The organism is Pedobacter sp. BG31 (genome assembly GCF_042464845.1).
GTDB classification, from domain to species: Bacteria; Bacteroidota; Bacteroidia; order Sphingobacteriales; family Sphingobacteriaceae; genus Pedobacter; species Pedobacter suwonensis.
Window position 1 is genome coordinate 57,672 of record NZ_JBHNZK010000002.1, and the last position, 57,671, is coordinate 115,342.

Sequence of the window (57,671 nt, forward strand, 5' to 3'; positions counted from 1 at the left end):
ATTTATAAGCTTGCTGTTTAATCAACGGCTTTTGCTTATCAGTTTTACGAATCATTTAAAAAAAATCGCATTTATGAAAAAAATATTTTTAGCAGCAAGTGTTGCTGGGATCTTATTATTTAACTCATGTTCTACTGTTCCTTTAACGGGGCGTAGTCGATTTGATCTGGTAAGTAACGACCAGGTTTTGCCAATGGCATTCCAGGCTTATAATACTTTTTTAACAGAAAATAAATCAGCCGTTTTACCGGCGTCCAATGCTCAGGCTTTGAAGGTGAAAACCGTTGGAAACAGGTTAATTACTGCAGTAAAGTCATATATGAACAGCAATAACTATGGTAATCTGATTGCGGATTATCAATGGGAAGTTAATGTAGTACAGAACAATGAAAAAAATGCCTGGTGTATGCCGGGGGGTAAGATTGTGGTTTACACAGGTATTTTACCGATTACACAGGACGATGCTGGTTTAGCTACAGTTATGGGACATGAGATTGCCCATGCCATTGCCGGTCATTCAGCAGAACGGATGTCGCAAGAAATGGTAGCCCAGGGCATAGGTGCTGCTGCAGGTGTGGCGCTGTCTAAAAATCCGAAAACTCAATCCATTTTCAATACATTATATGGTGTGGGTACACCTGTTGCGATGTTGAAATTTAGCCGCAACCAGGAATTGGAGGCCGATCGTTTAGGTCTCATTTTTATGGCCATGGCCGGATATAATCCGCAAAATGCTACTGCTTTCTGGAATAGGATGTCAGACGCATCAGCAGGATCACAAAGGCCACCAGAATTTTTAAGCACCCACCCAAGTGATGCAACACGTATAGCACAGATCCAAAAATATTTGCCTGAAGCGAAACAGTATTATAAGAGGTAGGGTAGAAAGCATAAAGGTTGAAAGTTTAGTCTTAAGCAAAATATCTGGTCTTAGCGTCTCGCTAAGGCCTTTTTTGTTTCAAAAAATTTCAATTGCGTCACGAATGACAGACTCTTTTTAAGAATATTCATTAAGTCTTAGCGGAACGCTAAAACTAGGGGATGTTAATGGCCACCTAATACCTGCAAAATTGCACTGGCTTTGAGTAAACATTCTTCATGCTCTTTTTTGGCGTCTGATTCATAAGTAATCGCTCCTCCCACCTGAAATGATAAGTATTGCTTGTTACTATTGTATAAGATGCTTCTGATCACCACATTAAAATCGAAATCGCCATCAGGTGTTATATATCCAAATGAGCCAGAATAAACACCTCTTTTGCTTAATTCATATTCTTCAATCAATTCCATGGCTTTAACTTTTGGGGCACCTGTCATAGAACCCATTGGAAAAGTGTTTTTAATGGCATCGATAAAGTGGATAGCAGGATTTAATTCGCAGCTCACGGTCGAAATCATTTGATGAACCTGTGGGAAACTGTAGATGCCAAATAATTCATCAACGTTAACAGATCCCTTCACTGCAGATTTAGTGAGGTCATGGCGTACCAGATCTACAATCATTACATTTTCTGCCTGTTCCTTAATGCTGTTTCGGAGCTGCAATTTTACAGCTTTATCTTTTTCCGGATCCGAACTTCTTTTTGCTGTGCCCTTTATAGGTTGTGAAATGAGTCTCGATCCGCGTTTGCACAAAAATCTTTCTGGTGTGGCAGATAAAATATATTGGTCGTAAATCTTAAAATAGCCTGCAAATGGTGTGGGCGAAATCTGGTTTAATGCCTCAAAAGTATGAACGGGGCCTATTTCGGCATTTTCTGCAAAAAATTCCTGGCAGAAATTGACTTCATAAATATCCCCTCTATGGATGTGGTTCCTTAACGCCTCAACTTTAGCTATATATTGATCTTTAGATAATCTATGTGAGATCTGTATCGCTCTAAGTTGTTTTTTATTTTCAAAGGATAAAGATTCGATATCATCTAAAACAGACTCATTACCAATAAGAACTTCAGCTTTACCATCCTTAAAAGCAATGAGGTATTTTGGAACAAAAAAATATAAATCCGGGAAGTTTAAACCGTCGGGATTATTAGATTGAAGATCTTCTATTTCGTTTTTTAAATCGTAGCTGAAATAGCCGAAAATCCATTGTTTGTGCTTGGCATAAAAAGTTTTTAACTGATCAAAACCATTGCCTGTCGAGCAGTTTAGTTCTTCACGTACATTTGCAGCGATCATGAAATCGTAAGCCGAATAAGCATCTTTGTATTCATTTGAATCAAAGAAACAACATACCTCGAACTGATTGGCCCAGTGTAGCGCTTTTCGTTTAAAATCAGATATGTTTTGAATGGTTTTCAAGCTGCCGCAAAGGTAAAAATCACAGCGATAATTGTAAGAAATTAATTTTTATCTTTTGGAATTATGGTTAGCATCGTAAAATTAGTGTTTTTTAGGATTCATTTTGGTATGCCTAACCCTTAATATTCTTATGATCTGATTTTCGTTTCGATAGGATATCCTAAAATGATGTTTTTCAAAAGCACGGTATGTCCCGTCGTTATCTTTTTTATATTGATCAATCTTATGTTTTTCAGGATACTGAACTATATTTTCTACTGCTTGGGTTAAATCATTTATTACCTTTATTGCATTTTGTACGGATTCTTGGCTAATGTAATTATAGATTTCTCTTAATTGGTTTTTGGCTTGCTTAGTCCAGACAATTTCAAGATGTTTGGTTACCAACTTTTAATCTCATTTAATAATTCATCATGAGAAATATAATTGCCATTTTTGAACTCATGCTCTGCGGCTAAAAGCTCATTATTATAGACTTCAATGGTAACGTTTGAATTTTCTTTTTTCCCTTTTATAAACGCTTTAAGCATTTTAATTACAGAAGTTTTTTCGGCATCATCTAGCTGGGTAAAATAATTTAGCATTTCGCTTTCTAAGATAGTTGCCATAATCAAAGTGTTTGTACTCAAAAATAACTAAATTGGAGATGAAAAACAAACTTTTGAAATCAAGTTACTATCTCAATTGGCAATGAGTTGGCAACTTTCTGGCGCTATTGCTATTAAAGTTGACAACTCTGGAACTAAAAAAACAACCCAGTCGAGAACCACGAGTGCTCAGCGAAGCTAAATCTGTTTAGATAGATCTCTCCCTTTCGCTTTGCTACGGTCGAGGACGATTTTTTTGTGATAAGTAGCTAAGAACTAAAAAAGCAACCCGGTTTCGGGTTGCTTTCTTGTATTCGTTCTCACCCTGAAACAAATTCAGCGTGAAGAATTTTTAGCGTAATTCTAAAGTTTGTGCCCTATCTGGTCCTACAGAAAGGAATTTGATCGGCACCTCCAGTTCTTTTTCTAAGAACGCAATATATTCAGTCAGTTTAGCCGGAATTTCATCTACAGAGGTGATTTTGGTTACATCAGTAGCCCAACCATCAATGGCTTTCAATACTGGTTTTGGTTCAATAGAAATGATATCATAAGGCATGTAATCGATGGTTTCGCCATTATATTCGTAGTGAGTACAGGCGTAAATGGTGTCGAAAGTATCTAAAACATCAGCTTTCATCATAATTAATTCGGTTACACCGTTTAACATGATGGCATACTTTAAAGCAGGAAGATCAATCCAGCCACAACGACGGGCACGACCTGTAGTTGCGCCAAATTCGTGACCTAATGCGCGCAGGTTTTCACCAACCTCATTATCTAATTCGGTAGGGAACGGGCCGCCACCAACACGAGTACAATATGCTTTGAAGATACCATAAACAGCACCTACTTTATTAGGGGCAATACCTAAACCGGTACAAGCACCTGCTGTTGTAGTGTTGCTTGATGTTACGAAAGGATACGAGCCGAAATCAACGTCTAACAACGTTCCTTGTGCACCTTCTGCTAAAACCGCTTTTCCTTCTTTCAGGAAACCATTTACATAATGTTCGCTATCTACATGAGGAATGGTTTTTAGGAATTCGATGGCCTCAAAAAACGATGCTTCTTTCTCCGCTAATTCATATTCAAAACCTTCATAATGAGAAAGGATTTCGGTATGTTTTTCTACCAGTTTGGCATAACGCTCTTTGAAATCAGGTAGTGTAGTATCGCCAACACGTAAACCATTACGCCCGGTTTTATCCATATACGTTGGGCCAATACCTTTTAAGGTTGATCCAATTTTATTTTTACCCATGCGTGCTTCGTTAGCTGCATCCAGTAATTGGTGGGTAGGTAAAATTAAGTGTGCTTTGCGGGCAATCACTAATTTGCCATCGGCAATTGGGTCATGACCAGCTTTTTTTAAATTATCTAACTCTCTTTTTAGGATAATAGGGTCGATTACTACACCATTTCCAATAAGATTCATGGTTTTTTCGTTAAAAATTCCTGAGGGAATGGTATTCAGAACGAATTTTTTGCCATCAAACTCTAAAGTATGTCCGGCATTTGGGCCACCCTGAAAACGGGCGATAAGATCATATTTTGGACTGAGTACATCAACGATTTTTCCCTTTCCTTCATCACCCCATTGCAGGCCGAGAAGTACATCTACTTGCGTCATTATTTAATAAATTAAGCTGGTTTTATTTGTATTTTGATTTAATTTTGTTCGATTTTTTCGGCTGTTGCTGCACTTTCATTTACTTTCCTGGCCATGCTGCAATCAGAGCAGAAACCATAAAGATTTAGTGAATGGTGTTTAACATCGAATTTTAACAGATCACCCACCATGGTTTGGATCTGGTGGATGCGGGGATCACAGAATTCTACTACTTTACCACACTCGATACAGATCACGTGATCATGCTGGCGGTAACCATATGATTTTTCGAATTGCGCCATGTTTTTGCCAAACTGGTGTTTGGTAACCAAGTCGCAGGAAACCAATAATTCCAACGTATTATAAACCGTAGCACGACTAACGCGGTACTTTTGGTTTTTCATGTGGATATACAGGGTTTCTACATCAAAGTGGTCGTTTCTTGAATATATTTCTTCCAATATAGCGAAGCGCTCTGGTGTTTTACGTAGATTTTTGTTCTCTAAATAAGCCTCAAAAATCTTGCGGACGAGCTCATTTGTTTTTTGTTCAGACATAGTTTTTAAACTCCATTCAAAGGTAGTTAATTAGTTTGATTGTTCGAGGCTTAGATTGTTTAAATGTTGTCAAAGTCGGAGTTCTGAGGTGTGGATCCGGAAGTTGAAATCGCAAATAGACTGCAACTTAGACTCAAAATCCTGACTTCGGACTTCGGTCTACAGACTTTCAACTACCTATGCATCAAACCTGGTTACTCCTGTAACACCCCTTACTTTTAATAAATTTTTAATCAGGTTTTCCAGGTGTTCGGTATCATTTACAAAAATCATAATCGAACCATCAAAAATCCCCTCATTGGTATCGACTGTAATTGAGCGCATATTTACTTTAAAATCAGTAGAAATCACGCGTGTAATATTGTTGATTAAGCCAACGTCATCAATACCTACAATACGTAAGCCGGTTAAGAAGGTTAATTCCTGTTGTTTATTCCATTTGGCTTTAACCACCCGGTAGCCATAATTGGCCATTAGCTGCGCTGCATTCGGGCAGTTGGTACGGTGTATTTTTATTCCTTCGCTCACGGTGATGAATCCAAAAACGTCATCGCCAGGTATGGGGTTACAGCAGGCTGCCAACGTATAATCAATACGCTGCATATCTTCACCAATGAGTAAGATATCAGAATCTCCGCCTTTAATTTTGCTCTTTATTCCATCAACAGAAAGATTTTCAGGACGTTCGGGACCACGGTGTTCAACTTCTTTTCCGCTTAGCAGGTACTCTTTAATATCTTTTAGTTCTATTTTACCGAGGGCAACATTTACAAAGAGTTCCTGGGTAGATGGTAGTTTAAAGAAATAACTCAGTTTCTGAATGTTATCGGTATTGTAGGTGATTTTGAGCGATTTCAGTTTTCTTTCTAAAATCTCCTTGCCATTTTCGGCAATTTTCCGTTTTTCTTCTTTTAGTGATGATTTAATTTTCGATTTGGCTTTAGCCGTAACCACCACATTGAGCCAATCTTCTTTTGGGGTTTGTTTGCTCGAGGTGATGATCTCTACCTGATCGCCATTTTGAAGTTTGTATGAAATAGGAACCAGCTTGTGGTTAACCTTGGCCCCAATACAGGTTGCACCTACATCGGTATGGATCTCGAAAGCAAAATCCAATGCTGTAGCACCTAAAGGCAGTTGGATCAAAGCACCTTTTGGTGTGAAAATAAAAATCTCATCCGAGAAAAGGTTCATTTTAAAATCATCGAGGAAATCCAAAGCGTTGGCTTCAGGATTACTCAACATTTCGCGTACTTTCTGGATCCACTGATCGAGGCCGTTGTCATTGCTCGACTCTTTGTATTTCCAATGCGCGGCGAAACCTTTTTCTGCAATCTCATTCATGCGTTGCGTACGAATCTGTACTTCCACCCATTGCCCGCGCGGTCCCATTACCGTGGTGTGCAAGCTTTCGTATCCATTTCCTTTTGGAGATGATACCCAATCGCGTAATCGATCTGGATTTGGACGGTATAAATCGGTTACGATGGAATATGCTTTCCAGCAATCAGCCTTTTCATTTTCAGGAGCCGAATCCAAAATAATCCGGATGGCAAAAAGATCATAAACCTCCTCAAAAGGGATATTTTTCTTTTTCATTTTGTTCCAGATGGAGTGGATCGACTTAGGCCTGCCATAAACATCAGCCACTAAACCTTGTTCGTGCACAATCTCGTCAATAGGCTCTACGAATTTTTTGATGAAAAGTGCACGCTCTGCCTTTTTCTCATTTAATTTTTTTGCAATGAATTTATAGGTGTCAGGATCGAGATATTTCATCGAAAGATCTTCCAACTCTGATTTTATAGCGTATAAACCCAAACGGTGGGCAAGGGGAGCGTATAAATAAATAGTTTCTGAAGCGATTTTAAGCTGCTTGTGGCGGGGCATAAAATCCATTGTACGCATATTGTGCAAACGATCGGCGAGTTTGATCAGGATTACCCTTACATCATCAGCCAGGGTAAGTAGCATTTTACGGAAATTCTCTGCCTGCAAAGAGCTGTTGGTGTCAAAAACACCTGATATTTTGGTTAAGCCATCAATAATTTTGGCGGTTTTTTTGCCAAATTCGCGTTCAATATCTTCTAAAGTGATGTCAGTATCCTCTACCACATCGTGCAATAAGGCGCATACAATGGAAGTGGTTCCAAGTCCAATTTCTTCAGCAGCAATCTGTGCAACGGCAATAGGATGGTAAATATAGGGCTCGCCAGATTTGCGCCGCATATCTTTATGGCTTTCGAGTGCCATATCAAAAGCTTTTCGGATTTCTTTTTTATCCCCCTTCTGTAAGGTGGATTTACTTGCCCGAAGTAAGGCCCTGTATCTTTTTAGAATCTCTTGCTTTTCCGCCTCTAAATCAATCACTAACTCTGTTTTCATTTGTATTTTTTGCGTAAAAATTGCGTCTTATTTATGAATAAAACTTATATTAGTTCTGTGAAACAACTAATATATGAAATAACACCTAACTTTGTAAAAGTATAAATTTATGAAATTTAAAGGGCTATTTTTTCTTTGTATTGTAATGATTTATGGTGTTTCACTGCATGCACAGGAACCAACTGCCCCTGTATTTCCTAAATTAGGTAAAAGCGATACGATAAGAGTAGCTTCCACAAATGATAACGGCGTGATGATTCCATGGATGCAACTGAACGAGGTTAACATTTATGCGGCCAGAATCTGGAAATCGCCGGCAGAGCAGGCCGCTTATAACCGTTTACGGTATAACGTATTAAAAGTAATGCCTTATGCCTTGTTTGCCAAACGCCGTTACGAACAGCTGGAGCAGGATTTAGCCAAAACTTCAGAGAAAAAAGAACAGAAACAATTGGTTAAACAATGTGATAAAGAAATAAAAGACATGTTTAACCGCGAGATAAAAGAGTTGACGATTACACAAGGCCAGATTTTAACGAAACTGATCGACCGTGAAGTGGGCAGAACAACCTATGATATTGTGAAACAAACCAAAGGCGGTTTTGCGGCATTTTCGTACCAGATTGTTGCCCGTGTGGTTGGACATAATTTAAAAAGCACTTACGATCCGAATACAGATAGGGATATAGAATCTATTATCCGTACTTCAGGATTTTATCAATAACATACAATGCAGGATCGCATACCCAATATTTATTCGTTTAAGGTGAAGAAAGTTAACGGCGAAGAACAACCGTTATCAGCTTATCAAAACAAAGTTGTTTTAATTGTAAATACCGCATCAGAATGTGGTTTAACACCCCAGTTAAAGGAGTTACAGCAACTTAAGGATGAGATTAATAATCCCGATTTTGAAATCCTGGGTTTCCCTTCTAATGATTTTGGAAAGCAGGAACCTTTGAACGGAGCTGATATTGCATCTTTCTGCGAGATCAATCATGGTGTAAAATTTCCGGTTTTTGATAAGATTGTCGTTCGCGGGGAAAATGCTCACCCACTTTATCAATTCCTGAGTGATAAAAAACAAAATGCGAAATTAAGTTCGAAACCCCGGTGGAACTTCCATAAATATATTGTGAACAGAAATGGCGAGCTGGAAGATTATTTCTTCCCGTTCACCAAGCCTTTGAATCCGAAAATCAAAAAGAAAATTCAGCAGTTGCTGAGTCAAAATACCCGATAATTGAATTAGTGAAACCGACATTATTAAAATAATCATTAGGCCAGATGGATAATGATTATTTTAATGATCAAAGGTTCCATCTGACAATTAAAAAACACGAAAACACAGATGAACTTAGATATTTTAGTAATCGCTGTGCATCCTGATGATGCGGAGCTTTGCTGTTCAGGTACGATTTTAAAACATATTGCCCTGGGTAAAAAAGTGGGCATTGTAGATTTAACCAGGGGTGAACTTGGTACAAGGGGGACAGCAGAAACAAGAGATGAAGAAGCGGCAGATTCAGCCAAGATTTTAGGATTGCATATCCGCGAAAATTTAAGGATGAGGGATGGATTTTTTCAGAACGATGAATATCACCGTTTGGAAGTGATTAAAGCCATCAGAAAATATCAACCAGAGATTATTTTGAGTAATGCCTTGGAGGATCGCCACCCCGATCATGGAAGGGCTGGCGACTTGGTTTATGATTCCGTTTTTTTATCAGGTTTGCCAAAAGTAGAAACCTCAATAGATGGGATTAAGCAAGAAGCACATCGCCCCCGATTGTTATTGCAGTTCATTCAAGATCGGTATTTAAAGCCTGATATTATTGTAGATGTATCTGATCATATGGATAAAAAAATCGAATCCATTAAGGCTTTTAAAACACAGTTTTACAATCCCGATGTTGAAGGTCAACAGACCTATATCTCCTCCCCAGAGTTTTTTGAAAGTGTAATCGGTCGTTCAAGGGAGTTTGGTAAAAGCATAGGCGCCACTTTTGGCGAAGGCTTTACTTCGCGAAAATTGTTGGGCGTAGATAATTTATTTGATTTAAGGTAGGTCTTTTTTAACCGCAAAGCTCGCAGAGAAAGGCGCAAAGAGCGCCAAGCTGGCCACATTTTTCTTGATTCGTTTAAATTTCAATGCCCTCTGTGGAAAAACTGAAATAATGCTTTGATCTTAACCACAGAGACTCACAGAGAAAGGCACAAAGAGCATCGAGTTGGGTCCATTTTTTAATGACTTGAAACCTCAAATGTCTTTGTGAAAAAGTTTTGCGCCCCTAGCGGTTAAAATCTCTGTGTTCCTCTGTGCAAACCTCAGTGCCTTCTGTGGTAAAATAAAATGATGCTTTGCGTTTCTTTGCGGAAAAACTTTGCGCCCTTTGCGGAAAATCGAATCCACTGAAATAATGCTTTGATCTTAACCACAGAGGCTCACAGAGAAAGGCACAGAGAGCATTGAGCTGGGGCCATTTTTTAATGACTTGAAACCTCAAATGTCTTTGTGAAAAAGTTTTGCGCCCCTAGCGGTTAAAATCTCTGTGGTCCTCTGTGCAAACCTCAGTGCCTTCTGTGGTAAAAATAAAGTGATGCTTTGCGTTTCTTTGCAGAAAAACTTTGCGCCCTTTGCGGAAAATCGAATCCACTGAAATAATGCTTTGATCTTAACCACAGAGACTCACAGAGAAAGGCACAAAGAGCATCGAGCTGGGTCCATTTTTTAATGACTTGAAACCTCAAATGTCTTTGTGAAAAAGTTTTGCCCCCCCCTCGCGGTTAAAATCGCTGTGTTCCTCTGTGCAAACCTCAGTGCCCTCTGTGGTAAAAATAAAGTGATGCTTTGCGTTTCTTTGCAGAAAAACTTTGCGCCTTTTGCGGAAAATCGAATCTACTGAAATAATGCTTTGATCTTAACCACAGAGACTCACAGAGAAAGGCACAAAGAGCATCGAGTTGGGTCCATTTTTTAATGACATGAAACCTCAAGTGTCTTTGTGAAAAAGTTTTGCACCCCTAGCGGTTAAAATCGCTGTGTTCCTCTGTGCAAACCTCAGTGCCCTCTGTGGTAAAAATAAAGTGATGCTTTGCGTTTCTTTGCAGAAAAACTTTGCGCCTTTTGCGGTTATTTTGACAGTCCAACAAAACAGCCCTTCATTTGTTATTCTCAAAATGAATAATAATGGCGAATATATTTTCATCTCTCAAAAACGCTTACCGTCTTTTTAAGCATGTAGATTTCGATAAGCTGGAAGCTTTATCAAAAAAAGTCGATTTACCCAAAATGGTCGAAACGATCTCGAGCCTGGATGATAAACAGATTCAGGGAATGATGAAAATGATGGGCGGATCTGGCAAAAAGAAAGCGTTGCCGCCTATAGAAGGCGACTTTTATCATTTAGGCGATGAAGCATTAAAAGATGAGGACCGTGCGCTCCAGTTGAAGGTGCGTGCCTTTTTGGAACAGGAAGTGAAACCCATCGTTAACCATTACTGGAACAAAGCCGAGTTTCCATTTGAAATTATTCCAAAACTTGCCGAGCTCAATATTTGCGGTTTAACCTACAAAGGCTATGGCTGTCCGGGGAAATCCAATTTAATGGAAGGCATTTTAGCGATGGAGATGGCCAGGATCGATACTTCTATATCAACTTTTTTTGGGGTACAGAGTGGCCTAGCCATGGGTTCAATCTACTTATGTGGCTCGGAGGAACAAAAACAGCAGTGGCTACCGCTGATGCAGCAATTTAAAATCATTGGCGCATTTGGGTTGACTGAACCTGAAGTAGGGTCTGCTGCTGCCGGCGGACTAACCACAAAATGTAAAAAAGTAAATGGCAAATGGATATTAAACGGTCAGAAAAAATGGATCGGTAATGCCACTTTTGCAGATATCTTAATTATCTGGGCACGTGATGAAGAAAGCGGGGACGTAAAAGGGTTTATCGTGAAGAAAGATAATCCGGGTTTTGCTGTAGAGAAAATGCAGGATAAAATGGCCTTAAGAATTGTACAGAATGGCTTGATTACCTTAACCGACTGTGCGGTAGAAGAAGCCGATCGCCTGCAAAATGCAAACTCATTTAAAGATACGGCAAAGGTTTTGCAAATGACACGTGCAGGAGTAGCCTGGCAGGCAGTAGGTTGTGCGCGAGGCGCTTATGAAAATGCCCTGGAATATACACGCACCCGAAAACAGTTTGGTAAACCCATTGCATCTTTTCAATTGATTCAAAATCACCTGGTAGAAATGTTATCGAATTTAACGGCAATGCAAACACTTTGTTTCCGTTTATCACAACTGCAAGACCAAGGTTTGTTAAAAGATGAACATGCTTCGCTGGCCAAGGTTTTCTGTTCATTAAGAACGCGCGATGTAGTAAGCAAAGCAAGAGAAGTGATGGGCGGAAATGGTATTTTGCTCGAATACAATGTAGCACGTTTTGTGGCTGATGCTGAAGCCATTTATTCGTATGAGGGTACCAAAGAAATTAATACACTGATTGTAGGTAGGGCCATAACAGGCTTTTCAGCTTTTGTTTAATTTCCAAATCCCCTGTTCGTAGTGTCTTTAGGAATTTGCTAATGGTAGTTAGTTTTCAAACTCAATGATTGATTACGAGTTAAAGACGCTTTTCTAACTATTAAATTTTATGTCAGTCTGAGCGTAGTCGAAGACTTAGGTTTAGGAAATGAACGTCAGTGTTTCATAGGTGCTTCAGTCCTGCCATTCGCTGTAGCCCGATGGAAAAAATCGGGGCTGCCGCTGCTGTCAGGTTTATTGAACAAAGGTTATTTGAATACATCCCTATCCTTTTCGTAGAGTTAAGCACAGAATCTCTACGAATTGGCTAATGGTAATGAGTTTTCAAACTCAATGATTGATTACGAATAAAAGACGCTTTTTTAATTATTAAATTTTATATCAGTCTGAGCGTAGTCGGAGACTTAGGTTTAGGAAACGAACGTCAGTGTTTCATAGGTGCTACAGTCCTGCCATTCGCTGTAGCCCGATGGAAAAATCGGGGCTGCCGCTGCTGTCAGGTTTATTGAACAAAGGTTCTTTGGATACATCCCTATCCTTTTCGTAGAGTTAAGCACAGCGTCTCCACTAATTGGCTAATGGAATTAAGTTTTTTTAACTCACTGTTGGAAAAACGAGTTGTAGGCCCTTCCCATTTGTTAATCCCGTAGAGCCTTTCAGAACTCTACGGACAGCCTATCGGGACAAAGATCCCGGGCAAATTAGAAGAGTTTGTTCCCTGTGGCACAAAACTTTGTATATAAACCCGATTGGACGGATGCCAATTTCCTTCAAATTGGCAGTAGGGAAAGCGGGACTGAAAATGCCAAATGCTCAGAACCCTTCATTTCCAAATAAATAAGGTTTAATTTTTTTGCTAACTAATGTGCCGAATGGTCCGTTTAATACGGATGTTTATTAAATGCCACTTGGCTCATGGCACTTTTTTCATATAGCGCAATACAGTCCTTGTTGAAAACCGGATCGAAATTTACTTCTCCGGGCTGTAAGTTTTGCGGAACATTTGCATTCTGCATAAAAAAATAGACTTTGGTGTTGCCGTATTTGTTATGGGGCATTAAATTACCATAATCTTCCATTTCTTTCCAGACGGAATCTTTAACTGTTACCACATAAATCCGTTGTACCGGGCCGGTGTTGTTGGCGTTTCTATACTTGACTACTTCTTTAAAACCAGCTTTCATATCACTAATTCCAGGTTGATTAACGATATCTTTAACCATGAAAAAGATCAATGCCAAAACCCCTGCAATTAGGGAATAAACAAACGATTTTCGCTTCATGCTTACAATAAAGGCAATATTTTTTCCATAACGGTCAGGCCTTCGTCAATATGCTTTTGCTCAATGCAAAGTGCCGGGCGGAAACGGATGGTTCGCTCACCACAACCTAAAAACATCACATTGTTTTCCAGTCCCTTGCCAATAAAGGCATTGCGCATTTCTTTTGTCGGGAAATCGAAAGAACATAATAATCCTCTTCCGCGCACATTTGTCATCTGATCAAATTTATGCGCCAGGTTTTCTAATTGATCTTTTAAGTATTTGCCTACTTTTGCGGCATTTTCGCATAGCTGATCCTCTTCCACGATCTGTAAAATCTGGGAAGAACGCACCATGTCCACTAAATTGCCTCCCCATGTTGAGTTAATCCGGCTGGGTACTTTAAATACATTGCTTTCAATTTCGTCTACCTTATTACCAACAAGAATGCCACAAACCTGCATTTTTTTGCCAAAAGCGATAATATCTGGCCGGGCTTTTTCGCTAAAGTGCTGGTGGCACCAGAATCTACCGGTTAACCCCACACCGGTTTGTACTTCATCATAAATCAAAAAAGCATCATTTTCATCGGCCAATGTTTTAAGCTGGATTAAAAACTCTTCCCGCAGATGGTTATCTCCACCTTCTGATTGGATCGGTTCTATAATAATGGCACAGATTTCATCTTTATTTTCTGCAAAGGCTTTTTTAATCTGGGCGAGCGAAGCTTCTTCAGTTGCAATGGCATGATTTAAGTTATCTCCGGAAAGTGGAAAGCTAACTTCCGGAACAGCTACCCTTGGCCAATTGAACTTGGCAAACCATTTTGTTTTATCTGGCAGGGTATTGGTTAAACTCAGTGTGTAACCGGTACGGCCATGAAAAGCCTTTTCGAAGTGCAAAACCTTGAAACCTTTTTCTTCGGTATATCCCTTGGCAAAGTTTTTTTGAACTTTCCAGTCCATGGCAACCTTAATGGCATTTTCTACCGCCAAGCCTCCACCTGCAATAAAAAAAGCATGGGGCAGATAATCAGGAATGCCAATTTTGGAAAATGTTTCCAGGAATTGTGCATACTGCTGGGTGTAAACATCGGAATTTGATGGATTGGCCAGAGCAGCCAGTAAAAGATTCTTTTTAAAAGCTTCATCATCAACCATTTTTGGGTGGTTGTAACCTAAAGGAACGGAAGCAAAACAAGTGAAAAAATCGAGTAAAGTCCTATTGTATTTAGAGTCGTAAATGTAAGCGCCATGGCTTTTTTCCATATCATAGGTCAGGTCGAAACCATCGGCCAAAATGTGTTTACTTAACGATTCGTTAACGCGATCTGCAGGTACTGTTAATTGATACATAAACTTGGTTTTGGTATAATCCAAATTTAGTTAAATGTGCCTAAAATCAAAATTTAAGCACTTTTTCTACACTTTGCGTAAAAAATAGGTTTAAACAGTTTAAAGTATGATTATAGACAAAAACCGATTTTGGACTTCACAGATGTGGAAAACTTTTTCGGTAAAATCGCATTTGAGCAACACATTTTTTACTCTTAAATTAAGAGATATGAATGATGTCTTACAATTTGTCAAGAAAATCCAGGTACAGCGGAACACTTTTTTCAACCCATTCTTTTGAAGCATTATGCTCAATTCCATAATAGGCGAAAAATGGTCTATAATCAGCCTTAACATATTCAAAAGAAAGCTCAAAAGGACGTGTGAGTTCTTCAAGTGGATATTTGTAAATACCTGAAGAACTGAGTTCCTCCTGATCTACACCTAATGAAATGGCCAGTGCAATTTTCTTTCCCGCAACCTTGTAGCCGCTTTTGCTTCCATATGCCCAACCATGCGTAAGGACCTCATCTAGCCACTTTTTAAAAAAGGCCGGGCAGTTAAACCAATAATAAGGGAACTGAAATACTATCTTTTCATATGCTTCGATCAGTTTTTGCTCAGCTGGCACATCAATTTTCTCATCAGGATAAACTTCATGCAATTGATGCACATGGAATTTATCAGGGAATTTACCAAGTTCTTCGATCCACCTTCTGTTAACAACAGCGTTTTGAATATCAGGATGAATGACGATAATGAGTGTTTTCATTTTAGCAGTCTTAAATTATTAACTACAAAAATAAGGTGGCTTGCGTAGAATATGTATATTGGCAACCAATTGTATGGTACTATAAAAAATGTAAGTAATGTCTAAAATCAAGGAAACATCGACTAATTACGCCAATAAACAGGCATTGGCCGAGGAATGTCCAGAGGTTTATGCGGCCAATATTATTGGTGGGCAGTGGGCATTGGTCATCTGTTCCTGGCTAATTAACGGCAAACTAAGGTTTGGTGAACTGAAAAAATTGTTGCCTAATATTACCGAACGGATGTTGACTCTTCAACTCAGAAAACTGGAAGAGAACAAAATTGTTAAGCGAACTGTTTATGCAGAGGTACCCCCACGTGTAGAATACGAACTCACACCTATAGGTTACGAACTTAAAGCCATTATAAAACAACTGGAAAGTTGGGGAGATAAGCACAAAGCGTTGGATTCTGCAAACCGCTAAAAAACGACCAAAGCTCTTAAGTAAGCAGGACTTTCTAAAACTTGTCCTTCATTCCAAAAAGGCCCATCAGGCCTCCGGTATGAATAGCCAATACCTTTTCTTGTTTGCCAATAATGCCTTGTTTTGCTAAATCCTGGATGGCATAAAACATTTTAGCCGTATAAACCGGATCTAAAAGCAGTCCGCTTTTTGCCGTAAAGTTCCTGATAAAACTAATCAGTGCGGGAGTGGTTTTGGCATAGCCACCAAAATGATAATCAAGATGAAGTTTGAGATGATCAGACATAGGCGTATATTGTGCTATTTCTTCCCTAATAAAAGAAGCCCCCTTTAACACCGGGATGATATGAAGTTTTGTATCTAATCCATGCTGCTGAATTCCGCGAAGCAGCCCTGCCGCTGTGGTTCCCGTTCCGGCAGCACAAAAAATGTGATCATAAGGGGTTGATAATTCGTCAATTATCTCTGCACAGCCAATAGTGGCTTCCATAGAGGCGCCTCCCTCATTTACAAAATAAGCCTGTTCATCAGAAGCAAAATTTGAATTAAACAAATTATGCTTATCCCGATAACTTTCACGGTCGGTGAAAATGAGTTTCATCCCAAATAACCGGCAAAGCAATAACATCTCATTTTTTACTTCTTCCCCACGTACAAAAGCGGTTGATGTAAACCCTGAACGTGATGCTGCAGCTGCTGTAGCGACCAGGTGATTGGAGTAGGCACCACCGAAAGTAACCAGGTGCGTCTTGCGGTCGGCTTTGGCTTTAGCTAGAATATGTTTGAGTTTACGCCATTTATTGCCCGAAATGTAAGGGTCTATAAGATCATCCCTTTTAACGAACAGGTTTTTTAAAGGTGGCAATGCTATTTTCTGTACCGGGCTATATATTTCTTCAAACACGTGTAAAAATAAAAAACACCTGAAATATTTCAGGTGTTTTTGAACCATTATTATGCCTGTAAGTTTTTTATTTACCAATACCTAAACCGATACCGGCATTAACCATGCTGTATTTGGCCTGCGTATAGGAACCATAAAACTTAAAGAAACCAAACTTTAGCTGAAAGCCTAAACTTGCTCTTACGCCATTGATATCCCTTTGATTTGCAGCAATCGGGTCGGTGTAGTTTACTGATTGGCCATTACCGGTATCAAAAGAGTAGGTACCCAAAGCCTTTAAATCCGTATTGGAAGTTTGATACCCCACACTTGCAAATGGCGTAAAGAATAGAATTTGTTTTGATACAATGGCGTCAAAATTTACACCATTGAACTTGGCATCAATGCGTTGGTCTGAATTTGCATTATTGTTAATATTCAACGGCAAATTATATTTGTATTGGGTAAATCCTCCTGCTACAGCAATATCTACCGGAATCAATTTCTCTGTAGTCGAACCCATAAAAAGTGGCAGCAATTCTACTTTTGCACCAAAGCCGATCATTGATAAACTTCCAAGGTCGCTACCCATTTTTATTTTAGGCATAGCTCTTAAAGTAACATCAATGTTTTTGGGCAGTCCCAAGGTAGCCTGTAATTGTACTGCAGGTACAACATGGAAGCCCAAACCTTTAGGAAGATTAAAAAATGATGTAGTAGGTTGTCCGTTACTGGTGTAGATCTGCATTTTCCCGCCAACCTCATCGTTACCAAAAGCAGTGGGACCTATAGATGATCAACCAACTGCCGGCCTGATATTGTTCAGGCCCAGCGTATTTACATCATAGCTGCGGGCTGATTGTGGCACAAAGGCGCCCGAAACCGAAAAGCGGGCATCGAATTTTAACAAACCTTTAGATTTTGCGGTATTACTCCACCCATCTGTTAAGCCAATGCCCAAACCTTTGTATAAGGGATCGAAATAAGCATTGATTAATTTAGTCGCATCGGCGGGACCAGACTTAAAAAGGTCTCCAACATTCTGTTGTGCATTAGCCTTTTGAGCAGTGATTAATAACATTAAGGCACACATCGCCTTTAAGGGGTAGTGTTTTTTCATAGAGGAAGATTTAAAAGATTTTCATTGTTAGTAAATATAATGCTGTTTTTGCGAAAACTGCAATCATTAAAAAAATCTTGAAGTTAAAAGTTTATTTTTGCGCCATGGAAAATGTGGCTGGATTGCAGGAATCAGAAGAACAGGAGTTATACGAACATTTAAAAATTATTGTTGATAAAGGGCAGTCGTTACTGCGTATCGATAAATTTTTGATGGTTCGTGTAGAAAATGCCTCTAGAAACCGTATTCAAAATGCAATTGATGCAGGAAACGTACTGGTTAACCAGAAACAGATAAAGGCCAGTTATAAAGTTAAGCCTTTTGATGAAATATCTATCGTTTTACCTCATCCGCCACGAGATACAGAAGTTTATCCCGAAGATATTCAACTGGATATTATTTACGAAGATGGTGATTTACTCGTGGTAAACAAGCCTGCCGGGATGGTTGTACATCCTGGTTTCAATAATTATACCGGAACATTGGTTAATGCTTTGGCATTCCATTTTGAGCAACTCCCTCAGCTACCCGGAAATGACGGCCGCCCGGGCCTGGTGCACCGCATTGATAAAGATACTTCAGGCTTACTGTTGATCAGTAAAAATGAAAAATCAATTACCCACCTCGCGCGCCAGTTTTTCGATCACAGCATTACCCGTAAATATATTGCGTTGGTTTGGGGCGATATTGAAAATGATGGTACCGTTACAGGTTATATTGGCCGTAGTGTAAAGGATCGCCGTGTAATGGATATTTATGATGATGAAGAAAAAGGCAAATGGTCTGTAACGCATTATAAAGTACTAAAGAGGTTGGGATATGTTACTTTGATCAGTTGCGAACTCGAAACCGGTCGTACGCACCAGATCAGGGCTCACATGCAACACATTGGTCATCCCTTGTTTAACGATGCCATGTATGGTGGCGATAAGATTTTAAAAGGTACTACGTTTAATAAATATAAACAGTTTGTCGATAATTGTTTTGAATTGCTGCCCCGTCAGGCCCTGCATGCGCAAAGTCTGGGTTTTATCCATCCCACTACTAAAGAGTACATGTATTTCGAATCGCCGTTACCGCCCGATTTTAAAGCCGGATTAACCAAATGGGAAAATTATATCGCAACATCATAAAATATGCTTCAAGAGTACCTCTTATTTAATGATGAATTTCAGGCGGTTGATGCCCCAATTTTGACAGCGGCTAACCGAAGTTTCAAATTTGGCGATGGATTGTTTGAAAGTATGCGCATGATCAATAATAAGCTGCAATTTGCAGACTTACATGCTGATCGGTTAAGTGCCGGCATGAAAGCACTAAAAATAGACGGACATGCTTTGATGGACGATTATTTTCTGCGCCAGAAAACAGCTGATTTGACAAAAAGGAACAAATGGAACGGCAATGTTCGGTTCCGACTTTCTGTTTACAGAGGAGGAGCTGGAGTATACACACCTGAAATTAATAAAGCAGGTTATATTCTGGAGGGTATTCCGTTAAAAGCCTCTACATACGAGTTAAACAGCAAAGGTTTGATCATTGATGTTTTTGACGAAATGACCAAACCAGTTAATAAACTCTCGAATTTTAAAACAGCTAATGCACTGCTTTATGTTATGGCCGGGCTTTTTAAAAGTCAGCACCGCCTGGATGAGGCCATGATCCTGAATCAATATGGTTTTCTTTGCGAAAGCATCAGTGCAAATGTTTTCGTGGTATACAACAAACAGATTTATACACCAGCCCTTGCCGAAGGTTGCATCAGCGGCGTGATGCGTACAGCTATTATGCAGTTGTGCAAAATGAACGATATGCCTTTGATTGAGGCGCAGATCAATCCGGAAATCTTAAAAGAAGCTGAAGAAGTTTTTATTACCAATGCCACTCAAGGCATACAATGGGTAATGGGCTATGGTAGGAAACGCTATTTTAACGAGGTTTCGAAGTTTTTGTCGGAGAAGCTGAACGCCATTTAGTTATACGTTCATTAGTCATTGATTCATTTGTGTTTGGTTGTTTATTTACTGAAGCACTCATTACTTTTTTGGAAAGCAAAGCTTGTGGTGCTTCGGTTCCGCTAGTCCCGCCCTTTGCTTAATCCCGATAAAATTTCCTACAAAATAAACAGTTCCTAATCTGGATAACGCTGCCGGTCGGGTTTATTTGACTTTGGACCATGCACGGACTGCGCCACCTAAACCCGATCAAAGCGGGATGCCAATTTCCTTCAAATTGGCAGAAGCGGGAGCGGGGCTGTATTGACATAAAAGCTACTGTTACTGCTTTCCAAAAAAGAATAATGAACTAAGGTCATCAGGTACAGATTTATCCCGCTTCTTTTTTAGAAAGCAAAGCTTGTGGTGCTTCGGTTCCGCTAATCCCGCACTTTGCTTAATCCCGATAAAATTTCCTTCAGGATAAAAAGTTCCTAATCGGGATAATACTGCCGGTCGGGTTTAGTTGACTTTGGAACATGCACGGACTATGCCACCTAAACCTAAGGGATCAAAGCGGGATGCCAATTTTCTTCAAATTGGCAGAAGCGGGAGCGGGGCTGTATTAACGTAAAAGCTACTGCTACTGCTTTCCAAAAAGAATAATGAACTAAGTTCATCAGCTAAAGATTTATTCCACTTCTTCAGACTTTGTACTAAATACTCCAGACTAAGGACTACCTACAACCGTATTCCTCTTAAAAAATCTTCTATCGGCATGCGTTTTTTGCCCTCATACTGAATATCCAATAGTTTGATAAAACCATCTTTAGCGGCGAATTTTAAAAAAGTTTTGCCGTCGGTTAAAAAGCCACCGGCAACAATACCTGGTTCTTTATGCTCTATTTCGGCCTTAAATATTTTTAAGGTTTTATCATTTAAAAAAGTAAAGGCGGTAGGGTATGGGCTTAACCCGCGGATTAAGTTATATATCATTTGTACCGGGTTGTTCCAGTCAATTTTGCAATCTTCTTTAAAAATTTTCGGCGCATGTTTTAAGTTGTCGCTTTGTGGCTGCGGTTGTTCGCTAACCTCACCGGCCTCAATGGCTTTAAGCGTTTTTACCAATAGGTTGGCTCCAATGTGCATCAGTTTGTCATGCAGATCGCCAGCGGTTTCGTTATCAGCGATTGGGGTACTCTCGCTTAGGATAATATTGCCGGTATCAATTTCATGTGTGAGGAAAAAAGTGGTTACGCCACTCTCTTTTTCTCCATTTATGATGGCGTGGTTTATTGGAGCCGCACCCCGGTATTGCGGTAAGAGCGATCCATGAAGATTAATGGTTCCTTTTGGCGGCATATTCCATACCACTTCTGGTAACATTCTAAAAGCCACCACTACCTGTAAATCTGCCTGATATGATTTGAGTTGCTCAATAAATTCAGGATTTTTTAATTTTTCGGGTTGCAGAATAGCAATCCCTTTTTCTACCGCGTATTTTTTTACCGCACTTTCACTTAGTTTCTGCCCACGCCCTGAAGGCTTGTCTGGCGCAGTAACCACTGCAACCACATCAAAATTGGCTTGTACCAAGGCATCTAAAGAGGCTACCGCAAAATCGGGCGTACCCATAAAAACTATTTTCATATGAAAGTGTTGTGTTTCTGAAATAACGTGGTCATCCACGTTTAGTTTTGCAAAATAACTAAAAATAAACCCATACTTATAGCCAAAAAATGGTACAAGGTAAAGATGTTGTAAAAGCAAGTGGATTGGTATATGTAACTGATGCCATGCCTGGTATTTACCGTAAAGGAAAACCAGGAAAATTTTATTATGTAGATAAAGACGGTAATAAAGTTACAGATGACAAACACCTGGACCGTATTAAAGCGCTGGTTATTCCGCCAGCATGGCAAAATGTATGGATTGCCAATAAACCTAATGCTTATTTACAGGTGACGGGAATTGATGCCGCGGGACGAAAACAATACAAGTACCATGCAAAATGGACCAGCCGACGTGCGGAAGATAAATATTTCCGCCTCCTTGAGTTTGGGAAATCTCTGCCCAAAGCCAGGAAAAATCTACAGAAAGACCTCCGCCGCAAAGATTTCGACGAACGTAAGGTGCTGGCTATTTCGGTAGATGTACTTCAAAAAACATTAATCAGGGTAGGAAATGAAAGCTACAAACAGCTGTATGGATCTTTTGGCCTTACCACTCTACGTGATAAACATGTAAAAATAAACGGAAGTAAAATTACCATGGATTTTGTGGGAAAAAAAGGCGTGCAGCAAAAACTGGAACTTAACGATCGTTCGCTGGCAAAACTGGTTAAAAAATGCCGTGATATTCCTGGTCAGGAGCTTTTTCAGTTTTATACACCTGATGGCGAACATAAAAGTATCGATTCCGGCAAAATAAATGCCTATATTAAAGAAATTACAGGCGATGATTTCACGGCGAAAGATTTCAGAACCTGGGGAGGTACCCTCGAAGCCCTTCGGCAGTTTGCCCAATGCCAGGTGAATGAAAATGCAGGTTTAAATAGTAAAAAACAAATTGTTGCCGTTTTAGATTGTGTAGCCAAAAAATTAGGTAACACCCGGGCAGTATGTAAAAGCTCTTACGTTTACCCGCTTTTGCTTACGGCTTACGAGAATAATCAGCTTGAAAAATACCTTAAAAAAATGAATAACCATGCACTTCAAGGCAAGGTGAGTTTAGAGGATAATGAAAAGGTGTTATTATCTTTTTTAAAATCTGGTAGCAAGTAAAAAAGCAACTATATTTGTCTTTTATCCCAATTATGCAAACTAATCTCGCCGATAAAGCCAATATTTTTAATACGCTTATAGAGGAGTCTCCAATGCCCATCGCGCTTTATACCGGAGAAAATATGATTATAGAGGTAGCCAACAAGGCTATGCTTAAAGCCTGGGGAAGAGACGCATCTGTAATAGGTCAAGAATTGGCTCTGGCGCTGCCGGAGTTGAAAGATCAACCCTTTCTTGATATTCTTAAACAGGTAAGAAGCACCGGCATGCCTTATGAAGCCAAAGAAGACAAGGCCGTGCTATTAAATGATAATGTACTCCAAACTTTTTATTTCGATTTTACTTATAAACCGCTGCTTGATTCAGATGGTAATGTATGGGGCATTTTAAATAATGCTACAGATGTGACCGAATTAGTAAATGCAAAGTTTAAAGTAGAGCAGAGTGAAGCCCTGTTAAGGCAGATGATTTACGATGCGCCTGTGGCTATTGGAATTTTAAAAGGCAGAGACCTGATTATAGAAGATGCCAATGATGATCTGCTAAAGATATGGAGGAAAAGTAAAGCTGTAATCGGTTTAAAACTTTTAGATGGATTGCCTGAAATTGCCAACCAGCCTTTTCCAGAATTGTTACAACAGGTTTACAACAGCGGTGTTGCTCATTATGGCTACGAAACGAAAGCCCGATTGGAGCATAACGGGGTTGAAGATGATTTTTATTTCAACTTTGTTTACGATCCAATATTTGGTCAGGATGGAGAGGTTACCGGCATTATGGTAGTCGCTAACGAAATTACCTTACAGGTTGTATCAAAAATGGAGGCTGCTAAAAGCGAAGAACGCTTTCGCAACTTTATGTATGATATACCGATGGCCACGGCCTACTATGAAACAGAAAACATGGTAATCAGCCTGGCGAACGATGAAATGCTCCGGTTTTGGGGAAAGGATAAAAGCGTAATCGGTAAAACCGTTGCTGAAGCCATACCTGAATTAAACTTACAGCCATCAGTTGAAACTTTGAAAAAAGTATATCAAACAGGAATAAGTTACCATGCTGATCAGGAAGAATTCCTGGTGATTATTGATGGTAAAGAACAAAAGCGCTGGTTCAGCTTTACCTATAAACCGATAAAAGATGCTAACGGGCAAGTGTATGCCATTATCCACGCTGCAACGGATGTGACAAAGCTAGTGCAGCTGCAACAGCAAAAAGATGAATTTTTAGGGATCGCCAGTCATGAGTTAAAAACACCCGTAACCAGTATCAAAGCGTATGCCCAGGTGCTTGAACGCATGATCAGGAGTGAGGGAGACGAAAAAAAGGCGACAATGGTACGTAAAATGGACCAGCAGTTAAATCGGTTAACGGGCCTGATTGGCGATTTACTTGATGTAACCAAAATTCAATCAGGGAAAATGACTTTCAACCCAATTGAATTTGATTTTGATGCTGTTGTTGAAGATATTGTAGATGAAATGCAGCACATCAGTTCAAAACATAAGATCATTTGTAACCTGGAAAGTAATGCCATCGTTTTCGCTGATAAAGAACGCATTGGGCAGGTTATTACCAATTTTTTATCTAATGCAATTAAATACTCTACCGATGCCGATGAAATAGATGTTGCTACCTATAGCCAAGACGGTGACGTGATTTTAAGCGTCAGGGATTATGGTATTGGTATTTCAGAGGATTTGCAACACCTGGTTTTCGACCAGTTTTACCGTGTAGATGGTAACTTGCAACATACCTACCCGGGTTTGGGTTTAGGTCTTTACATCTCAGCTGAAATTATAAAAAGTGAAGGCGGAAGGATTTGGGTAGAAAGCACTGCTGGAGAGGGTGCCACTTTTTTCTTTGCTTTAAAAATAAAATAATCGTTCAGCTCATACCATCAGATGCAGTCTGAACGATAATTTATGCTTTAGGTGCTTTCTTGATCGGCTGTACCGGTTGCTCTTCGTTTTCGCGCTGTTTAGCGGGATTATTGGTGCGAACCGGCTTATTGGGGGTGCTATCGTTTTCGTGTCTGACGGTTTTATGGTCAACAGGCTCCCTTCCTTTAGGTACCTCTTTCTCGTAATTGCTTCCTGGTTTATCGCTTTTAACTTTTGGACCGCTCATGTTATAATGATTGAATGAATGAATTTTGAATGATTGAATAAAGAAAATCTTTATCCCTTTAAATCATAACAAATCAGAATACGTTAAGTTTAAAATCTTCTAAAATTTATTATTTTTTCATTCTCTCACGCGCTCATTCAATCATTCTCACATTAATTATAAAGCAAGTATTTCTTACGCATGGTTTTGTACGCACTTAAGCCTGGTTCCCAGCTGGCTCTGATCTCTGCTTCACTTTTACCGTCAATTATCTGCTGCCTGAAATCAGCTACACCCACCAATCTTTCAATGACACCCATTTCTTTACTCAGTTTGGTATTAAAGAAATCATCTTTTTTGGGCGATGCCTGATACAATGAAATTAACCATGATAAATTAATCTGTTTGGTTTTGCGCAGTTCGGCTGTATCGTAAGTTCTTAAATCTAAGCCATAACAAACCTGATCTTGAAATAATGGCGTTTCTGCCATCCCCTTTATGCTTTTTGGGGTAAAACTGAAATCGAATTTACCTTTTAGGTAAGGCGCCCCAACAATAGTAAAAGGAAACATGGTTCCACGGCCATGATTTAGGTAAGTTCCCTCAAATAAACAGGTAGATGGATAAAGTAAAATAGCTTGCTGTGTGTTTAAGTTAGGAGAGGGCTTAACCGGTAAAGTATATTCCATGTTATGATCGTAATTGGCATTTTTGATAATGGTAATTTTGCATTTCACCTTATCTTTCAACCAGCCTTCGCCATTTAACATCTGTGCATATTCTCCAACTGTTAAACCATGCGCGATAGGTATGGGTTGTATGCCAATGCCCGATTTAAATTTAGGATCTAAAATCGGTCCGTCGATTAAATAACCGTTTGGATTTGGTCGGTCTAAAATCAGTAAAGGTTTATGGTTTGCGGCACAGGCTTCCATCACATGCTGCAAAGTGTTTATATAGGTGTAAAAACGAACACCTACATCCTGAATATCGAAAACCATAATATCAATATCAGCTAAATCTTCAGCTGTAGGCGTACTATGTTTGCCGTAAAGGGAGACGGCTTTTATTCCTGTTTTAGTGTCAATATCATCATTAACACTCACACCAGCGCTGGCATTGCCTCTAAAACCGTGCTCAGGACCAAATATCTTTTGGATTTTTACTCCTCTTTTCAAAAGGCTATCAACTGATGTTTGCGTACCAATAATAGAGGTCGGATTAACCACCATGCCAACACGTTTGCCCTTTAACAACGGCAGATATTTTTCGGTTTGCTCTGCACCGGTTTTAATGGCTGTTGGTAACTTTGCCGTCTTAATCATCAGTTTTTTGTTTTCCGGGCTATTCTTGCCTAAAACCTCTTGCTCCTGCGGTTTGGGCTGCCCACATGCAGATAAAGCAATTAAACTGGTTAACGTAAAGCTGATGTATTTTTTCATTTTAGTGTCTTCTGGATATTATAATAAAACAATTTACAGCATATTTTAATTATGCTATTGGCGTTTTCTTTTTAAAAGTTAACGATTGATATTTAAAGTTGGTTATTTATTTTCGAAAATGCCATTTTTAAAAAGGAATTGAGCATTTTTGTTAATACAAACCGATTAAATTGAATTTCGAATATTTCATAGCAGGGCGGATAGCCATTAAATCTGAACGTACCTTTTCAAAACTCATTGTACGTATTGCAATAGCAGGCGTGATGTTGAGCCTGGCTGTTATGATTCTTTCAATAGCCATTATCAAGGGTTTTAAAACTGAAATTCAGGATAAAGTGAGGGGATATTTAGGCGATATACAAATTACCCGCTACGATCTGAATAATTCCTTTGAGCATTCTCCCTTTATTTTAGATCGGGAAACGGAAAAGATGCTCAAAAATAATCCTGATATTGAATATTATTACCCTTTTGCTACAAAACCTGGTATTCTATCGGCCAATAATGAAATTGAGGGCATAAACTTTAAGGGGATAGATAAAAGCTATAAATGGGATTACATTAAACAGCATATTATCAGCGGCACCATTATCGATTTTTCTGATAGTACGGCGGCCATGCAGGAGCTACTGATTTCGAAATACACAGCTAACCGGTTAAAACTTAAAACAGGCGATGATTTTATCATGTACTTTGTTCAAAACCAGTTACGCCCGCGTAAATTTAAAATCGTAGGTATATACGATATTGGCGTTGAAGATATTGATAAGGGCTTTGTACTGGGCAATCTGAATATCATTAAACGCCTGAATAACTGGAAAGCTAATGAAATTGGTGGCGTAGAAATCAGGATTAAGGATTTCGGCAGACTTAAACCCATTTCCGATCGTATTTATGAAAGTCTGCCGCGTAGTTTACGCTCGTATTCCATTGAAGAAAATTTTCCTAATATTTTTACCTGGTTAGGCCTTCTTGATGTAAATACCAAGGTATTATTGATCCTGATGCTCATAGTAGGTGTAATTAATATGATTACAGCCTTGTTGATTATGATTCTGGAAAAGACCAATATGATCGGTATGTTAAAGTCGTTCGGGGCAAGCAACTGGAGCATTATGAAAATTTTCCTTTACAATGCAGCTTATTTAATCGGTATAGGATTGTTACTAGGAAATATTCTGGGCTTAGGTCTTGGGTTTTTACAGCAGTCTACGCACATTTTTAAGCTTAACCAGGCCTCATACTTTTTAGCTTATGCACCCATAGAGTTTCATTTTATTGATGTGCTGTTGCTTAATATCGTTACGGTAGTGGTTTGTTTAGCCGTTTTGATTATTCCTTCGTTGCTGGTGAGTAAGGTTTCGCCACTTAAGGCAATCCGGTTTAAATAAAAAACTTGGGACACCGGACAGATCATTTCCCGATGCCCAAGCAACCTAAACTATGCCTTGCTTACTCACACCTTTATGGCTTGTACAATATTCCATTTCTGAATGAAGAACCCCTGTCTCAAATCATATTCCAGTCAAAATCTGCTGTCCATACACTGATATCCTCAAATCGCCAAGGTCATATTTGAAGGTATGTGTTCCTTTCAATGGTTTGTAAATTGGCATCTGCATCTGGTGTAATAATGAATTTCCATCCCATAATGCAACCGGCTGATCTCAGGTGCAAACATGGTGATCATCTATACTCCACTCCATAAACATTTACATTGGTGTTTTTTTGGAGCCTAAAGATAGAATGAGGATGAAAAGGACAATACAGATTTGGACATTCATACCCCTTAAACGGAGTTGATAATAAAAACGCTACACTCCAATCGAAATCCATTCTGTACCCTGTGTACCGTGGATAAATTCGGTCCGTGGTTCGAGGTTTAGATAGGGATAAGTAACTTTGGAAAGATATAGACCGGTAGGATGGGCAGGTAATGATATTTTGGAAGGTTTAAGGGTAATGAGTTCGCTTTCAAACTCTTCAAAACTGAGCTGTCCTTTGCCTACCATCAGGATTTTGCCCATAATCAAGCGGATCATTTTACCCAAAAAGCGGTTGCTGGCAATATGAAACCTTAATCTGTCGCCCTTTGGGTTTACAAATAAATCGGCTTCCATTACGTTGCAGATGGTATGTTCATATTTATCCGGATGCGTACAAAAAGCCCTGTAGTCTTTATATTGAGGTAATAATTTTACCACAGCTTTCATTTTATCAAAATCTAAATCGTTTAATAGATAAAAAGAACTTTGGTTAGTTAAAAAAGGATCTTTGTAGGTATGGACGAAATAGTCATATTTACGCTGTACAGCATCAAACCGGGCATGCGGCTTGCCTTCCATTTTAATAATGTCGAACACGGCGATATTGGAAGGTAAAGCTTTATTCAAAATGTAAAGCAGATTGGAATTGATCTCTTTTTCGATATCAGCATGGAAGAAAAACTGACTGGCATGCACGTGTGCATCAGTACGGCCGCAACCGTTAATGGCAATTGGCGATTTTAAAATCTTCGACAGGGTTTGTTCTATAACTTCCTGAACGCTTTTTATACCAGGTTGTTTTTGCCACCCATTGTAGTGCTGGCCTTGATAGGCAATATGAAAGAAATACCTCATTATTCTGCTGCAATTTTACGGAAATTTTAGCAGCAGGAATATTAAATGATATTTTTGTGTTGTAAATTTTAATCATGGATTCAATAAACTGTCCTTGTGGAAGTGGAATAACTTTTCAGCAATGTTGCCAGCCTTATCACTTAAAAATGAAAACAGCGCCAACTGCCGAAGCGCTGATGCGTTCAAGATATTCGGCCTTTGTAGTCGCTGATGCAGATTATCTTTATGAAACTACGCATCGCAGTAAAAGAAGAAATCATTCTAAAAGTGATTATTTAAGCAGCGCGAAAAATACCAAATGGCTAAAGCTCGAGATTGTTTTTTCCGCTTTTGATGTGGTAGAGTTTAAGGCCTACTATCTGAACAAGAAATTTCAGACCGAAGTGTTGCATGAAAAATCTAACTTCAGGTTAGAAGATGGTAAATGGTATTATGTTGACGGGGATTTTTACTCATGATAAAAATTCATTCAGGTTATCGGGCGTAATCAGCCATTGCTCCTGAATCATAATCGCAAATTTGATATAAATTTTGCGAATTCACTCCTTTTGGCTATATTTTCTTCGCTTCGTTCCAATATACATCCATTTCCGAAAGTGTCATATCGGCTAAGGCCTTTCCGTTTTCCTTTGCTTTATTTTCAAGGTATTGGAAACGTTTGATAAATTTTTTATTGGTTTTTTCTAATGCATTCTCCGGATTGATATTGATAAAACGGGCATAATTGATTAATGAGAACAATACATCGCCAAATTCTGACTCAGCTTTTTCGATATCGATTGCCGTATTGTCTGCTACATTAAATTCAGTTTTAAACTCCTGCAATTCCTCCTCTACTTTCTCCCATACCTGGTTTTTATCTTCCCAATCAAAGCCTACTCCACGTGCTTTTTCCTGAATACGGGCAGCTTTAACCAATGCGGGCAGTGAAGAGGGCACACCAGCCAATACCGATTTGTTGCCTTCTTTTAGCTTAATCTGTTCCCAGTTGCGTTTAACATCTTCTTCATTCTCTACTTCAACATCGCCATAAATATGTGGGTGGCGGTTTACCAGTTTATCGCAAACGCCGTTTAAAACATCAGTAATGTTAAAATCGTTGGTTTCTGAAGCAATTCTGGCATAAAAAACGAGGTGCATCATCACATCGCCAAGTTCCTTTTTAATTTCGTCTAAATCGCCGTCTAAAATGGCATCGCTTAACTCATAAGTTTCCTCAATAGTTAAATGGCGCAGCGTTTCCATGGTCTGCTTTTTATCCCAGGGGCATTGCGTGCGCAAGGTATCTAAAACGGTAAGTAAACGTGTAAAGGCATCAGCTGGATTATTGGCGCTTGCAGGAATTGGATTGTTAGGCATGTTTTATGGTTGAAATAGATTTATCGAACGCTAAAGTACCAAACCCAGGCGATTAAGAAAAACTGAAAAGGAATTCTGAACCATAAATATTTTGGTCCGGGGCCTGGCTTATATAAATTTTCGTAATTGATGCGGTGTCTGGCTGCATAAATATTTGCAGGTAGAATGGCTATGTAAAAAATAATCAATGCTATTCCGGTAAAATGCCTGGTGCCTGGTATCGCCAATCCGATTGCAAATAAGATTTCCAGCATTCCTGTTAGCATTACAAGTTCCACTTTTTTGGGAATGAATAGTGGAACCATGGCTGCCATACTGGTTTTAAATTTGAAATGGCCTACAGCAGTAAATACCAGCATTGCAGCCATTGCCATATTACCTGCAAAAATATCTCCTTTATCAAAGGTGGTGTGTTGGCCAAAAGCCATCAGCGCAATATAAACGATTACCAGGACAAATAGGGGTTTCATTAATTTAACCGATTTATTTTATTAAATTAAATGCAATTAGTATTGTAGCAACAAACAATACCAAAAGGCCAGATAAGAAGATGAAGTCAGCGGCCTTTTCCAGCCGCTGGCTTGTTGTTTTTTGTCGTCTCATTGAGATAAAAGATAAGATGCAGCTGGTCATAAAAAACATTACCGCAGCTACGGCAAATTCGTCAATCAGGGAGCCATCGTTGAGTGCGAGTTTTTTCAAAGACGTGAGTACAATGAAGCAAATACCCAGAAGATTGGCAGAAGTGCTTAAAATATGAGGCGATCTGTTTTCGGCCATTTTAATCTTTTTCTTCTAATTTAATCTTTTTTGTAATCCGGTAAACCCGTTTCTTTTTATCGGGCCTGTGTTCTTCTCCCATTAATATGCCCCAGGGTTTTAAGCCATCTACTCTATCGAAAATTATTTTTAAGATGGCCAAATATGGAATACATAAAAACATGCCTGAGATACCCCAGATCATTTCGCCAACAACGATACCGATAAAAGCAAATAAAGCATTTATTTTTACTTTAGAACCTACTACTAATGGCATCAGTACATTTCCATCTATGGCATGTACCCCAACATAAGCGATTAAAACCAGCAATACTTTACCAGCACCTGCGGTAGCGAACGTGATCAGGCAGCTTACCAGTAAGGCAAAGAATATTCCCAAATAAGGAACCACATTGAAAATACCTGCCACCAAGCCTAATAGAACAGCGTATTTAACGCCCAATAAACTCAGCACCGTAATCATTAATACCGTAACAATAAGCATTTGCAAGAACAAACCTATAATGTATTTTTTGATGATGTACTGAATCTGGCTCACAATTTCTGCGACTTTTTCTTTATGTTCTTCGCTAAAAACAGAAGTTAAGAACGTAAATAATACCCTGCGGTAGTTTAAAATAAAGAAGGTGAATAGTAATGTGAAACCTAAGAACAATAGGGTAGAAGATAAGGTTGATAGGGTGGTAGCTACAATTGCAGCACTGGTAGCCAAAGCTTTTTCAGTGCTATCGTTTAAATAACTGAGCTGTTTCTGAGAATTTATGCCGAAAGTATGCGAAATCCATTTTTGCAGTTCGTGATAGGAAACGTTTGCTTTCTCTTTAAGTAAAGGCCAATCTGCCCATAAATCGCTGAGTTGATTGCCAAAAAAGTATACAATTCCGCCAATAACAGCAATCATCAGAATCACCGACAGTAAGGTTGACAAACTTCTTTTGAACTTTAAACGGTGCTCTAAAAAATTGCCTACCGGTAATAGTAAGATTGCCATTAAAAAAGAAAAAAGCAAAGGAGCCAGCAAAGAGTGGCCTAAAATGGCAATGTAGGTTAAACTGATTAAACAGAAGAGAACCAGTGCCAGTTTGGGTAGAAAAGATAGTTTTTCTTTCATATTTATTAAAAATCCTGTTTAATACAAAATGCCCGAATAATTGTTTCATTAATCGGGCATTTAAATATAAGAGATATTTTTAATAACTACTGGCTTGATCTAAATGAGAAATTTCTTCTACTGACAATTTCAAATTAGCAGCTTCAGTAAACGACTTTAGTTGGTTTAAATCGGTAACACTTGCAATTGGGGCAGTAACCGACGGATGGTTGATTAACCAGGCCAAGGCTACAGAAGCCGGCTCCACCTGATGTTGCGCTGCAACCTGATCAAGGGCTGCTAAAATTTTAAAACCACGTTCATTCAGGAATTTTTTTACGCCCCCGCCACGCTGGCTTTTGTTCAGATCGTTTTCGCTGCGGTATTTGCCGGTTAAGAAACCACTGGCAAGCGAATAATAAACCACAACACCCAAATCATAATCCAGGCAGATTTTTTCGTGTTCCTGCTCAAAGTCCGCCCTATCATAAAGGTTATACCCTGGTTGGTAGACTTCATAGCGAGGCAAGCCATTTTCGGTAGCATAAATTAAAGATTCCCTAAGTCGATCGGCAGAAAAATTTGAAGCACCGATCCAGCGGACTTTGCCTGCCTTGATTAAAGTTTCGTAGGCATTTAAGGTTTCCTCAACAGGTGTGCTTTCATCATCAAAATGAGAAAAATAAAGATCGATATAATCGGTTTGCAAGCGAGATAAAGAATGTTCTACTTCATTGATGATATAATCTTTCTTCAATGATTTGCCTTGTCCCATATCTGAACCTACTTTGGTTGCGATAATAATTTCGTGGCGTTTGTTTTGTTTTTTCAGCCAGTTACCAATAATCTTTTCCGATTCGCCTCCATTATTTCCCGGTACCCAACGGGAATATACATCTGCCGTGTCGATAAAATTGAAGCCACTTGCTAAAAATTGGTCTAATATTTCAAATGATTTCTTTTCATCAATCGTCCAGCCGAAAACATTTCCTCCGAATACAATTGGTGCAATATGTAAATCTGTTTTGCCTAAAATTCTTTTTTCCATGATACGAATGTTAATGTTATGGTAACAAATTATATAGGCTGAGGTTTTATACAGCGGTCTTAATTATGTCAGGATATCGTAGGTTTTAACCGCAAAGTAAGCAGAGCGAAAGCGCTGAGGGCACAAAGGTGGATGGCTGTTTATTCATAGTTTTCTTTTGAAATTTTATCTTCCAATTTTCGGACGTTTAACCATAAAGGCACACAGACACAAAGAGTTTTTTTACAATTCTATCTTCGGACATCGGACCTCCGACATCGGACTTTTCCGTCATCCATTTTTTACATCCCTTTAACCGCTCTCAGCATCTCTCTTTTTCCGGGGGCGCCAGGCAATTTTTCTATGTTAAATCCGCAGGCTTTAACCGCTCTTTTTAATTTTCCCGTAATGGCGTAGGTAACAAAAGTCCCTCCAGGCTTTAAGAAACTGCAGGCATGTGCAATAATTTCATCACTCCACATTTCGGGTTGGTGCTGTACGGAAAATGCATCGTAATAAATCAGGTCAAATTTTTTATTGCCGCGGTATTCGGCCAATGTAGTATGCGGAATTTCTAATGTGCAAAGTGGGGTTAGTTTTTGAGGGCCTTTTAATGCTTCTGGGTAGTTGGAAATAAAACTGGTCCATATTTCTTCAGAAACATATGCTGCATAACCTGTTTGCTCAATCATTGTTGTAGTCAGCGGAAAAGCTTCTATACTGGTATAATTTAGTTCTATATTATTTTCTGCACAATATTCGAAACTTAAAATAAAATTTAATCCCGTGCCGAAACCAACCTCTAAAATGGAAATTTCATCTTGGTTGGCCGAAGCAAATTTCAAACCTGCATCAATAAAAACATGTTTGCTTTCCTGCAGTGCACCATGTTTACTGTGGTAATGTTCGCCTATGGTTTCGTTATAAAGTGTATTGGATCCGTCGGCAGTAGGCGTTATAATATTCATGGGCTTCGATTATTTGATTTTTGAAGGTAATGGTGCAAATATAGGAACAGGATGGATAGGATTTTTGGATTTCCAGGATCAATTAGCAATTCAATGACCAAGAATTAATTAAAGATCATATCTGTCTTTATACTTTCATCTTGCTACTTGTATCTTGCTACTTGTATCTTTGGTCTTTAACTTTTAATCTTTTGTGATTAGCTTTGATCTTACCCTAAACCCTAGCAAATATGGATATCGAATCGTTCAGAGAATATTGTTTGAGTTTGCCTGGTACTACTGAGGGTATGAAATGGGACCATCTGTGTTTTATGATAGAAGAGAAAATCTATGTCATTATCGCTATTGATGAGGGTAACCGTTTTTCGATCAAATGTAATCCGGATGAATTTGACGAACTCGCTGCCAGAGGCGGCATTTCCCAAGCGTATCATATGGCAAAGCGGCAATGGATCCAGATCGAGAATTTAGAGGTATTGAACGATAATGAGCTAAAAAGAAGGGTGGCCGATTCAAGAGCGATGGTGTTAGCCAAATTACCAAAGAAAACACAGGCAAAGTACGCTTAATTTTTATGCTAAGTAACTTGCACGTGCATTAGGTACAGGATTATAATGTAAATTGACTGGGAATTATTGTTCGCCCTTAGTTTCTTCTTTTGTTGTTTCGTCTTTTTTTATGCCTTTATCTGCATTCAGTTCTTTCGACTTCATAATATTAAAACGGTACATTTCTTCAATACCAACCAGTTTTCGCGTGCATTTATCAATGTCTGTACCTTCTTCCCATAAATAAGGACGGAAGCTATAGGTTTTGGTTCCATCCAAATTGGAAATGAATTGATTCCAGCTGCTCCAGCGTAATCCCTTGTAAAATTTGGAAAGATCACTGTCGAAGCAAAAAACGAGAAACTCCCCATAACCAGCTCCAAGTGGTTGCCAGGTTAAAGTATTGGGTTCAAAATAATACACATTTTTAATGTCTTTGCCCAAACCGCCGTAGTTGATGGCAAAAAAACCGCCTACTGCATCATCGGCAATTAAGAGGTAGGGAATGTTATCGCCATACTCCTTTAAGGTTTTCCCTTTGTTCCAATCGGCTACGTTTCTGTTTAATCTTTCGCTGCCGGAGCCTAAAATTCTAATCCAGCCGTTATCTACCATAATGCCTCCGGTATTGTAAATTACCGAACCAAGTGTGGCATAGGTTGTCATTTGTGAGTGGTATAAAACCTCCTTCGCTCTTGCAGAATCAACGGGCAGAACCTCTACCTTGTTTTTTGCAGAGTCAATCCATTTTTTTACCAGTGGCCATGCAGGATCTGTTTTGTTGATTAATTTTTCAATACTGATCATGTTATTTTCCTGGGCAAAACCTGAGAGGGAAAATAAGGATAACGCAAAGATAAAGAGGTAGGAAATTGGACTTTTCATGGATAGGGTAATTATGTTTTTTCAAAGATAGGATGATAATTAAGAATTGTTTAAACGAGCAGGATTAATTTTTGATTGAGGTAGAGGTTGATTAGTTATTGTTTCGCGGGGATACTGTGGTGTTGGATGTTACCATCCTACACAGTTAAAATCATCAATGCCAATTGCTTTTGTTTGTGATGACATGAAACCAAGGAAGATTGAATTTGTGTTTTTTGCAATTGTCAGATGGAAACGTTTCACACCATGGCTGTAAAAAAAGCGTCCAGAAAATAATCAGGACGCTCATAATATTTAAATGTATGATAATGGAAATTTTAAAGTTGAGGGAGATTGAGTCTTATAAATTCGACTTTCAACCTCCACTAAATGATCGGGTGAAAAAGCCTTACACCCTTTACCTTTCAGCCTTTAACCTCAAATCTACCACATTCTGATTCTGTCTTCAGGTTTTTTGTATAGTTTATCCCCAGGTTTAACATCAAAAGCTTCATACCAGGCATCCATATTTACAGGCGCACCAATAGTACGGTAAGGACCTGGAGAATGCGGATCTGTTTTAATTAACTGGGCTGCACTTTCAGGTAAAATATTACCCCTCCATACCTGCGCCCAGGCCAAGAAGAAACGCTGATCTGGTGTAAAACCATCGATTTTTTCATTACTTTGACCTTGTTTGGTCATTTTAAAAGCAGTGTAAGCAGCATTTAAACCGCCTAAATCGCCAATGTTTTCGCCCATGGTTAACTTACCGATTACATGAACCGTATCTAACACCGTATAGGCATCAAACTGCTCGCCCAAAGCTTTGGTTTTAGCATCAAATTTAGCTTTGTCTTCAGCTGTCCACCAGTTTTTTAAGTTGCCGGCGGCATCATATTGGCTGCCGCTGTCATCAAAGCCATGACTCATTTCGTGACCAATTACCGCACCGATACCACCATAGTTAACGGCATCGTCAGCATTTGGGTCAAAGAAAGGGAACTGTAAAATACCAGCTGGAAAAACAATTTCGTTCAATGTAGGGCTGTAGTAGGCGTTAACCGTTGGAGGCGTCATGCCAAAGCGTTTACGATCAACTGGTTTACCTAACTGGTTAACCATTTCATTATAACCCCAAACGCTTGCATTGCGTAAATTCTGGAAATAAGTATCTTTATTGATCACTAAACCATCGTAGTTTTTCCATTTTTCGGGATAACCCACTTTGGGTGTAAATGCATTTAATTTAGCTAAGGCCTTTTGCTTGGTTTCAGGACTCATCCATTCTAAACCTTTAATTCGGATTTCGAATGCTTTACGCAGGTTCACAATCATCTGGTTCATGCGTTCTTTAGCTTCCGGCTTAAAATATTTAGCTACATAAAGCTGGCCTAATAATTCGCCAATGGTGCCATCTGTTAGCGATGACATGCGTTGCCAACGCGGCGTTTGCACTTTCTGGCCGGTTTGAGCCTGTGTGAAAGCAAAACTCGCCTTCACAAACGGAGAACTCAAACTAGAAGCTGAGCCTTTTAAAATATTCCATTCTAAATAGGTTTTCCAATCTTCAACAGGAATTGATTTCAACATTCCATCCAGGCTTGCCATAAATTTAGGCGATGAAATCAGAACAGTATCTTGATTTTTGATTTTGAACTTAGGTAAATAGGTTGTCCAGTTAATGTCAGGCGTTTTTTTGTTCAGCTCTGCAACGGTAAGCTTGTTATAGGTGGCATAAGGATCGCGCATTTCCAAACGGCTCATCTGCGCTTCAGCAAATTGCTTTTCAATTTTATAAACGGTTGCTGCTTTTTGTCTGGCTTCTTCAGCGGTACTTCCTGTTAAGGTAAACAAAGTTACCATATAGGTGTTGTAAGCATCGCGGATCTTCACACTTCGCGCATCGTCTTTAAGGTAATAATCACGGTCTGGAAGTGTTGTACCACCCTGACTGATATTCACCATGTATTTGTTTACATTCTTGCGGTCCTGGCCAACACCCAAACCAAACATTCCGCCGCCCAAACCATTGGTGCGCATGTAGGCCACCTGATCAAGCACACCCTGGATGTTTTTGATTTGCTTGATTTTGGCTAAATCGGCTTTAATAGGTGTATAACCCAATTTTTCAATGGTCGCACTATCCATGGCGGCTGTATAAAAATCGCCAACTCTACGCTTAACCGAACCTGCAGGAGCAGATTTATCGGCAGCTGCATCTTCCACTAAAGATTTAACGGCATTGATATTAAAATCGCGGAGTTCGTTAAATGAACCCCAGCGCGTTTCTTTAGCAGGAACCGGATTGTTTTTTATCCATGTACCACTCGCGTAGGTGTAGAAATCGTCGCCTGGTTTAACGGATAAATCCATATTAGCAGGGTCGATAAATTTTTTCGTTTGTGCATTTGCAGAAAAGCCAGCAGCGATTATACCCAGCGCCGCAAAATATCTTTTCAAATTTTGGTATTTCATTCGCTTAATAAGTTAATAATGATGCGAAATTTAGGAAATACTAATTGATACTGGTGTAATATATTAAGAATATTACTTGTTAAACCAGTAATAAATTTTTGCCAAGCCAAGACGTCTGATCAAGTCGGAAGCTGAAAAAGGAATTTTGATAGATTTCATGATTTTAAATCTTTATATCACTATTAACATTTTTTAACAAAATTTATTGTGCGCTTGTGAAAAATATTGCTATCAAGAATGATTCAGAATAAAACCTATTATTTTCCATAAATTTGAAATACTGATTAAACTTAGCATGTTTTTTGAAGTTTCAAAGTTTAGTAAGTAATTAAGAAGGTAATGCACTAGATACAGTATATAATGACCCACTCACATGATAACAAAGATAGCTGTTGCAGCAGTAAAGAAAATGCCGGATCAAAACATGCACATCATGATGATCATGCACACGAAGAGGGTGACGGGCATAACCATGATCATGGGGGTGATCCATCAGTCTTTAAAACATATTTGCCAGCTATTGTAACATTGGTTATGCTGCTGGTTGGAATTGCGTTTGATAACCTTTTTAATTTGCCGGCATTTCAGGTCATTCGTCCTTACTGGTACATTGTGGCTTATTTACCTGTAGGTGTTCCGGTTTTACGCGAAGTTTGGGAAACATTTAAGGCCAAAGATTTTTTTACCGAGTTCTCTTTAATGTCTATTGCTACCATTGGTGCTTTTGCCATTGGCGAGTATCCTGAAGGCGTAACGGTGATGCTTTTCTATACTATTGGCGAACTGTTTCAAATGGCTGCGGTAAACCGCGCAAAAAGAAATATCAAAGCATTGCTTGATGTCAGGGCAGAAGTGGCGCATGTATTCCGAAATGGAAAATATGAAGATGTCGATCCCGAAAAAGTAGAAATTGGTGAAACGATACAGATTAGGGCTGGTGAAAAAACGCCGTTGGATGGCGAATTGATCAGTGATAAAAGCAGTTTTAACACTGCTGCTTTAACCGGCGAAAGCAAACCGCGCACGATTAATAAGGGTGAACCGATTTTGGCCGGGATGCTTAATTTGGATAAAGTAGTCGAAGTTAAAGTTACCAAAGCCTTTGCCGATAGTGCATTATCGCGCATTTTGGAAATGGTTCAAAATGCCACTACACGTAAAGCTAAAACAGAACTTTTTATCCGCAAGTTTGCAAAAATATATACGCCGATTGTTTTCTTTTTGGCCCTTGCGCTTGTTACGCTTCCAGTTTTAATTTTAGGAAGCGAATATCACTTCCAAACCTGGTTGTATCGTTCGCTTGTTTTCCTGGTTATATCTTGCCCATGTGCTTTGGTCATTTCAATCCCGTTGGGTTATTTCGGGGGAATTGGTGCGGCATCATCAAATGGCATTCTTTTTAAAGGCTCTAATTTTCTTGATTTAATTACCAAGCTCAACACTGTTGTCATGGATAAAACAGGAACCTTAACAAAAGGTGTTTTTAATGTTCAGAAAATAGAAAGTAAGATAGATGAAACAGATTTTTTAAACTTATTGACGGCTGTAGAAGCCAAATCTACCCATCCAATTGCTAAGGCCATTGTAGCCTATGCAGGCCAGAAAGAAATTCATCACGCCGAAAACATGGAGGAAATTGCCGGGATGGGTTTAAAGGGCTTGGTTAATGGTAGGGAGGTTTTAGCGGGTAATGTTAAACTTTTGGAGAAATTTAATATAGATTTTGATCCCGAAATTGCATCAATTGAAGAAAGTATTGTTGTGGTTGTTATTGATCAGAAATATGTTGGTTATGTTTTAATTGCAGATGAAGTAAAAGAAGATGCCGCTGAAGCCATCAAACAACTTCACGAAAACGGAATAAAACAAGTAGTGATGTTAAGTGGGGATAAAACCTCAATCGTTAAAAAAGTAGCCTCAAATTTAGGAATCGACACTTATTTTGGTGATTTATTGCCCGAAGGTAAAGTAGCGAAACTCGAAGAAATTAAAAGCGACAAAAGCAGGGTTGTGGCTTTTGTTGGCGATGGAATTAACGATACACCTGTATTAGCGATCAGCGATATTGGTATAGCTATGGGCGCAATGGGTAGCGATGCTGCTATTGAAACAGCAGATGTAGTGATTCAAACCGATCAGCCTTCTAAAATCGCAACCGCGGTAAAAATAGGTAAAGCAACCAAAAAGGTAGTAATCCAAAATATCGTATTGGCATTTGCGGTTAAAGCAATTGTTTTAATTTTAGGTGCGGGAGGAATAGCCACTATGTGGGAGGCTGTTTTTGCCGATGTTGGTGTGGCACTTTTGGCCATTTTAAATGCTGTTCGGATACAGAAAATGAAATTTTATTAATGGGTTAAGTATCTGAATTGGTTAATCGTTAACAGTCTTTAGATTAAAACATTTTTTCATTAATTAAATGATAACTGTTAACTGCCAAATGAAAACTTGTTGGTGCTGAGTAAGATATGTTTAAAAATATAAAATCAAATTGCTATAAAAATTAGTATATTTGGTTATGTCTGAACCTGTTCCATATCCTGTTTTAAACGATGATGAGCCTGTTAAGCAGTTCAATGAACTTGATGCATCACTAACTTACAGCTATGCCAGCTATTTAAACTGGCTTTTTCCTGAAAGGGTAGAACTGATTAAAGGTAAAATCTTTAAGATGAGTCCTGAACCATCAAGCGTTCATCAGGAAATTGTTGGTAACATATTTCTCAAGCTGGGAAATTTTTTAGAAAAGCAATCTTGTAAAGTTTACATCTCGCCATTTGATGTTCGTTTTCCAAAGGAAGGTCATAATGATAAAGCTGTATTTACCGTTTTACAGCCAGACATTTGTGTGATTTGCGATAGGAGCAAAATTGATGCCCGTGGCTGTATTGGCGCACCCGATATAGTTGTCGAGGTTTTATCGCCAGGAAATACCAAAACTGAATTGCTTCATAAATATCGCGTTTACGAAGAATTTGGCGTTAAAGAATATTGGGTAGTGAGCCAGGGTGATAAAAGTATTTTGATTTATACCCTGGATGAAATGGGTAAATTTCAGCCCTCTAAAATATTTACGCTAAGTGAAAAAATTACGTCAACTGTATTGCCAGGTTTTGAACTGGCATTGGATGATGTTTTTGAAGATATAGATTAAGGATTCTATGAAACCATGATCAGTCTCGTTTTGTATAGACTAATTTTTGAAAACTGATTAATGTGTAGCCCAACTTCACGTCAGGATTATAGAACAAAGTGAGGATAAATAAAATGCTTTACATGCTTGCTAAAAACTCATACTCATATCTGCCAAATAAACAGATCCATGCTTCATCTGTCTTAGTCTTTCGGCTTTCTCCGCTTTAGTCTTTCAGCTTTGCGCTTAATTAGCTATTTTTGGCTTTTATAACAATTTTCATGAGCATTTCCACCAAGTACAATCCTGCAGAAACAGAAGATAAATGGTATAGCTATTGGCTATCTAAAAAGTTTTTCCACTCAGAACCTGATGAGCGCGAACCTTACACCATCGTCATTCCGCCGCCAAATGTCACTGGTGTACTGCACATGGGGCACATGCTCAATAATACCATTCAGGATGTATTGATCCGTAAAGCCCGTATGCAGGGCAAAAATGCCTGCTGGGTACCCGGAACCGATCATGCCTCTATCGCTACTGAAGCAAAAGTGGTAGCCATGTTAAAGGAGCAGGGAATTGATAAAAAAGATCTTTCCCGCGAAGAATTTTTGAAATATGCCTGGGAATGGAAAGAGAAGTATGGTGGTATTATTTTAGATCAGTTAAAGAAACTAGGGGCAAGCTGCGATTGGGACCGTACCCGTTTTACCATGGAGGAGGATCTTTCTGAAGCGGTTATCGATTCATTTATCCACCTGTATAAAAAAGGCTGGATTTATCGCGGAATCCGTATGGTAAATTGGGACCCGGCTGGTAAAACCGCAGTTTCTGACGAAGAAGTAATCCGTAAAGAAGTAAACCAGAAATTATATTACATTAAATATCAGGTATCAAGCAGCAAGAATCAGGATGAGCCTGAATATTTAACTGTTGCTACAACGCGTCCGGAAACCATTATGGCCGATGCAGCCATCTGTATCAACCCAAATGATGAACGTTTTGCACATTTAAAAGGCAAAAAGGTTTTTGTGCCTTTGGTTAACCACGAAATTCCCGTTATTGAAGACGAATATGTAGATATTGAATTTGGAACGGGTTGTTTAAAAGTAACACCAGCGCACGATCTGAACGATTACGAACTGGGTGTTAAGCACAACTTACCGGTTACCGATATTTTAAATGACGATGGTACCTTAAACGAACTGGCGGTAATTTTAGTAGGTGAAGACAGGTTTGTTGCCCGTAAAAAAATTGCCAAAATGTTGGAAGAGGCCGGTCATTTAGAAAAGGTAGAAGATTATAAATCACAGGTAGGTTTTTCTGAACGTACAGATGCCGCTATCGAACCGAAGCTGTCGATGCAATGGTTCGTGAAGATGAAAGAAATGGCTCAGCCGGCATTGGATGATGTTTTGAACGGTGAAGTAAACCTGATTCCGAATAAATTTGAAAACACCTACCGTCACTGGATGGAGAATGTGCGCGACTGGAACATCAGCCGTCAGCTGTGGTGGGGACAAAGAATTCCGGCCTGGTATGATGATAAAGGAAACTGGGTAGTTGCCAAAACCAAAGATGAAGCTTTAGAGGAATTCTGGAAGAAAAAACATCTGGATGAAAATTGTTCAGACGAGGAAAAAGCTGGATTCAAACATCAGTTAGCACCATTTTTAAGGCAGGATGATGATGTGATGGATACCTGGTTCTCGTCATGGTTGTGGCCAATTTCTGTTTTCGATGGCTTTAAAAACCCGGAAAATAAAGATATCAATTATTATTACCCAACCAATGATCTGGTTACGGCACCTGAAATTTTATTCTTCTGGGTGGCCCGTATGATTATGGCCGGACATGAGTTCATGGGCAAAAAGCCGTTTACAAATGTATACTTAACCGGTATTGTACGCGATAAATTAGGCCGTAAAATGTCTAAATCGTTGGGTAACTCACCAGATCCGATCGGATTGATTGAAAAATATGGTGCCGATGCGGTTCGTGTTGGGATGTTGATGTCATCACCTGCCGGTAACGATTTGATGTTCGATGAAAGTTATTGTGAGCAGGGCCGTAATTTTGCCAGTAAAATCTGGAATGCTTTCCGTTTGGTAAAAGGATGGGAAGTTAATGAAAACCTGGTAAACCCAAATACGCAGGCTATATCCTGGTTTGAAAACCGTTTTAATGAGGCATTGGTAGAAATTGAAGCCAATTTTAAACAATACCGACTATCTGAAGCACTAACCATTACTTATAAGTTAGTTTGGGATGATTTCTGTGCCTGGTATTTGGAAATGGTTAAGCCGGCTTACCAACAGCCGATTGATGCGGAGAGTTACAAAGCTACGATTGCCTTTTTTGAAAATATCATCAAGTTATTGCATCCGAATATGCCTTTCATTACTGAGGAATTATGGCATGATGATTTGTTTGGTGATCGTGCAGAAATGGACTGCTGTATTGTGGCTGAGTTCCCGAAAGGGGGGGCTTTTGATGAGCGGTTATTAAAAGATGCAGAGGTAATTAAAACGGTTGTGGCCGAAATTAGAAACGTAAGGAATCAAAAACAGATTTCTCCTAAAGAAGCCTTGCCTTTAAATATCAAAATAAATTCTGAGCTTGATTATGAAAAATGGTTAAACATTGTTTTCAAATTGGCCAATGTTTCAGAAGCGGAGATTGTAAATGATAAAATTGTTGGTGCAACAGCGTTTATGGCCGGTAAAGATGAATTCTTTATTCCACTGACCGAAAATGTTGATGTTGAGGCTGAGCGCCAACGCTTAAATGCTGATTTGGTTTATCTTCAGGGTTTCTTAAAATCGGTTGATGCCAAATTGAGCAATGAGCGTTTCGTGCAGAATGCGAAACCTGAAATTATTGCCAACGAGCGAAATAAAAAAGCCGATGCTGAGGCAAAAATCAAAATTATTGAAGAAAGTTTAGCGGTTTTAGGCTAGTTACAACTTCTCAGACCTATAAGGTTTTCAAAACCTTATAGGTCTTAAAAAGGAATTTTCTTTTTCCTTTCATTTCCCATCATACATCCTCTTAGTACCTTCCTTTCTAAATTGTTACCTAAGCGTAGCATTATATTAAACTATAAACGCTAATTTGGATGCTGTTAAACGTGCATTAAATCGTTTAACTTGCAATCTTCTAACCTTATTAAACCGTTATATTCTATGGAAAATTCCAGAAGAAAGTTTATAAAACAATCAGCAATATTTGCTGCAGCAACCTATGCGGGTACCATGGGTATGAGTGCTAAAAGTTATGGCCGTATTATTGGCGCAAATGATCGGGTACGAGTTGGTGTTGTTGGATTTTCTGATCGTTTTAAAGATACGCTTCTGCCTTGCTTTCTGAACCATAATAAAGAACTTAACTTCGATATTGTAGGTCTTTCCGATCTTTGGAACTACCGAAGGGATTTAGGAATTGCCCATTTAAAAGAAAAATTCGGCCATGATATTAAAGCCTGCCGTAACAATGATGAGCTTTATGCCACAAAAGATCTGGATGCCGTAATTATCAGTACAGCCGATTTCCAACATGCGCTCCACACCATCGAGGCGGTAAAAGCCAGTTGCGATGCTTATGTAGAAAAGCCGTTTGCCGAGACGATGGATGATGCTAAAGCTGCATTTAAAGCGGTTAAAGCCAGCAAGCAGATTGTACAGATTGGTTCCCAAAGAAGGAGCGGTGAGAATTATATCAATGCGGCAAAATTTATACAGGATGGAAAATTTGGACCGATCACTGCAGTAGATCTGGTATGGAATGTAAACCAGCCCGGCAGATGGCGCAGACCGGATTTGGTGGCTAAGTTAAAGGAAGAAGATATTGATTGGAAAAGATTCTTGCTTAATCGGCCAAAGGAAGCTTTTGATCCAAGAAAATACCTGGAATATCGTTTATTCTGGCCTTATTCATCGGGAATGCCCGGGCAATGGATGAGCCATCAGATTGATACCGTGCATTGGTTTACCAATTTAAAACACCCGCGTAGCGTAGTAGCAAACGGAGGCATTTACACCTGGAAAGACGGCAGGAGGAACTGGGATTCGATGGTAGCTGTATTTGATTACGGTCAGCCGGATACTACCGATGGTTTCCAGGTTACTTTTACTTCCAGGATGCAGAATAGCGTTGGCGACGTGGGTGAAGTTTATTACTCAAATGGTGGTGAACTCAACCTGATAACCAATAAAGTTTCGCCAAAAGGTGGTTTAAGGGAAAAAGAAGCAGCTGCTATGGGAATGAAAGCCAATCTTTTGCCTGAATTTGATTTAAGTAAAACCGAAATTAAAGCTGCAACCGGTGCCAATATGGGTGGTGATAGCTTAACCTCTGGCCATATGCGCAACTGGATGGAATGTGTGCGCAGCCGTAAAACACCAAATGCGCCTGTGGAAGCAGGTTATTCGCATTCTATTGCCAATATCATGACCAATGCTGCGGTACACACAGGTGCAAAAGCCATTTTCGATGAAGGAAAACAGGAAGTAATGGCGAACGGAAAAGTATTTAAGTATTAAAATAAAAATATCGTCATTGCGAGGTACAAGCCATCTATTTTGCAAAAAGATCGCTTCGTCATTCTTACCCGCAATGACGGCAAGAAAAACCTATCATGTTAAATTTTAAAAAATATAGTATTCTGGCGTTTTCGCTAATCAGTTTATCAGCAGCCGCCCAAAAAGCAAAACCATTGTTTGATGGTAAAACGCTTACCGGTTGGAAAGCCGTTGCAGGTGCTGCTCCATATAAGGTTGAAGATGGAATGATTGTGGGAACGATGACCAAAGGTACACCCAACTCATTTTTGATTACCGAAAAAGAATACGGCGATTTCATTTTAGAACTGGATGTGAAGCTGGAAGGCGAAACGACCAACTCGGGTGTGCAAACCCGTAGCCATATTAAACCCGAGGGGAACGGCGGTAAAGGGTTGGTTTTTGGCAGGCAGGTAGAAATAGACCCTTCACCGCGGGCGTGGACGGGAGGAATTTATGATGAAGCCAGAAGGTTGTGGCTTTATCCTTTAGAACTTAACCCATCGGCCAAACCATTGTATAAAAAGAATGAATTTAACCATTACAGAATAGAATGTATCGGTAATGAAACCAAAACCTGGGTAAACGGAACGCCTGTTGCCTATGTGATTGATACTTTGGACCAATCTGGCTTTATTGGCTTACAGGTTCATGGTATTGGCAATAACCTGGATAACGATGGCAAGAAAGTTTATTTTAAAAATATCAATATCCAAACTGAAGGCCTGAAAGCCAAAGCTTTTCCAAAAGGTATTTACACCGTTAACTTAACGCCGAATGCCTTATCTGTTTACGAAAAATCGGAAGGTTATAAATTGTTATTTGATGGTAAAAGCAATGCAGGCTGGGTTGGTGCCTATAAAACTGCTTTCCCTGCCAAAGGATGGAAGATTGCGGATGGTATCATCAGTGTTGAACCTTCAGGAGGTGCAGAATCGACTAATGGAGGAGATATTGTAACGAAGGATGAATATGCTGCTTTTGATTTATCATTTGAGTTTAAGCTGACGCCGGGAGCCAATAGCGGTGTGAAATATTTTGTTACTTTAAGTGAAAACAATTCGGGTTCGGCCATTGGTTTGGAGTACCAGGTTTTGGATGATGAATTACATCCTGACGCTAAATTGGGCAGAGATGGAAACCGTACTTTGGCCTCTTTATACGATTTGATCACTTCGAAAAAAGAAGCCCGTTACCTGCGCCCAATCGGCAGCTGGAACAATGGACGTGTAGTGGTTTATCCGGATAACCGCGTCGAGCATTATTTGAATGGCGTAAAAGTGCTGGAATATACCCGTGGTTCAGCAGAGTTTAAAAAACTCGTTGCTATGAGTAAGTATAAAAACTGGAAAAATTTTGGTGAAGCGCCAAAAGGGCATATCCTACTGCAGGATCATGGTAACAAAGTAGATTTCAGAACGATTAAGATCAAAAAAATATAAGTTTTGATCTGACAACGGGCATTGGTTCAGTATGGCGGCCTGCAGTCCCGCTTTCACTTATAGTCCTCGCTACGCTGTGGGCTATTTAGCTCATCCGAAAGCTCGGGTCGGGTTTATCATTAACGTTTGTGCCTTGAAACAAACCTATGAGCACTGACGGATGGTAATTAGCCCCGACATACGCGGAAATACTTTTTGTTGCATGTTCGGCCATACAGCAGCTACCTTGAACAAATAGATTGCAGCATTGGCGGGACTACCTTTAATAGCAGCAGCAGTTAGCGCTTCAAATCAACATTAAAAGAATAAAATATTAAGATATCATGCATCGTCGATCTTTTGTTAAAACATCAGCTTTAGTAGGTTCTGGTTTACTTTTAGGCCATGAGGGTTTCGCCAGTTTAGCCGCTGATGAGGTTGTTAATGTGGCCATGATCGGTTGTGGAGATCGTGGCAAAGGGGTTTTGTCGGTCATTAAGTCTATGTCTGCAAAGTATAAAATTAAAGCCTATTGCGATCTGCTCGGTTTTAGGCTAAAGGAAACTGAAAAATATGTTCCTGCTGAAGCGAGGGCGATAAAAGATTACCGCAAAGTTTTAGATGATAAAACAATCGACGCAGTTTTTATTGCCACACCTTTAAGCGAACATTTTAGAATTGCAAAAGATGCAGTGCTGGCCGGCAAACATGTGTATGTGGAAAAAACCATGACTTATAACATTGCCCAGGCACTCGAACTTAAGAAACTGGTTAAAAAACATCCTAATCAGGTTTTTCAGGTGGGTTATCAGTACCGTTATTCGCCATTATATTTCAAGGTAAAAGAGATGATCCAGAGTGGTTATTTAGGTAAGGTTAGCCAGATTGATTGTCGTTGGGACCGTAATGGGAATTGGCGCAGGGCTGTTCCGGATCCGGCTTTAGAACGAAAAATCAATTGGAGAATGTATAAGGAGTATTCCGGCGGTTTGGCTGCTGAGCTGCTTTCTCACCAGATCGATTTTATTAATTGGGCTTTCGAAACCCAGCCTGGTGAAATTATGGGCTCGGGAGGAATAGATGTTTTTAAAGATGGCCGCGAAACTTATGATAACATTCAGGCCATACTGAGGTATGATGAGAAAGGTATGATTGGTAACTTTGGGGCTACTTGTGGCAATGCGCATGATGGTTACCTGTTTAAAATAAAAGGTACGAATGGTTCGGTTTCTCTGCTGACCAATACCGGCTTATTTTACCCCGAAGCGCGTACCAAAAAAGAGTTGGGTATTGTTGATGGCGTAACCGGAGCAACCAAAATTGTGGTTAATAAAGACGGCGGAATCCCGATTTTGGATAAGCCCACCATAGATGGTACAAACTATGCACTTGATGAATTTTATAAGTCGATCACTTCAAAAACAGAGCCTGCATCAAACATCAATACCGGAACCCAGGCAGCTATATGTGTGGCCATGTGCAACGAAGCGATTTACAGTGGTAATAAGCAGGTTTGGAAGAAAGAATATAGCCTGTAAATCAGGTCATTCTCAACGAACTGAAGAATCTTTTGTATTGACTGTTGCCGCACCGGCGAGCGTCAACTATTATTTCATGCTCATTTAATGACGCAGATTAAATATCGAACCGATAGATGGAAATGGTCTGTGAGCCACAGACCACGGGATTTGATTAACACAGGGCGATCTACCATTCCAACTTTAAAAAGGCTACTCCCTGTCTCGCCAATTCCATCTCAAATGGACCGTTGCCTGTATTGAATTCGGTGGGTTTACCCATCATTTTAAGCTGACCGGATTTTTCCAATGTTGCAATCTGTTTTGCATCCGGATGTTGTGGCGAACCCATTTTTTTCCATTCGGTATAAGCATTGCTATTATTAGTATCGATAAGATATTGAGTGATGTTTACTGTTTTTGCAGGCAGTTGATTTAACGTGATGGAAACAGCTTCTTTCGTTCCAGTTTTATCTTCGTCATGGTAATTCCAAATGATAACAGCAGCTGTTCTATCTGCTTTGGTGGCTAAAGCCCCAATATCTGTCTGCGTTTTTCTGATGCTCGAATCGAGGATGGAATTTAAATTGTACATCCGATTGCTTATGGTCTCCACACGGTTTCCTTTCATCTGGCCAAACATCCTGAACACATTTAATACAGGTTTATCTACGCCGTTGGTTGCTAGATCCCGAAAGCCCGCAAACCAGGGCTGGTTTTCAAATTCGAACGACCAGGTAACAGCGCCCAATAGGTTGATGTTATATTTGTCTGTAAGTTCATAAAGCCTGGCAAAAGAAGCTGCAGTATAACTCGAATACATGGTGCCATTGCGGTAGGCATTCTCTGGATTGGTATTCATACCACAGGCGGCACAACCTTCGGGATCAGATTCGCCAATAATAACAGGTATATTTTTAAGTTGAGGATATTTACGGATGATCTTATAATTGGCATCGATATTACGGAGCTGCGCCCTTACATTCATTACAACAGTTCCATCAACTACGCGGGGTGATCCTTTAGCATGAAACAATACAGCATCTAAAGGTGAACCGATTTTACCGGTTACATAATTGGTATCGGTTAAGCAATGTTTGATAAAAGCGTCTAAAAACCTGGTGCCGCCACCGGTTACATTGGCGCCGCCAATTTTTGCAGTGGGTAAAGCCCTTTTCAGCCCATCGGCAGCATAATCATAAAGTTTAAAGAATTCAGCCTGTGTACCTTTCCAATAGGCGCCATCGGGTTCATTCCATACTTCCCAATACCAGCTTTCTACCTCTGCCTTGCCGTAACGTTCTACACAATGTTTAACCCATTCATATACCAGGTTGCCCCATTTTTTATAATCTTTTGGGGGGTAGGCCCAACCTGTTAAAATTTCGTCGTAACGTGCGCCAGGTTTCCATTTATGCTGGTAAGGAAAAGGTTTGATAGACAAGGCCTCAGGCATAAAACCAATCTGCGCCAAAGGTTTCATACCACTTTTTACGTAAGTATCGAAAATCTGATCGACAATTTTCCAGTTATAAACCGGATTACCTTGCAAATCTTCGGTGTAAGCATTGGTAGATCCCCATTTTAAAGCAGGAGTGCCATCTCCGGATGTGAGCAGATTATGGGTACGTACATACACGGGAACCGGGCTTAATTTCGAGATTTCGGTGAGCAATTTCCGGCCGTCTTTCATATAGGTATAATTTGGTTCATCGTAACCAAACCAGGCCCATATGGGTTGCATAGGTGCTATGTTCTTATCGAAATTAACCTGAATATTAGCTTTTGACTGAGCGTTTGCGGTATAGGTGGAAACGGCCAAACCGATGAAAAAGCAAGCTTTTTTTAAGAGGTACATATGGTATTTATGGCGTTTGTTTGAGACTGTAACTTCCACGTTTAAAGTAAATAAAAAAAATGATATTCATCAGGCTGCCCGCTAACAAATTCAAATAATCGATAATCGTTCTTCCAAAATCTCTCCGTTAATTTCAATATGGCTTTTTGGGCTTTTAATGGAAAAGAGTCTCTGACTCGTTGTTATCAGTTGAGTTTGAAACTCAATCTTATCACTAAATCCGTAGAGACGCTGCGCTTAACTCTACGAATAGCTCAGGCTTTTTGGACTTTTAATGGAAAAGAGTCTCTGACTGGTTTTTATGAGTTGAGTTTGGGACTTAATCTTATCACTAAATCCGTACAGACGCTGCGCTTAACTCTACTGACAGTTCCTGTAAAAGTAGTCATGGCTCAGTTCAAAAGCCTAAATTAAAAAAAAGGACAGACCATCCGGTACTGTCCTTTTACATCATTAACTAAAATTAAATTCAACACTTTTATTTCTATCTGTTTAGTGGAAAGCGTTTAAACCACTGAGTAAGAATTTTTTATAATTAGCTATTTCATAATCAGCACCTTGCGGCGGTGCCAATAGGGATTCTGTTTTTGGATCGAGCAGTACATAAAACGGCTGTGAATTGGATTGGAATTTCCTGGCTTGCAAGTCGCTCCATTTTTTACCAATGGTGGTAAGTTTTTTCCCTTCGGGTGTAACTGCTACATCAGCAGGAGCCAACTCCGTTTTATCATCTACGTATAACTGGATCAATACATAATCATTGCTTAGCATTTTGTATACATCCTTGTCGGGCCAAACGTTGGCTTCCATTTTTCTGCAGTTTACACAGGCATGGCCGGTAAAATCGATCATCACAGGTTTGTTCAGCTTTTTTGCTGCGGCCATACCTTCATCATAATCGAAATAAACATTCAGCTTTAAAGGTGCATGGAATTTGTCTGCATATTTATGCGGACCATCATTTGTTGTAGTTTGTTTTCCGCCTAATAAACTGGCGGTATACAGATCAAAGTCCTGGGTTTCCTGCGGTGGAAGAAAAGCAGAAATGCTCTTTAACGGTGCGCCCCACATGCCCGGGATCAGGTAAATGGTAAAAGCCAATACTATGGTAGCCAGAAAAAGCCTCGGTACGGAGATAAATGCCAATGGGCTATCATGCGAAAACTTTAGCTTACCCAGAAGATAGATGCCCATCATCCCAAAAATAACGATCCAAAGGCTTAAAAATATTTCGCGGTCAAACCATTCCCAATGGTAGGCCAGGTCTACATTACTTAGAAATTTTAAAGCAAATGCAAGTTCAAGAAAGCCAAGCACAACTTTAACACTGTTTAACCAACCACCAGATTTTGGCAGCTTGTTCATTGCAGACGGAAATAAGGCGAACAGGGCAAAAGGGATGGCCAGGGCTAAGGAAAAGCCAAACATACCTACGGCCGGGCCTAATAAGGCGCCGGTTGTTGCGGCCTGTACCAATAAAGTGCCAATAATTGGACCAGTACACGAGAAGGATACCAGGGCCAGCGTTCCGGCCATAAAAAATAAGCCTGCTACGCCTCCTTTATCAGAATTGGCATCCATTTTATTTACCCATGAAGAGGGTAGGGTAATTTCGAATGCACCTAAAAACGAAGCTGCGAAAGCAACAAGCAATAAGAAGAAAAAGAAGTTGAATATCCCATTGGTAGATAAACTGTTTAAGGCATCTGCACCAAAAATTACGGTAACCAAAAGTCCGAGTACCACATAAATGAGAATAATAAAAAAGCCGTATAACGCCGCGCGTTGAAAGGCCTTTCCTTTTTCTGAACCTTTAGTGAAAAAACTTACCGTAAGCGGCAGCATAGGGAAAATGCAAGGCATCAACAGGGCGGCTAAACCGCCAACAAAGCCCGCAATAAAAATACCCCATAAAGTTTTGTGTTCTTCTTTGGATGGTGCAACAGTTTGATCAGCCTTGTTTTGCGCCGCTGGTGCTGTTTTAACAACTGTATCAGTTGCTTTGATGATACTGTCAGGCGTCTCAGGTTTAATCTCTGTAAAGGTAAGATCATCGGTACCGGAGCTGTCTTGTGCATATCCGTTTAAGGATAAGGCACCACAGAACAGCAATCCAAGACAGATTTTTTTTAAGGATGTCATATGCTTGTTTACGCTTATTTTACAGGAATACTAAAATCAACCTGTTCTGGCGGCAAACATTGTTTATCGTCGCATACCATAAATTCTACATTACCTTTAATGGTTGCCGTTTTACCTTTCAGCTTTACTTTTTGTTGAAAAACGACAGATTTTTCGAAGTAGCTCACCTCCATTTTGAAAGTAGGTTCGAACTTGGTTATTGCTTTTGGCTCGATCGTTTTGCCAATCAATGTGTAAGCAGCAGCTGTTGGAAAGGTAAAGGTTGTTTTAACAGGACCACCATCTTTAACAAATTGCGAGTAGAGGTGCCAGCCCTGATCTATAGTAGCTTTAATAAAAACAGTAGCGGTATTTGGGCCGGTTTTTTTTGCAGCGTAACTCCAGGTTACGGGCTTTAAGATCTGGCTATATGCGCCAAGGTTAATCAGGCATACAGCACATAACAAAAAGGTGATTTTTTTCATGTTGTGGTTATTAAATTATTGGTTATGGTGGTTTTGTAATCTGCTAAAGGCCTGGTAATCCAGAAAATCTACTTCAGGGGTAATGTATCCAGCCTTAACTGGTTCCTGCTTCATTAAATCGGTACTTAAATATTTCTTGTTGCTATCAGAAAAAATGGTGACTACACAACTGTCAGTTCCCATTTTTTGCTGTTGTTTGATGGCACCTATCACATTGGCCCCTGATGATATACCTACAGCTAAACCAAGTTTTTCTGCCAGTTTTTGCGCCATGAGTATGGCATCGCCATCGTTTACCTGCACCACTTCGTCCAGTTCATTAAGTTTAACGATTTCAGGAATAAACTCATCAGAAATGCCCTGGATTCTGTGGCTGCCTACCTTATAACCTGTAGTTAAAGTTGGTGATTCTGCAGGCTCAAGCGGATGTATTTTAATACCGGCATTTTGCTTTCTTAAAAAACTGCCAACCCCCATAATGGTTCCTCCTGTGCCTACGCCGGCAACAAAAGCATCGGGCGATATATTTTTTAATTGCAGTTGCCCCCAGATTTCCTTCCCAGTGGTCTGTTCGTGTGCTTCCGGATTAGCAATATTTTCAAACTGTTTTGGTAAAAAGATATTTGGGTCTTTTGTGGCCATTTCTTCTGCAAGTTTAATGCTTCCGATAAATCCGCCTTCTTCTTTGCTCACCAAAATAATTTCAGCACCTAAACTTTTAATAATATCCATGCGCTCTTTGCTCAGCCAATTGGGCATAATGATGGTTACCGGGTGGCCTAAAGCTTTACCTATTGCTGCAAATGCAATTCCGGTATTACCGCTCGTCGCTTCAACTATCCGGTCGCCGGCTTTAATTTTACCTTCAGCATAAGCTTTTTTGAGGGTATAAAGCGCCATCCTGTCTTTAATACTGCCGGTTAGGTTATAGTGTTCACATTTAACGTAAATTTTGCCCAAACTTCCACGATACGTATAAGTAAGCTCCAGCATTGGGGTGTTACCAACCAGAAGTGATAAATGTTCAAATTTTCCCATATTGGAAATTGTTAATTCATTAGCGGTTAATGCTTTCATGGAGATTTTTTAAATCAATTAAAGTAAATTTTTAACTAATTAAATTTCGGTAAAACTCTGTATTATTCTGATTTGGATCAATACAAGTCGATTTTTTCGGAAATTTTTTGCTATTTTTATCTTTATTTAATTTTTATTTCAGTTTAGGCTATTTTTTTTAAGGTCTGTTATATTTTTTTTCATTCATCAGCGTATATGGTACAGGGCGATTTAGATCAGGTTGACATCGAAATATTAAAATTGTTGCAGCATGATGCCGCCTTAACCCATAAAGAAATCTCTTTGAAGCTGCATAAATCGATAGCAACCATACACGAACGTATAAGGAGATTAAAGGAGCAGGGTTATATTAAAAGAGTAGTGGCGATTCTTGACCGGAAAAAGATCAATAGAAACCTGATTGCTTTCTCTCACGTACTGCTGAAAGAACATACCGCCAAAACCCTGATCGAATTTGAAACCGAGGTGTCTAAGTTTGGAGAAGTAATGGAATGCCTGCAAATGACGGGGGCGCATGATTTTATTCTCCGTATTGCTACTAAAGATATGGATGCCTATCACGAATTTTTACGGAATAAACTGGCTACACTGCCCAATATTACAACTGTTCAGAGCTACTTTGTACTTTCCGAACCAAAAAGTGAAACTGCTTATCCATTGTAGTAGTGGGTTAATTGGTTTCTTAGGTTATTTGTCATTGGTTCATTTGTCAATAGTTTATTGGTCATTGGTTAATTGGACATTAGTCATTGGTTCATTTTTAGGCATTTGTTTGGAGGTGACCAATCTTGGAGAGAAACGTCATTGCGAGGAGGAACGACGAAGCAATCTTTCCTGCTAGCCATCCTTGCTATAAAGATTGCTTCGTAGATTGAAAACGCCTTCTCAGCAATGACGAATTATTAACTATTGAATCTTTTCAAATTTAAAGCTGTTGCGCCAATCATAACCATGGTGAGCAATGATACCGAAAGCATATTAATCCATACATGCGGAATCTGTTGACGGTTATATTTTTCCAGTTTATAATTTTTAATATAGGTATCGTTAACATCTCGATTAAGGAAGATTGCCGGATAAAAATGCAAGCGGATCTGCTCGTGGTATTTTCTGACAGCCTGTTGAAATTCAAGATGTGTAGCAAGATCTGATCCTGCCATTTTATTTAATCCAAGCTGCGTTTGTATGGTAGGCAGGAAAAAGGCAAAAATATCTGTAAAATCCTGCCTGCTGGCCAATTTCTTTTCGATGGCCAGCCTGCTTGCCAATGCCTGGTCATCACCCATTTGCTGCATGGCATAATACCAATACCAGCTAAAGGTTTTCTTTTCAGGAAACGGATATTTCTTCAATTGGGGATAATGTTTAAAAAAGGGTTTCATGGTTACGTCTTTAGCCATATCCCATTTTTCATGATAGCCTTCGCGTTGGTTAATTACATTTTGCAAGGCCTCAGGTACCGGGTATTTTCGCGTTAGAAAAAGATTAAATGATGCCGGAATAACGATGCAGAGCAGTACCCACATGGCTATCAGCGCTGAGGCATTAAAATTTGAAGACTTACCTAAAGAGATGAAGAAAAAGGAAACAGCAAACCAAAAGCTCAGATAAAGTAAAATAAGTACGGTAACCGAAAGGAAAGTTACGTCTTGTGGCAATGCCAGGTAAAACATCGCTGCCAATAACAGCAATAGTGCAACGCTAAAAATCACTGCTACCCTAACTAAAAATTTTTGCCAGATAACCTGGAAAGATTGGTTGGTTTGTGCCCTTAAAAGCGACCATATCCCACTTTCTTTTTGTTCTGAAAGGAGGTTGTAGGTGAAGGCAATAATAACCAACGGAAACAAAAAGATAAATACGAAACTAAGATCCATGTTGCCCAACAGCAGGCTGACCGGATTATTGATATCGGTGTCATAAAGCTGGCCTTCAAGGCCCAACATGGTTACCGAAATTAAGTAGGGGTTTATATCGCGCTGTCCGTTGGCAAAGGCCGCCCAGTTATCAGGGGAGTTGGCCAGTGTAAACTTATTATGGAAAAATAACAGGCCAATATCATCGCCGAAATGCCCGATATTTTTAAGGGTATTTTTCTTTTGCAATATGGCCGCTTTTTCAATTACAGCTTCTTGCCTGGCGATGAAAGTTTTGCCGAAATACAGGCCGGCAAAACCTGTTATAAGAAGCACAAAGATGCCAATCCAGGAAGAACTGCTCCTAAAAAACAATTTAAATTCGAGCTGATATCTATTTTTTTTCATGTGTATTGCTATATCGTTTTAAGCCATTTGGTTGAATAATGGAGCAAAATAACCGTAACCAATAACCAAAAGGTTAAGGCACTCAGCGCTAGTAACTCATTTGACAGAACAGTATCTAATGTTTTAAAACGATAGTTAAAATCGGGTTGTTCTGCCCAGTTGGACTTGCTAATGGCTAGCGGTTTTTCTTCATCCCCAGGTTTAATGTTGCTGATTTTCTCAATCTGGAGCTTATTCATCCTTTGAGCGAGCTGATAGCGGTAAGCTTCTGCCTGTTGTTGAAAATCGACGTAGGTATTAAAATCAGATGCGGTTAAAGCCATCGAAATATTTTTCAGCGATAAATAAGGGTTTAAGAAACCCGTGATTGTAGTCATGCTGTTCTGTTTTTTGAAAATTTTGTTCAGTTCATTCTGGTGGCTACTGTAAATTTTTGAGGTAATCTTTTCACCTTCAGCCATAATATAGCCACCATAGTTAAAAGGAAGTTTTTTAACATCATCTACGGCATAAGCTTTCAGTAGCGAATCCTTAATGGCCGCGTAATGTGGGTCATTTGGATCATGGCTATCACCCTGCTGATGAACTTCTGTCGCAATGGCATCGGCAAACTCTATTTTAGACGGCGAAGGATGGGTCTTTACCCCAACTGCCTGGGTAATGCGTGGCATAATCACCATAAAAAATATCCAGCAGGCCAACAAGGTAATCAAAGCGGATTTAGAGCTGCGGGCAAAGGCAGAAACCAAAACCGTAATGGCTGACATGATGAAAAAATAGATGGCATAAGTTAAAACCAGAAGTAACAGACGTAAGGCTGAATCCATACTGATTTGCCAATGACTTAATGATGCCCATAACAAGATGGTGAGCAGGATAAGCGGAATAAATATAGAGAGACACACGCCGATAATTCCCATAGTTTTCCCCCAAAGAAGCTGTCTCCAGTTGACGTCCTGGCACAACAGGATTTTCAAGGTGCCTGATTCACGTTCGGCCGATATACTGTTATAACCTAAAAAGAAAATGAGTAAAGGCACCAGCAGTTGTAATACCATGGCTACACTGATTTCTCCAAAGCTTAACATACCGTTTGTAAAACCTGCTTCGCTAAAATTAACGGTATTCTGTTTGTGTGCTTCTAAAAAAATAGATACCCCTGCAAAACTTTCTATGCCAAAATCGAAGAAACTGAGTTCATGTTTTTCACGAAAGGCGAGATAGCCATAGTGCGCCATCCGGTGTGGGTGTTTATCTGGTTTGGCTAACCATTGCGCCCTTACCAGCGCTTTATAATGGAGCCGTTGGTTATTTTGCATTTTAAAGTTTTGCCAGCCAACATAAGTAGCCAAACAGAGTGATAAGCCCAATAAAAGTGTTAAGGCTAATGTTGCTTTAT

The 57,671-nt window shown here is 39.5% G+C and carries 48 protein-coding genes and 1 pseudogene (1 of these 49 only partly in view); 20 read left to right on the forward strand and 29 right to left on the reverse strand.

The annotated features are described in order from the left end of the window. Nucleotides 1-73 precede the first annotated feature (73 nt). On the forward strand, nt 74-880 hold the full coding sequence (locus tag ACFE6N_RS03500; protein WP_090985249.1) for a M48 family metallopeptidase: 807 nt from the start codon (nt 74-76) through the stop codon (nt 878-880). 164 nt (nt 881-1,044) lie between these two features. Here the strand turns inward: ACFE6N_RS03500 and ACFE6N_RS03505 are convergent, their stop codons facing one another. The 6 genes from ACFE6N_RS03505 to ACFE6N_RS03530 form a co-directional block, all read right to left on the reverse strand. Next, nucleotides 1,045-2,304: an anthranilate synthase component I family protein gene (locus ACFE6N_RS03505; RefSeq protein WP_378933904.1), complete on the reverse strand. Its 1,260-nt coding sequence runs from the start codon at nt 2,302-2,304 to the stop codon at nt 1,045-1,047. Between the two features lie 81 nt (nt 2,305-2,385). Continuing rightward, nucleotides 2,386-2,691: a type II toxin-antitoxin system RelE/ParE family toxin gene (locus tag ACFE6N_RS03510; RefSeq protein ID WP_378933906.1), complete on the reverse strand. Its 306-nt coding sequence runs from the start codon at nt 2,689-2,691 to the stop codon at nt 2,386-2,388. Then, nucleotides 2,685-2,912, reverse strand: a complete 228-nt coding sequence (locus ACFE6N_RS03515; protein WP_378933908.1) for a hypothetical protein — start codon at nt 2,910-2,912, stop codon at nt 2,685-2,687. Before ACFE6N_RS03515 ends, ACFE6N_RS03510 begins: the two co-directional genes overlap by 7 nt. A gap of 331 nt (nt 2,913-3,243) precedes the next feature. Continuing rightward, nucleotides 3,244-4,524 (reverse strand): adenylosuccinate synthase, encoded by a 1,281-nt coding sequence (locus tag ACFE6N_RS03520; RefSeq protein ID WP_090985245.1) that lies wholly within the window; start codon nt 4,522-4,524, stop codon nt 3,244-3,246. 38 nt (nt 4,525-4,562) lie between these two features. Next, entirely contained in the window at nt 4,563-5,060 is a 498-nt protein-coding gene (locus ACFE6N_RS03525) for a Fur family transcriptional regulator (protein ID WP_145860497.1), read from the reverse strand. Nucleotides 5,061-5,237: 177 nt separating this feature from the next. After that, nucleotides 5,238-7,445, reverse strand: a complete 2,208-nt coding sequence (locus ACFE6N_RS03530) for a bifunctional (p)ppGpp synthetase/guanosine-3',5'-bis(diphosphate) 3'-pyrophosphohydrolase (protein WP_145860499.1) — start codon at nt 7,443-7,445, stop codon at nt 5,238-5,240. Between the two features lie 109 nt (nt 7,446-7,554). Here ACFE6N_RS03530 and ACFE6N_RS03535 point away from each other — a divergent pair, with 109 nt between their 5' ends. From ACFE6N_RS03535 to ACFE6N_RS03550, 4 genes are all read left to right on the forward strand, one after another. Next, nucleotides 7,555-8,169: a DUF4294 domain-containing protein gene (locus ACFE6N_RS03535; RefSeq protein WP_145860500.1), complete on the forward strand. Its 615-nt coding sequence runs from the start codon at nt 7,555-7,557 to the stop codon at nt 8,167-8,169. Between the two features lie 6 nt (nt 8,170-8,175). Next, nucleotides 8,176-8,688: a glutathione peroxidase gene (locus ACFE6N_RS03540; RefSeq protein ID WP_378933910.1), complete on the forward strand. Its 513-nt coding sequence runs from the start codon at nt 8,176-8,178 to the stop codon at nt 8,686-8,688. 108 nt (nt 8,689-8,796) lie between these two features. Next, on the forward strand, nt 8,797-9,513 hold the full coding sequence (gene bshB1 / locus ACFE6N_RS03545; RefSeq protein ID WP_090985235.1) for a bacillithiol biosynthesis deacetylase BshB1: 717 nt from the start codon (nt 8,797-8,799) through the stop codon (nt 9,511-9,513). A gap of 1,122 nt (nt 9,514-10,635) precedes the next feature. Beyond that, a complete protein-coding gene (locus ACFE6N_RS03550; protein WP_378933911.1) occupies nt 10,636-11,997 on the forward strand; it encodes an acyl-CoA dehydrogenase family protein in 1,362 nt (453 codons plus the stop codon). A gap of 881 nt (nt 11,998-12,878) precedes the next feature. On the opposite strand, the gene ACFE6N_RS03555 is transcribed toward ACFE6N_RS03550, so the two are convergent. The 3 genes from ACFE6N_RS03555 to ACFE6N_RS03565 all read right to left on the reverse strand — a co-directional run bounded on the left by ACFE6N_RS03555 (nt 12,879) and on the right by ACFE6N_RS03565 (nt 15,365). After that, nucleotides 12,879-13,280, reverse strand: a complete 402-nt coding sequence (locus ACFE6N_RS03555; protein WP_378933913.1) for a hypothetical protein — start codon at nt 13,278-13,280, stop codon at nt 12,879-12,881. A gap of 2 nt (nt 13,281-13,282) precedes the next feature. Further along, nucleotides 13,283-14,614, reverse strand: coding sequence for an L-lysine 6-transaminase (gene lat, locus ACFE6N_RS03560; protein WP_090985349.1), 1,332 nt, complete (start codon nt 14,612-14,614; stop codon nt 13,283-13,285). A 220-nt stretch (nt 14,615-14,834) separates the two neighbouring features. Further along, the gene (locus ACFE6N_RS03565) at nt 14,835-15,365 is read right to left on the reverse strand and encodes an NAD(P)H-dependent oxidoreductase (RefSeq protein ID WP_378933915.1); all 531 of its coding nucleotides are present in this window, start codon (nt 15,363-15,365) and stop codon (nt 14,835-14,837) included. Between the two features lie 97 nt (nt 15,366-15,462). On the opposite strand from ACFE6N_RS03565, the gene ACFE6N_RS03570 reads away from it, so the two are divergent. After that, entirely contained in the window at nt 15,463-15,831 is a 369-nt protein-coding gene (locus ACFE6N_RS03570; RefSeq protein ID WP_378933917.1) for a winged helix-turn-helix transcriptional regulator, read from the forward strand. Nucleotides 15,832-15,865: 34 nt separating this feature from the next. Here ACFE6N_RS03570 and ACFE6N_RS03575 read toward each other — a convergent pair whose 3' ends face one another. Both ACFE6N_RS03575 and ACFE6N_RS03580 read right to left on the reverse strand, forming a co-directional pair. Beyond that, entirely contained in the window at nt 15,866-16,783 is a 918-nt protein-coding gene (locus tag ACFE6N_RS03575) for a 1-aminocyclopropane-1-carboxylate deaminase/D-cysteine desulfhydrase (protein ID WP_378933919.1), read from the reverse strand. A 19-nt stretch (nt 16,784-16,802) separates the two neighbouring features. Further along, nucleotides 16,803-17,834 (reverse strand): annotated as a pseudogene (locus ACFE6N_RS03580) (DUF6588 family protein). Nucleotides 17,835-17,938: 104 nt separating this feature from the next. Between ACFE6N_RS03580 and ACFE6N_RS03585 the strand changes: the two are divergent. Together ACFE6N_RS03585 and ACFE6N_RS03590 are read left to right on the forward strand one after the other, a co-directional pair. Next, nucleotides 17,939-18,967, forward strand: coding sequence for an RluA family pseudouridine synthase (locus tag ACFE6N_RS03585; protein WP_378934474.1), 1,029 nt, complete (start codon nt 17,939-17,941; stop codon nt 18,965-18,967). A 3-nt stretch (nt 18,968-18,970) separates the two neighbouring features. Continuing rightward, nucleotides 18,971-19,810 carry an aminotransferase class IV gene (locus ACFE6N_RS03590; RefSeq protein ID WP_145860519.1) on the forward strand — a complete coding sequence of 280 codons (840 nt, stop codon included), beginning with the start codon at nt 18,971-18,973 and terminating at the stop codon, nt 19,808-19,810. Between the two features lie 699 nt (nt 19,811-20,509). Here ACFE6N_RS03590 and fmt read toward each other — a convergent pair. Next, on the reverse strand, nt 20,510-21,418 hold the full coding sequence (fmt, locus tag ACFE6N_RS03595; RefSeq protein WP_378933921.1) for a methionyl-tRNA formyltransferase: 909 nt from the start codon (nt 21,416-21,418) through the stop codon (nt 20,510-20,512). Between the two features lie 89 nt (nt 21,419-21,507). Between fmt and ACFE6N_RS03600 the strand changes: the two genes are divergently transcribed. Beyond that, nucleotides 21,508-22,551 carry a DNA topoisomerase IB gene (locus tag ACFE6N_RS03600; protein WP_378933923.1) on the forward strand — a complete coding sequence of 348 codons (1,044 nt, stop codon included), beginning with the start codon at nt 21,508-21,510 and terminating at the stop codon, nt 22,549-22,551. A 32-nt stretch (nt 22,552-22,583) separates the two neighbouring features. Next, nucleotides 22,584-24,434, forward strand: a complete 1,851-nt coding sequence (locus ACFE6N_RS03605) for an ATP-binding protein (RefSeq protein WP_378933925.1) — start codon at nt 22,584-22,586, stop codon at nt 24,432-24,434. Nucleotides 24,435-24,474: 40 nt separating this feature from the next. Here the strand turns inward: ACFE6N_RS03605 and ACFE6N_RS03610 are convergent, their stop codons facing one another. Together ACFE6N_RS03610 and ACFE6N_RS03615 are read right to left on the reverse strand one after the other, a co-directional pair. Then, entirely contained in the window at nt 24,475-24,681 is a 207-nt protein-coding gene (locus ACFE6N_RS03610; RefSeq protein ID WP_134204833.1) for a hypothetical protein, read from the reverse strand. Nucleotides 24,682-24,833: 152 nt separating this feature from the next. Continuing rightward, nucleotides 24,834-26,102 (reverse strand): exo-beta-N-acetylmuramidase NamZ domain-containing protein, encoded by a 1,269-nt coding sequence (locus ACFE6N_RS03615; protein WP_378933927.1) that lies wholly within the window; start codon nt 26,100-26,102, stop codon nt 24,834-24,836. Nucleotides 26,103-26,272: 170 nt separating this feature from the next. On the opposite strand from ACFE6N_RS03615, the gene ACFE6N_RS03620 reads away from it, so the two are divergent. Further along, entirely contained in the window at nt 26,273-27,493 is a 1,221-nt protein-coding gene (locus ACFE6N_RS03620) for an ABC transporter permease (RefSeq protein WP_378933929.1), read from the forward strand. Nucleotides 27,494-27,916: 423 nt separating this feature from the next. Here the strand turns inward: ACFE6N_RS03620 and truA are convergent, their stop codons facing one another. Beyond that, nucleotides 27,917-28,723, reverse strand: a complete 807-nt coding sequence (gene truA / locus ACFE6N_RS03625; protein WP_378933931.1) for a tRNA pseudouridine(38-40) synthase TruA — start codon at nt 28,721-28,723, stop codon at nt 27,917-27,919. A 74-nt stretch (nt 28,724-28,797) separates the two neighbouring features. Between truA and ACFE6N_RS03630 the strand changes: the two genes are divergently transcribed. Next, the gene (locus ACFE6N_RS03630) at nt 28,798-29,181 is read left to right on the forward strand and encodes a YchJ family protein (RefSeq protein WP_378933933.1); all 384 of its coding nucleotides are present in this window, start codon (nt 28,798-28,800) and stop codon (nt 29,179-29,181) included. 94 nt (nt 29,182-29,275) lie between these two features. On the opposite strand, the gene mazG is transcribed toward ACFE6N_RS03630, so the two are convergent. From mazG to mnmD, 6 genes are all read right to left on the reverse strand, one after another. Continuing rightward, on the reverse strand, nt 29,276-30,082 hold the full coding sequence (gene mazG / locus ACFE6N_RS03635; protein ID WP_378933935.1) for a nucleoside triphosphate pyrophosphohydrolase: 807 nt from the start codon (nt 30,080-30,082) through the stop codon (nt 29,276-29,278). A gap of 20 nt (nt 30,083-30,102) precedes the next feature. Next, entirely contained in the window at nt 30,103-30,552 is a 450-nt protein-coding gene (locus ACFE6N_RS03640; RefSeq protein WP_378933937.1) for a hypothetical protein, read from the reverse strand. A gap of 13 nt (nt 30,553-30,565) precedes the next feature. Further along, a complete protein-coding gene (locus tag ACFE6N_RS03645; protein ID WP_090985198.1) occupies nt 30,566-30,862 on the reverse strand; it encodes a hypothetical protein in 297 nt (98 codons plus the stop codon). 1 nt (nt 30,863) lies between these two features. Beyond that, nucleotides 30,864-31,973, reverse strand: a complete 1,110-nt coding sequence (locus ACFE6N_RS03650; RefSeq protein ID WP_090985343.1) for an AI-2E family transporter — start codon at nt 31,971-31,973, stop codon at nt 30,864-30,866. A 79-nt stretch (nt 31,974-32,052) separates the two neighbouring features. After that, a complete protein-coding gene (locus tag ACFE6N_RS03655; protein WP_378933940.1) occupies nt 32,053-33,000 on the reverse strand; it encodes an aldo/keto reductase in 948 nt (315 codons plus the stop codon). A gap of 281 nt (nt 33,001-33,281) precedes the next feature. Next, nucleotides 33,282-33,947, reverse strand: a complete 666-nt coding sequence (gene mnmD, locus ACFE6N_RS03660) for a tRNA (5-methylaminomethyl-2-thiouridine)(34)-methyltransferase MnmD (RefSeq protein WP_378933942.1) — start codon at nt 33,945-33,947, stop codon at nt 33,282-33,284. A gap of 230 nt (nt 33,948-34,177) precedes the next feature. Between mnmD and ACFE6N_RS03665 the strand changes: the two genes are divergently transcribed. After that, on the forward strand, nt 34,178-34,516 hold the full coding sequence (locus tag ACFE6N_RS03665) for an MmcQ/YjbR family DNA-binding protein (RefSeq protein WP_378933944.1): 339 nt from the start codon (nt 34,178-34,180) through the stop codon (nt 34,514-34,516). Nucleotides 34,517-34,579: 63 nt separating this feature from the next. Here the strand turns inward: ACFE6N_RS03665 and ACFE6N_RS03670 are convergent, their stop codons facing one another. Both ACFE6N_RS03670 and ACFE6N_RS03675 read right to left on the reverse strand, forming a co-directional pair. Next, nucleotides 34,580-35,380 carry a DUF2625 domain-containing protein gene (locus ACFE6N_RS03670; protein WP_378933946.1) on the reverse strand — a complete coding sequence of 267 codons (801 nt, stop codon included), beginning with the start codon at nt 35,378-35,380 and terminating at the stop codon, nt 34,580-34,582. 423 nt (nt 35,381-35,803) lie between these two features. Then, entirely contained in the window at nt 35,804-37,837 is a 2,034-nt protein-coding gene (locus ACFE6N_RS03675; protein ID WP_378933947.1) for a M13 family metallopeptidase, read from the reverse strand. Nucleotides 37,838-38,197: 360 nt separating this feature from the next. Here ACFE6N_RS03675 and ACFE6N_RS03680 point away from each other — a divergent pair, with 360 nt between their 5' ends. From ACFE6N_RS03680 to ACFE6N_RS03705, 6 genes are all read left to right on the forward strand, one after another. Next, nucleotides 38,198-40,189, forward strand: a complete 1,992-nt coding sequence (locus ACFE6N_RS03680) for a heavy metal translocating P-type ATPase (protein ID WP_378933948.1) — start codon at nt 38,198-38,200, stop codon at nt 40,187-40,189. Nucleotides 40,190-40,355: 166 nt separating this feature from the next. Then, nucleotides 40,356-40,991 carry a Uma2 family endonuclease gene (locus ACFE6N_RS03685; protein ID WP_378933950.1) on the forward strand — a complete coding sequence of 212 codons (636 nt, stop codon included), beginning with the start codon at nt 40,356-40,358 and terminating at the stop codon, nt 40,989-40,991. 260 nt (nt 40,992-41,251) lie between these two features. Then, nucleotides 41,252-43,930 (forward strand): valine--tRNA ligase, encoded by a 2,679-nt coding sequence (locus ACFE6N_RS03690; protein ID WP_378933952.1) that lies wholly within the window; start codon nt 41,252-41,254, stop codon nt 43,928-43,930. Between the two features lie 225 nt (nt 43,931-44,155). After that, nucleotides 44,156-45,511 (forward strand): Gfo/Idh/MocA family protein, encoded by a 1,356-nt coding sequence (locus ACFE6N_RS03695; RefSeq protein ID WP_378933954.1) that lies wholly within the window; start codon nt 44,156-44,158, stop codon nt 45,509-45,511. A 95-nt stretch (nt 45,512-45,606) separates the two neighbouring features. Continuing rightward, nucleotides 45,607-46,971, forward strand: coding sequence for a DUF1080 domain-containing protein (locus tag ACFE6N_RS03700; RefSeq protein WP_378933956.1), 1,365 nt, complete (start codon nt 45,607-45,609; stop codon nt 46,969-46,971). A gap of 323 nt (nt 46,972-47,294) precedes the next feature. Next, complete coding sequence (locus ACFE6N_RS03705) at nt 47,295-48,488, forward strand: Gfo/Idh/MocA family protein (protein WP_378933958.1); 1,194 nt, start codon at nt 47,295-47,297, stop codon at nt 48,486-48,488. Between the two features lie 169 nt (nt 48,489-48,657). Here ACFE6N_RS03705 and ACFE6N_RS03710 read toward each other — a convergent pair whose 3' ends face one another. The 4 genes from ACFE6N_RS03710 to ACFE6N_RS03725 all read right to left on the reverse strand — a co-directional run bounded on the left by ACFE6N_RS03710 (nt 48,658) and on the right by ACFE6N_RS03725 (nt 54,008). After that, nucleotides 48,658-50,364, reverse strand: coding sequence for a GH39 family glycosyl hydrolase (locus ACFE6N_RS03710; protein ID WP_378933960.1), 1,707 nt, complete (start codon nt 50,362-50,364; stop codon nt 48,658-48,660). A gap of 453 nt (nt 50,365-50,817) precedes the next feature. Further along, complete coding sequence (locus ACFE6N_RS03715; RefSeq protein ID WP_378933962.1) at nt 50,818-52,467, reverse strand: protein-disulfide reductase DsbD family protein; 1,650 nt, start codon at nt 52,465-52,467, stop codon at nt 50,818-50,820. A gap of 14 nt (nt 52,468-52,481) precedes the next feature. Further along, nucleotides 52,482-52,931 (reverse strand): protein-disulfide reductase DsbD domain-containing protein, encoded by a 450-nt coding sequence (locus ACFE6N_RS03720; protein ID WP_090985170.1) that lies wholly within the window; start codon nt 52,929-52,931, stop codon nt 52,482-52,484. A gap of 15 nt (nt 52,932-52,946) precedes the next feature. Continuing rightward, nucleotides 52,947-54,008 carry a PLP-dependent cysteine synthase family protein gene (locus tag ACFE6N_RS03725; RefSeq protein WP_378933964.1) on the reverse strand — a complete coding sequence of 354 codons (1,062 nt, stop codon included), beginning with the start codon at nt 54,006-54,008 and terminating at the stop codon, nt 52,947-52,949. 195 nt (nt 54,009-54,203) lie between these two features. On the opposite strand from ACFE6N_RS03725, the gene ACFE6N_RS03730 reads away from it, so the two are divergent. Then, nucleotides 54,204-54,671: an Lrp/AsnC family transcriptional regulator gene (locus tag ACFE6N_RS03730; protein ID WP_145860563.1), complete on the forward strand. Its 468-nt coding sequence runs from the start codon at nt 54,204-54,206 to the stop codon at nt 54,669-54,671. Between the two features lie 239 nt (nt 54,672-54,910). Here ACFE6N_RS03730 and ACFE6N_RS03735 read toward each other — a convergent pair whose 3' ends face one another. Both ACFE6N_RS03735 and ACFE6N_RS03740 read right to left on the reverse strand, forming a co-directional pair. Then, on the reverse strand, nt 54,911-56,272 hold the full coding sequence (locus ACFE6N_RS03735; RefSeq protein ID WP_378933967.1) for a DUF3526 domain-containing protein: 1,362 nt from the start codon (nt 56,270-56,272) through the stop codon (nt 54,911-54,913). 8 nt (nt 56,273-56,280) lie between these two features. Further along, on the reverse strand, nt 56,281-57,671 hold the 3' portion of the coding sequence (locus ACFE6N_RS03740) for an ABC transporter permease (protein WP_378933969.1). 55 nt of this gene lie beyond the right edge of the window; only the last 1,391 of its 1,446 coding nucleotides appear in the window; the start codon falls outside the window, past its right edge; it ends in the stop codon at nt 56,281-56,283.

Bases quoted from the DNA above. Each gene is read 5' to 3' on its own strand.
- ACFE6N_RS03500 (WP_090985249.1), top strand. From the start codon at position 74: ATGAAAAAAATATTTTTAGCAGCAAGTGTTGCTGGGATCTTATTATTT.
- ACFE6N_RS03515 (WP_378933908.1), bottom strand. From the start codon at position 2,912: ATGGCAACTATCTTAGAAAGCGAAATGCTAAATTATTTTACCCAGCTA.
- ACFE6N_RS03520 (WP_090985245.1), bottom strand. From the start codon at position 4,524: ATGACGCAAGTAGATGTACTTCTCGGCCTGCAATGGGGTGATGAAGGA.
- ACFE6N_RS03525 (WP_145860497.1), bottom strand. From the start codon at position 5,060: ATGTCTGAACAAAAAACAAATGAGCTCGTCCGCAAGATTTTTGAGGCT.
- ACFE6N_RS03530 (WP_145860499.1), bottom strand. From the start codon at position 7,445: ATGAAAACAGAGTTAGTGATTGATTTAGAGGCGGAAAAGCAAGAGATT.
- ACFE6N_RS03535 (WP_145860500.1), top strand. From the start codon at position 7,555: ATGAAATTTAAAGGGCTATTTTTTCTTTGTATTGTAATGATTTATGGT.
- ACFE6N_RS03540 (WP_378933910.1), top strand. From the start codon at position 8,176: ATGCAGGATCGCATACCCAATATTTATTCGTTTAAGGTGAAGAAAGTT.
- bshB1 (WP_090985235.1), top strand. From the start codon at position 8,797: ATGAACTTAGATATTTTAGTAATCGCTGTGCATCCTGATGATGCGGAG.
- ACFE6N_RS03550 (WP_378933911.1), top strand. From the start codon at position 10,636: ATGGCGAATATATTTTCATCTCTCAAAAACGCTTACCGTCTTTTTAAG.
- ACFE6N_RS03555 (WP_378933913.1), bottom strand. From the start codon at position 13,280: ATGAAGCGAAAATCGTTTGTTTATTCCCTAATTGCAGGGGTTTTGGCA.
- lat (WP_090985349.1), bottom strand. From the start codon at position 14,614: ATGTATCAATTAACAGTACCTGCAGATCGCGTTAACGAATCGTTAAGT.
- ACFE6N_RS03565 (WP_378933915.1), bottom strand. From the start codon at position 15,365: ATGAAAACACTCATTATCGTCATTCATCCTGATATTCAAAACGCTGTT.
- ACFE6N_RS03570 (WP_378933917.1), top strand. From the start codon at position 15,463: ATGTCTAAAATCAAGGAAACATCGACTAATTACGCCAATAAACAGGCA.
- ACFE6N_RS03575 (WP_378933919.1), bottom strand. From the start codon at position 16,783: ATGGTTCAAAAACACCTGAAATATTTCAGGTGTTTTTTATTTTTACAC.
- ACFE6N_RS03585 (WP_378934474.1), top strand. From the start codon at position 17,939: ATGGAAAATGTGGCTGGATTGCAGGAATCAGAAGAACAGGAGTTATAC.
- ACFE6N_RS03590 (WP_145860519.1), top strand. From the start codon at position 18,971: ATGCTTCAAGAGTACCTCTTATTTAATGATGAATTTCAGGCGGTTGAT.
- fmt (WP_378933921.1), bottom strand. From the start codon at position 21,418: ATGAAAATAGTTTTTATGGGTACGCCCGATTTTGCGGTAGCCTCTTTA.
- ACFE6N_RS03600 (WP_378933923.1), top strand. From the start codon at position 21,508: ATGGTACAAGGTAAAGATGTTGTAAAAGCAAGTGGATTGGTATATGTA.
- ACFE6N_RS03605 (WP_378933925.1), top strand. From the start codon at position 22,584: ATGCAAACTAATCTCGCCGATAAAGCCAATATTTTTAATACGCTTATA.
- ACFE6N_RS03610 (WP_134204833.1), bottom strand. From the start codon at position 24,681: ATGAGCGGTCCAAAAGTTAAAAGCGATAAACCAGGAAGCAATTACGAG.
- ACFE6N_RS03615 (WP_378933927.1), bottom strand. From the start codon at position 26,102: ATGAAAAAATACATCAGCTTTACGTTAACCAGTTTAATTGCTTTATCT.
- truA (WP_378933931.1), bottom strand. From the start codon at position 28,723: ATGAGGTATTTCTTTCATATTGCCTATCAAGGCCAGCACTACAATGGG.
- ACFE6N_RS03630 (WP_378933933.1), top strand. From the start codon at position 28,798: ATGGATTCAATAAACTGTCCTTGTGGAAGTGGAATAACTTTTCAGCAA.
- mazG (WP_378933935.1), bottom strand. From the start codon at position 30,082: ATGCCTAACAATCCAATTCCTGCAAGCGCCAATAATCCAGCTGATGCC.
- ACFE6N_RS03640 (WP_378933937.1), bottom strand. From the start codon at position 30,552: ATGAAACCCCTATTTGTCCTGGTAATCGTTTATATTGCGCTGATGGCT.
- ACFE6N_RS03645 (WP_090985198.1), bottom strand. From the start codon at position 30,862: ATGGCCGAAAACAGATCGCCTCATATTTTAAGCACTTCTGCCAATCTT.
- ACFE6N_RS03650 (WP_090985343.1), bottom strand. From the start codon at position 31,973: ATGAAAGAAAAACTATCTTTTCTACCCAAACTGGCACTGGTTCTCTTC.
- ACFE6N_RS03655 (WP_378933940.1), bottom strand. From the start codon at position 33,000: ATGGAAAAAAGAATTTTAGGCAAAACAGATTTACATATTGCACCAATT.
- mnmD (WP_378933942.1), bottom strand. From the start codon at position 33,947: ATGAATATTATAACGCCTACTGCCGACGGATCCAATACACTTTATAAC.
- ACFE6N_RS03665 (WP_378933944.1), top strand. From the start codon at position 34,178: ATGGATATCGAATCGTTCAGAGAATATTGTTTGAGTTTGCCTGGTACT.
- ACFE6N_RS03670 (WP_378933946.1), bottom strand. From the start codon at position 35,380: ATGAAAAGTCCAATTTCCTACCTCTTTATCTTTGCGTTATCCTTATTT.
- ACFE6N_RS03675 (WP_378933947.1), bottom strand. From the start codon at position 37,837: ATGAAATACCAAAATTTGAAAAGATATTTTGCGGCGCTGGGTATAATC.
- ACFE6N_RS03680 (WP_378933948.1), top strand. From the start codon at position 38,198: ATGACCCACTCACATGATAACAAAGATAGCTGTTGCAGCAGTAAAGAA.
- ACFE6N_RS03685 (WP_378933950.1), top strand. From the start codon at position 40,356: ATGTCTGAACCTGTTCCATATCCTGTTTTAAACGATGATGAGCCTGTT.
- ACFE6N_RS03690 (WP_378933952.1), top strand. From the start codon at position 41,252: ATGAGCATTTCCACCAAGTACAATCCTGCAGAAACAGAAGATAAATGG.
- ACFE6N_RS03695 (WP_378933954.1), top strand. From the start codon at position 44,156: ATGGAAAATTCCAGAAGAAAGTTTATAAAACAATCAGCAATATTTGCT.
- ACFE6N_RS03700 (WP_378933956.1), top strand. From the start codon at position 45,607: ATGTTAAATTTTAAAAAATATAGTATTCTGGCGTTTTCGCTAATCAGT.
- ACFE6N_RS03705 (WP_378933958.1), top strand. From the start codon at position 47,295: ATGCATCGTCGATCTTTTGTTAAAACATCAGCTTTAGTAGGTTCTGGT.
- ACFE6N_RS03715 (WP_378933962.1), bottom strand. From the start codon at position 52,467: ATGACATCCTTAAAAAAAATCTGTCTTGGATTGCTGTTCTGTGGTGCC.
- ACFE6N_RS03720 (WP_090985170.1), bottom strand. From the start codon at position 52,931: ATGAAAAAAATCACCTTTTTGTTATGTGCTGTATGCCTGATTAACCTT.
- ACFE6N_RS03725 (WP_378933964.1), bottom strand. From the start codon at position 54,008: ATGAAAGCATTAACCGCTAATGAATTAACAATTTCCAATATGGGAAAA.
- ACFE6N_RS03730 (WP_145860563.1), top strand. From the start codon at position 54,204: ATGGTACAGGGCGATTTAGATCAGGTTGACATCGAAATATTAAAATTG.
- ACFE6N_RS03735 (WP_378933967.1), bottom strand. From the start codon at position 56,272: ATGAAAAAAAATAGATATCAGCTCGAATTTAAATTGTTTTTTAGGAGC.